This is a genomic window from Pseudomonas sp. SWRI99, assembly GCF_014270125.1.
Lineage (GTDB): Bacteria > Pseudomonadota > Gammaproteobacteria > Pseudomonadales > Pseudomonadaceae > Aquipseudomonas > Aquipseudomonas hamedanensis.
In genome coordinates, this window is the sequence record NZ_JABWQR010000002.1 from 57672 (window position 1) to 115342 (window position 57671).

The window sequence follows — 57671 nt, forward strand, 5'->3', positions numbered from 1 at the left end:
TTCAACGCTGGCGTCGATGCGGCTGTGCTCGGTTTCAACCCGGCAACCGCCCGGCAACAAGGACTCGTCTTCGACGATGCGCCAGGTTTCTTCATGGCGTTCGCGCAGGGCTTTGACCTGAGCGAAGTCCTGCGGGTTGACGTACAGGCGCACGTTTTCCACGCCCAGCGGCAGCAGCTTGAGCGCATCGCGCATGACGTGTTCGATTTGCGTCGAATCGATGGCCAGTTCGCGCTTGATCACCTGTTTGGTGATGTGTTGCACGAGGTCGACCAGCGACTTTTCAATCTGTGTGTCTTGTTCGGCGATCGGTTCGAACAGGTTGGCCATCAACAGCTCAAGGCTGGCGATTTTCGCCGCCAGGGCTGTTTCAGCTTCCTGGCGCACCTTCAGCGTGGTGCTGTGGAAGCCTTCTTTCTCGCCGATGGCGAAGCCCTCGTTGTAAGCCTCCTGACGGATGCTCTCGAGTTCTTCCAGGGTCAGTGGCTGGACTTCTTCCAGCGGCACTTCTTCCATTTCCGGCGGTTCGGGTTCCGGGTCAGGCTCGGGTTCCGGTTTCGGCGGATCGAAACTGGGCATTGCCCAGGATTCGAAGCCACGAACATCGCGGGCGCGGATCAGATCCGTCACAGACTCGTCAGGCTTGTCCATGGGCTTAGATCATTTCCTCGCCACCCTTGCCACCGAGCACGATTTCGCCGGCTTCGGCCATACGACGGGCAATGGTAAGGATTTCTTTCTGCGCGGTTTCGACGTCGCTGACGCGCACCGGGCCTTTCGCCTCGAGGTCGTCGCGCAGTAGTTCGGCAGCACGCTTGGACATGTTCTTGAAGATCTTCTCCTTGACGCCTTCGTCCGAACCCTTGAGGGCCAGCACCAGCACGTCGGAAGACACTTCGCGCAACAGCGCCTGAATACCGCGGTCGTCGACGTCGGCGAGGTTGTTGAACACGAACATGAGGTCTTCGATCTGACCGGACAGGTCTTCGTCGACTTCGCGGATCGAGTCCATGAGCTGGCCTTCGATCGAACTGTCGAGGAAGTTCATGATGTCGGCCGCACGCTTGATGCCACCCAGGGTAGTGCGCGAGGCGTTCGAGTTGCCGGAGAACTGCTTCTCGAGAATCTGGTTGAGTTCTTTCAGGGCTGCCGGTTGCACGGTGTTCAACGACGAAACGCGCAGAATGATGTCCAGACGCACTTTGTGGTCGAAGTTGCCGAGCACTTCACCGGCCTGATCCGGGTCGAGGTACGCGACCACGATCGCCTGGATCTGCGGGTGTTCGTAACGGATGACGTCGGCCACCGCGCGCGGCTCCATCCATTTCAGGCTGTCGAGGCCGCTGGTGTTGCCGCCGAGCAGGATGCGGTCGATCAGGCCGTTGGCCTTGTCCTCGCCCAGGGCCTGGGTGAGCATCTTGCGCACATAGTCGTCGGAACCGACACCGAGGCTGGTCTGGTCGCCGACGATGTCGACGAATTCGCTCATCACCTGCTCGACCTGCTCGCGGTGGACGTTACCCATCTGCGCCATGGCTACGCCGACGCGCTGGACTTCTTTCGGGCCCATGTGGCGCAGCACTTGCGCAGCATCGGTCGACCCCAGGGACAGCAGCAGAATCGCGGCTTTGTCGACCTTGGTCAGTTTGACGGCGGCGGCTCGGTTATCACTCATCTGCGTTAATCCACTCTTTCACGACCTGAGCCACGCGACCCGGGTCTTCAGCTACCAGACTCTTGATTGCATTCAGTTGCGCGTCATAACCCTCGCTCGGGCTCGGCAACAGAATGCTCTGCGGACCACCGAGGCTCACGCGGTCGTTGGACAGTTCGCCATCCAGGCCGCCCATGCCACCGAGTTCCACGTCGCTGCCCAGACCGGCCAGCTCCTTGCCTTTGCCGCCACCGGTGATGTTGTTGAGCACCGGACGCAGCACACCAAACACCAGCACCAGGATGAACAACACACCCAGCACTTGTTTGACGATGTCCCAGAACCAAGGCTGGGAGTAGAACGGAATATCGGCAATCACTTCGCCGCGCTCGGCGGAGAACGGCATGTTGATCACGCTGACACTGTCGCCACGGCTGGCGTCGAAACCGACGGCGTCCTGCACCAGACGAGTGAAGCGCGCCAATTCGTCGGCAGTCCACGGCGCCCTGGTGGTTTCACCGTTGGCCGCATTGACCTTGACCTGATCGTCGACCACCACCGACACCGACAGGCGATTGAGACGGCCCTGCTGTTGTTTGGTGTGGCTGATCGAACGGTCGAGTTCGAAGTTCTTGGTCGATTGCAGACGCTTGTCGGCCGGGTACGGCGCGAGCATCGGCTGGCCGGTGGCCGGGTCCATGATCTGCTGGCCGTTGGCGTCAACCAGCGGTTGGCCCGGTTGAATCATGCCGGCCGGTGCGGCGGTACCACCGGTGGTTTGCGGCGCCGAGGCCGGCGACGGTGGCTGGTTGCTCAAGGCACCCGGCACACCTTGCGGGCCATTGCTGGCGGTGCGTTGTTCATTGACCGACTGTTCGCTGCGCAACGCCGGTTGATCCGGGTTGAACTGCTCGGCAGTCGATTCAACGGCGCTGAAATCGACGTCGGCCGAGACTTCAGCCTTGTAGCGATCGTTGCCCAGTACCGGCTGCAGAATGTTGTGCACGCGCTGGGTGAGCATGCTTTCCATGCGTCGGCTGTAATCGAACTGCTTGCCGGCCATGGTCATTTCAGAATTCTCCGCCTGATCGGAGAGCAGGTTGCCCTTCTGATCGACGACGGTGATCTGCGATTTGCTCAGCTCGGGTACGGAGGTTGCCACCAGGTTGATGATCGCCACCACCTGACCCGGCTCCAGCGAACGCCCGCTGTACAGCTCGACCAGCACCGAGGCGCTTGGCTTGCGCTCGTCACGGACGAACACCGAACTCTTCGGAATCGCCAGGTGCACACGAGCACCCTTGACGTTGTTCAGGCTGGAAATGGTCCGCGCCAGTTCGCCTTCGAGGCCGCGACGATAACGGGTCGCTTCCATGAACTGGCTGGTGCCCAGACCTTGTTCCTTGTCGAGGATTTCGAAACCGATGTTGCCGTCGCTGGGAGTGACACCAGCGGCCGCGAGTTTCATCCGCGCACGGGACAGGTCGTCGGCCTTGACCAGCAAGGCGCCAGAATTGGGTTCCACGTTGTAAGGAATGTCAGCGGCGGCCAGGGTTTCCATGACCTGCTTGGCGTCCAGGCCGGCAAGGCTGCCGTACAGGGGACGGTAATCCGGCTGCTGCGACCACAGCACCACGGCAAAGCCAATCGCCACGCTCGCCGCCAGACCGACCAACAGGCCGACCTGACGCAGCACGGTCATCTGGGAAAGGTTTTCCAGAAAGGACAGGCCGAACAGCGGCGGTTTGCCGTCGATCGGGGTGGCCTTGGCCGGAACGTTATCAGCGACTGCTTCTGCCATGACTTATTTCGCCCTTAAACCGGCATCTGCATGATGTCTTGGTAAGCCTGAACCAGCTTGTTGCGCACCTGGGTCAGAGCCTGGAACGACACGCTGGCTTTTTGCGAAGCGACCATCACGTCCGTCAGATCGACGCCGCTCTTGCCGATTTCGAAAGCGTTGGCCAGTTGAGTCGAGGCTTGCTGGGTATCGCTGACTTTATTGATCGCCTGACCGAGCATGTCGGAAAAGCTGCTGCCCGCCAGTTCAGGGACAGCGGCAGTCGATTTACGCGCAGACATGGCATCCACTTTCATGGCCTGCATGTCCATCATCAACCGATTAAATTCAATACCTTGGCTCATGGTCTACTCTCTTGGGCGGCCCGCAATTTTTTGACACTCACTCGGCGGGTACACAGGTATTAGCAACAAGGGTGCCAGCTCATGGGCACCCTTCCTAGAAAAGCATTCTGAATGTTTTGCAGGAGCGCTCAGGTGGCGAACAGATAGCCTTCGACATCCATTCCGGCATCGCGCATTTGCGCCAGTTTGTAGCGCAGGGTGCGCGGGCTGATGCCGAGCTTTTCTGCCGCTTCCTTGCGCCGGCCACGCTCGGCGCGCAGGGTGTCGATGATCATCTGAAACTCCCGGCGGCGCAGGTCATCGCCCAGGGCGCCGGCCGAATCCACGTCGATTTGCACTTCGCGAATCGCCGGCGCTGCGACCGGCAAAGGAGCGAATGTCACCGCACCGGCCAGGCAGAAATCCTGTGGCTGAATCAAACCGCCCTGCTGCAAGATCAGCGCGCGCTGGATGGCGTTGTCCAGCTCACGCACATTACCCGGCCACGGATAAGCGGTCAGGCAAGCTTGCGCTTCGGGCGACAGCTTCGCCGCTGCGTGCTTCATTTTATTGACGTGTTTGGCCAACAACTTTTCCGCCAGCGGCAGGATATCGGCAGTGCGCTCGCGAAGTGGACGCCAGGCCAGGGGGAAAACCGACAAGCGGTAAAACAGGTCTTCACGGAAGCGCCCCGCCGCCACTTCGCCGGCCAGATCGCGGTTGGTCGTTGCGACCACGCGGATATCCAGGCTGATCGGCTTGCGTGCGCCGACCCGCTCCACTTCCCGCTCCTGCAACACACGCAGCAGCTTGGCTTGCAGGCCCAAGGGCATTTCGGAAATTTCATCGAGCAGAATCGTGCCGCCTTCGGCCTGTTCGAACTTGCCGGCCTGTGAAGCGATGGCACCGGTGAACGAACCTTTCTCGTGACCGAACAACGTCGCTTCGAGCATGTTGTCTGGGATCGCGGCGCAGTTAATCGCGATAAAGGGCTGACTGGCCCGCGGCGATTGCTGGTGGATATAGCGCGCCAGCACCTCTTTACCGGTGCCGGATTCGCCGGAGATCAATACGGTCGAGTCACTGCGCGCAACCCGCGCCGCCAGCTCCAGCAACTGCGCGCTGGCAGGTTCGACCGCCACCGGGCCGTCGTCTGCGCTCGCACCGAGGCTACCCAACGCATGCCGCGCAACGAGGTCGAGCAACGCTTTGGGTTCGAACGGCTTGACCAGATAATCCGCCGCGCCCTGGCGCATCGCATCGACCGCACGCTCGACCGCGCCATGGGCGGTCATCAGGAGCACCGGCAACTGCGGCTGTCGCGCACGCAGCAGGGCGAGCAATTGATGACCGTCCATGCCCGGCATATTGACGTCGCTGACCACCAGGCTGAACGCTTCTTGCGCGACCGCCGTCAACGCCTCCTCGGCGCTACCGACGGCATGATAATCATGACCGGCGAGCAGCAGCGTATCGGCCAGCGCTTCGCGCAGAGAACGGTCATCCTCGACCAACAACACCTTGATGCCCATGAGGTTTATTCAGCTCCCTGTGCGGCGGAAAACAGCGGCAGGATGACCTGCGCACATGTGCCGCGTCCGACCCGCGAACGCAGCAGCAATTCTCCCTGATGCGCCCGGGCCACTGCCTTGACCACGGTCAGGCCAAGGCCCGTACCAGTGACTTTGGTGGTAAAAAAAGGCTCGCCGAGGCGCGCCAAAACGGTCGGTTCGATGCCACTGCCGCTATCGCTGACGCACAGGCGCAGCGTGTTATCGCGGGTGTAGCAATGCACTTTCAAACGCACATCGGCGGCGCTGGCTTGAATGGCGTTTTCAATCAGATTCAGCAGCGCGCCGACCAATGTGTCGCGGTTGCACAGCAACTCACCGGTATGGCTGTCGCACTGCCAGCGAATCGGCAAATCCTGCACATGGGTCAGCGCCGCGGCTTGCAGTGATTGCATCAAGGCATGAGGTGTAAGGCGATCGGTCAGCGGCAACTCGCCGCGAGCGAATACCAGCATGTCGCGTACTTGATGCTCCAGCTCATGCAGACGCTCCTTGAGGCGTCCGGCGAAACGCTGCTGGGTTTCCACAGGCAATTGCTGCTCAGTCAAATGACTGGCGTAGAGCAACGCGGCGGACAGCGGCGTGCGTATCTGGTGCGCCAGCGAGGCAACCATGCGTCCCAGCGAGGACAAGCGCTCATGGCGCGCCAGTTGATCTTGCAGATGACGGGTTTCTGTCAGGTCGTTGAGCAGCACCAATTGCCCCGGTTCGGCATCCAGCGAGCGAGTGGCAATCGACAGGCGCCGACCGTTTTTCAGGGAAATTTCGTGACCGTCGTCTTCACGCGGCGCGAAGCAGCGAGCGATCACCTGACGCCACAACTCGCCTACCAGCGGCAAGCCGAGCAGATCGATGGCGGCCGGGTTGGCTTCGCGCACGATGCCGCGACCGTCAAGCACAATGACGCCGCCGGGCAACAGATCAAGGAGGTTCTGCAAACGATTGGCCAAGCGCTCTTTTTCCGCCAGCTCCTGCATGCGCTGGGCGCTGACCACTTCCAGCTCACCCTTGAGCTCGGTGACCCGCGCTTCAAGCAGGCTGTAGGAGTCGGTCAACTGGCTGGACATCTGGTTGAACAGCGCGAACGCCTGCTCAAGTCCCTGACGGCTTGCCTGCTCCACGGATGAGGGTTGCCCCACGATGTTGGAGGCAGAAGAGATCTGGGCGACTTGGGGCATTGTGCTCTCTCGCTTGGCTGACCGTCAGTGAAACGGAACGTTACGAGGGATGTAGCAATACCCGTGCCTAAAAAAAACGGCTTATAAATGAAGGCGTTGAAAAACAGGCGTCAATCATCCGCCTGCTCGTCTCCTCCGGCCCGACTCATGCCGTACTTGCGCATCTTCTCCACCAGGGTGGTGCGGCGGATGCGCAGACGCTCGGCAGCACGGGCAACAATGCCATTGGCATCGTCCAGCGCCTGCTGAATCAGGCCCTGCTCCAGACCGCCGAGGTAGTCCTTGAGGTCCAGGCCTTCCGGCGGTAGCAGCGCGTTGGCGCCGAAATCCGGAGTGTGGCCGTTGATCGCCACACGCTCTTCGAGGTCGCTGCGCAGGCTGTCGACCATTTGCTCGTCTTCGTCGTCGACGTAGCGGAATTTCTTCGGCAACTCGACCACACCGATCACCCCGTACGGGTGCATGATCGCCATGCGCTCGACCAGGTTGGCCAGCTCACGCACGTTACCCGGCCAGCCGTGACGACACAGCGACATGATCGCCGCCGAGTTGAAACGGATCGAACCGCGCTTTTCGTGTTCCATGCGCGAGATCAGCTCGTTCATCAGCAACGGGATGTCTTCGACGCGCTCACGCAGCGGTGCCATCTCGATCGGGAACACATTCAGGCGATAGTAGAGGTCTTCGCGGAAACTGCCGATCTCGATCATGCTTTCGAGATTCTTGTGGGTCGCGGCGATGATGCGCACGTCAACGCTCTGGGTCTTGTTGCTGCCCACCCGCTCGAAGGTGCGCTCCTGCAACACGCGCAGCAGCTTGACCTGCATCGGCAGCGGCATGTCGCCGATTTCGTCGAGGAACAGCGTACCGCCGTTGGCCAACTCGAAGCGGCCGGCACGGCTGGTGATCGCCCCCGTGAAGGCACCCTTCTCGTGGCCGAACAATTCGCTTTCGAGCAGCTCTGCCGGAATCGCTCCGCAGTTGACCGGCACAAACGGCGCATCACGGCGCTTGGAGTGGTAATGCAGGTTGCGCGCGACCACTTCCTTGCCCGTGCCGGACTCACCGAGGATCAGCACGCTGGCGTCGGTATCGGCCACTTGCTGCATCATCTGACGCACGTGCTGGATCGCACGGCTGGTGCCGACAAGGCTGCGGAACAGATTGGGTTCGCGATGACGGCCGCGCTCGCGGGCCTGGTCGTACATCTCGCGATAGACCTGGGCACGGTGCAGCGAATCGAGCAATTTGCTGTAGCTGGGCGGCATTTCCAGGGTCGACAGCACCCGGCGACGCTGGTCTTCAGGCAGGTCAACGGAAGAATTATCGCCCATTAACAAAACCGGAAGGAACTCATCCCAGGTTGCGAGTGTCTTTAGCAAGCCCAAAAGTGCACCAGGAGCATTCACGGTCCCGATCAGTACACAAATGACTTCACGACTAGACGACAAAGAGCCGACTGCCTGCTGCCAGTCATGGCTGCCGCAGGGTAAATTTTCTTCGCCAAGAAAATTTAATATCACCGCCAGGTCGCGGCGGCGGACGCTATCGTCATCGATCAGCAGAATTTTGGTTTCACGCCACATGCAATAGCAACTTCCCTAGTCAACTCAATGCCCGAAATCAGGGGCAAGCGAGACGCTTGCAGGACACCATGTGCCTGTAGACGCCTTAAATCTGGAAACAGCCACTAGTTAAGTCAAAAAACCGTGCACAGTCAAATTTATGGCGCATATGCCTGGATTAACTGGGGGTTAATTAACCAAACAGATGGTAAACCTTTGCCGCTTTCTGCGCCTGGGTGATCTGCGACATCTCGTTGGCTATCGCCTGCCGCTCACCCATCGCCACCTCAAGAAGCTCCTTGTAAACGAACAGCAGCTCTTCGAGGTTGTCGCGCAAGGCGACTTCGTCCAGCGCAGCTTCCGCCATGACGTCTTCCATGCAGGAACGGCAAGCCAGATCCAGCTCACCAATAGCTTCCCAGTTGCGTTCGGCCAGCGCACTGACCAACGCTTCACGGGTATCGGCGATTCGCTGCAATACAAGACTCATGGTGATCTCCTTCAGAACTGCGGAGCCGGCACAGGTGCAATGGCATCCCAGCCTTCTTTTACCGTTGTCAGCAGGCCCGCCACCTCATCGAGGATACGCGGATCGCTGCTGATGTTCGCCTCGGCGAGGCGCTTCATCATGTAGATATACAGACCATCCAGATCGGCCAGCGCCTCTGCATTGTTTTCCAGGTCGAGGCCTTCACGCAGGCCACTGACGATACCGATGGCCTTGCTGATCGATGTGCACTTGGCGGGAATGTCCTTACGCTCGATGGCGCCTTTGGCCTGAGCGATACGCGCCAGACCACCTTCCATCAACATTTGCACCAGGCGGTGCGGGCTCGCTTCGGATGTCTGGGCGTGTGCGCCGACTTTCTGGTACTGCCGAAGGGCTAACATCGGATTCATGTTCTACCTCATTGCCACAATGACTCGTCTAACCAGTGTATCGCCAACGAGTCACAGAACTTTAGATCAAAAGACAAAAACCCGGCGCACGCCGATAAAGCGTAGCCGGGTTTTTGTCGTTACTACTTGTTACTTCGCAGACTGCTGAGCGTTCAGCGAGCTGAAGAACGACGTGATGTTGCTCGCCGTCGCCTTCATCTGCCCCACGAGCAAGTCCATGGCGTTGTACTTGGCGGTCAAGGTTGCCGTCAGGTTGGCGACGCGCAGATCCAGCGCCACCTGCTGCTTTTGCAGGCTCGACGTCAGATTCGTCAGGTTGGAACTGCGCTGATCGAGCAGACCGCCTGTCTTGACGTACGGATCAACCGCCGCACTCATGCGCGCCAACAGACCATTCTTCGCATCGGTGCCGCTGAACAGCTGCTGAACCTGGCCAGCCATGCCCGGCGTTTCCATCCGCTTGTTGAACACGACCGTATCGAGCGTGAGCAAACCGGTCTTGCTGTCCGTCAGGACACCCATCTGCGACAGCACGGACAGTTGCCCTTGGCCACCCGCCCCTGGATCGGTCAACTGAGCACGGATATCGGCCATCAACGAACGCGGCAGAGCGTCACCGGTGAACGCTGCCGATACGGTCAGATTGCCGTCGGCGTCCGGCGTTGCCTTGGACAAGGTATCGATGGTTTTCTTCAGGGTGTTGTAGGAGTCGATGAACGACTGCAGCGACGTCTGGATACCGGCGGTATTTGTCGTGACCGACACGGTAGACGGCGTGGGCACACCGCCCACGACAGGGCTCGCGGTGACCAGATTCAGGGTCATGCCGCTGATTGCACCGGTCACGGTATTGGTCTTGCTGGTAACGGCCAGGCCGTCAATGGTCAGGCTAGCATCCATGGCCAGGTTACCGACGGCTCCGGACGCGCCTGGCGCCGGGCTGTCGCCCATCTTCTGGGTGCCATCGATTTCCAGGCCGGCGATGCCGCTGACCTTCAAATCCATGCCGGCGCCCGTCTTGTTCGAGCTCAGCACCAGACGCGAAGACCCGGTGCTGTCAGTCACGATGTTCGCGGAAATACCGTTGCTAGCCTGCGCGGTGTTGATCGCATCACGCGTGGACTGCAACGTTGCATTGGCCGGAATCTCGACATTGTAATCAGTGCCATTCTGACTGATTTTCAGAGTACCACTCGGAATGGCACTGGCGGCCCCGCCGGCAAAGGCGGCACTGGCAACTTTCGAGCCGGTGGCCAGGTTTTTCACGACGACGCTGTAAGTACCCGGTACGGCGGTTTTATCCGAGGTCGCACCGACCACCCCTGGCGTGTCAGAGGTTGCGGTAAAACCGGCAAACGCCGGGCTGGAGGCCTTGTTCAGGTCACCCATTGCTTTCTGATACGCCGCCAGCGCACTCTTCAGCGAACCGACACCGGAAATCTTCAGGCTGTTGGATTTGGTCGCGGTATCGATCTGCGTCTGCTTGGCAGACTTGTCGGCGTTGACCAGCGCAGTCACGATCGCGCCGATGTCCAGGCCGGAACCCAGTCCGGAACCCGGTAGAATTGGACTTGCCATGTGCATCTCCCTTCAGATTGTTGCCATTCTTTTGACCGTTACAGGCGTCTTGGGAACGAGCAAACACTATTCATGCCATTTATCAGACTTTGGCGTCGAACAACACGTGGCTTGCATTGGCAAGACTGTCTGCCAGCTTGAGGGCTTCGGCGGAGGGAATCTGTCGAACGACCTCACCGGTCTCGCTTGCAATGACCTTGACGATGACCTTGCCGGAGTGCTCATCGATAGAGAACTCCAGGTTGCGCTTGATCGATTGGACGAACTTCTCGATCTCCTGCACAGCCAGTTTCAACTTGGCGTCATCCGTACCCTGACTTTTGCGGTCAGCGACCGGAGCCTCGGCCTGCGTAACTTTTGGTGCCTCTGACGGCTTGTCAGCAACCGGTATCGCTGCCTTGGGAGCCGGATAAGACACGTTAAGCTTTACGCTCATGTCCATGCCCATCACCTCCTAACGTAAAAAAGCGAGAGAGCACGACAAGCGCACTCCCCCGCTCAAACTCATTCCGAATTACTGAAGCAGCTTCAGTACAGCGGAAGGCAGTTGGTTGGCTTGAGCCAGAACCGAAGTGGAAGCTTGCTGCAGGGTTTGCTGCTTGGTCAGGTTAGCAGTTTCTGCGGCGAAGTCGGTGTCCTGTACACGACCCTGAGCAGCGGTGGTGTTTTCAGTGATGTTCTGCAGGTTGGAGATGGTGCTGGTCAGACGGTTTTGCGAAGCACCCAGGCTGGCGCGGGTTGCACCGATCGCAGCGATAGCGGCGTCGATTGCAGTGATCGCGTTGTCGATGTTCTCGGAAGCAGAACCAGCACCAGTACCCGAAGTACCGGTCAGAACTACAGTGCCGCTACCAACCGACAGGCTGACGGCGTCGAACTTGGAGCTCAGTACCAGGTCGATGTGGTTAGCCGAACCGGTGTTTGCGCCCACTTGCAGGGTCACAGTACCAGCCGAACCGTCCAGCAGGTTTTTGCCGTTCAGGTTGGTCGAAGCCGAGATACGGGTGATCTCGTCGGACATCTGAGCGAATTCAGCGTTGGTAGCGGTCTGGTCAGCACTGCCGTTGGTACCGTTACGGGCTTTAACAGCCAGTTCACGCATACGCTGCAGGATGTCGGTCGAAGCTTGCAGAGCGCCTTCAGCGGTCTGGGCAACGGAGATACCGTCGTTGGCGTTCTGGATGGCCTGGGTGTTACCGCGGATCTGCGAAGACATACGGTTGGAAATTTGCAGGCCAGCGGCGTCGTCTTTGGCGCTGTTGATTTTCAGGCCGGAAGACAGGCGCTGCATCGAAGTGGACAGAGCGTCGGAAGCGCGGTTCAGGTTCTTCTGAACGTTCAACGATGTGGTGTTGGTGTTTACTGTTAAAGCCATGACGAATTCCTCGTTGGTTGGGTACTGCGGCTTCCGGCCCTGGCAACCGCCGGGTATGGCCTAGAGAACCTTCGTAATAGTTATCGTCGGGTTTGCAGGTTGCTTGAGGGCTTTTTGAAAAAAATTTGCCATCACCCTGCCACCCCCGAAAAAACAAAGACTTAGCAGCACGTCCACCGTGAAAAAATGACGTCATAAAACCGGCTGTAGCGCGAAGCCGCGGGCCAGCGCCATGGAGCGCTTCAGCTCTGCACGCTTTCCAGCAATTCAACCAGCTCGTATTCCATAGAATCGGCCAGACTCAACCAGTCCTGACGCTCCTGACATTCGAGCATTTGCATCAGCACCTGCGCCCATGTCTGCTGAACATCGACAGATGAAGAGGACAGACATTGCTGGGCCTGTTCGAATACATCGACCATCGCAAGCGCCGCCTCAACGTCACGCCCCAGGCGAAACAAAGCCGCACATTGGCGACACTGATCCTGATTTTGACTCAGCGCGCTCATTGCACGAACTCCGGATTGAAGGCGGCCCCGGCGATCAACGCACCGGCGCGGCTGCTGTTGAAAAATTCGACCTGGGGATTCGCGGCAATATAACGCTCCAGTACGCACAGATAACCGCGAAAATTCAGCTGAGTGTTGACCCGCTGGCCATGGCCGTCACTCACCCAGTGCCGCGCTTGATTCACCGGTGGCCCCAGATCGCCATCGTCCCAGCCGGCATGGGTCTTGTTCATCGGGAAGGCGAAGTCAGCGCCGAACAGTGTGACACGCGCAGCGCCTATTTTCACTGCCAGATCCACCGCCGGGTGAATCACGCTGCCGCCGACGAGCAACTGGCCTCGCGGATATTGCTTGCGCAAATCCGCGTAGATCGGGCTTGCGGAATAGCCGCCGTAGCGTTTGCCTTTCCACGCGTTCAATACCGTCGGATCACTCATCGGCAGATACACCAGCGGGATGCCGTCGGACTCTTCAAAAGGCAGATGACGGAAACTGATGCGCTGGTCGATGCTCACCACCAGGTCCGGCGCAATACCGTGTTCGCGCAAGGGGCGATAAGCGGTGTCCACGCAAATGAACAATGGTCGCTCCGCCCGCTGGCGGATCGCTGCCAGACGTTCGAAATGTTGCTCCAGGCTCGGCCCGGTCGCAATCACATAGACCTCCCGGCCGGTGCAAGTGCCGAACAGCTGCGCCACATCTGCATCGCCGAGCAACACCGGCAGGCATTCTTGCAAACGCTGCTGAATGGCCGGTGACTGTGCATCGAATTCGCGGTTGTTGAATGTCAGGTGGATTTCATTGACCAGCCGATCACGGACCTTCGCATTGAAGTCGTCGGCCAGCAGTAGCTCGGCGGGCAAAGCAAAAAACGGCGTGAACAGGTCCGGGTGATCACCGGCATAGAACAACTCGATGCGCGGATCGTCCAGCCACTGGCGCTGATCGAGCAGTTGCAGCACCAGCGCGAACAACGCGCCGTTGAGGATGTGCACGTACAGCCGTTGCAATCCTGCGCGCTCCAGGAGCAGGCCGGGCAAATCGCCGAGGCCGGTGCCATAGACGTGCAGTTGCGCTTTATCGGGCAGGCTCGCCGCCTGAATTTGCGCTTCATGAAGACGGTCGTGGCGGCTGGTGAGTTGAATGCCGCCAACGCTCAGCGTCGAGCCCAGCCCTTGCACCAGTTCGGCCTGGACGGCCGCGCTGTCCTCAGCCATCAGTAGCTCGAACAGCGCCGGCCAGCGCCGCTGCAACACCTCGGCATTGGCTTGGAAAAACTCGCTCATGGTGCCCCGCGCTCCTTTCAGGCAAAAAAATAGCGTTCAAGGTTAACCTTGAACGCTATTTTTGTATCCGTGGTTTTTAACCCTGCTTACGGACGATAGATGATCGCCGAGCCCCACGACAGGCCGACGCCGAAACCGCTCAGCGCAATGCGCTGCCAGTCGGAGTCGAGCACGTGTTTTTCCAGCAGCAGCGGGATGCTCGACGACACGGTATTGCCGGTCTCGACCATGTCCTTGATGAACTTCTCCGGCTCGCCTTCGAAGCGCCGCGCCACGGCATCGACAATTGCCGCGCTGCCCTGGTGGATGCAGAACGCGTCGATGTCATCGGCCTTGAGGCCGGAATCATCGAGCAACTCGTGCAAGTGCGCCGGGACTTTCAGCAAAGCGAAGTTGAAGACCTGACGACCGTTCATGAAGAACACGCCGTTGCTGACCTTCAAGTGCGGCGCGCCGGAGCCGTCAGTGCCGAACTTGGCCTTGCCCAGCGCCCACGTCGGATTTTCGCCCATCCACGTTGCGGTGGCGGCATCGCCGAACAGCATGGTGGTGTTGCGGTCTTCCGGGTCAACGATTTTCGAGTACGGATCAGCGGTGATCAGCAGGCCGTTCTTCAGGCCGGCGGCTTCCATGAAGCCCTTGATCGCGTAGATGCCGTAGACGTAACCGGAGCAGCCCAGGGAAATGTCGAACGCTGCAACGTTGGTCGGCAGGCCGAGTTTGTCCTGAACGATGGCTGCGGTGTGCGGCAGGCCTTCTTCGTCACCGTTCTGGGTGACGACGATCAGCGCGTCGATCGATTCACGTTTCAGTTCAGGGTTGCTGGCAAACAGCGCATTGGCCGCTTCCACGCACAGATCGGAGGTTTCCTGCTCAGCGTCTTTACGCGGCAGGAACGCCGAACCGATCTTGCCAAGGATGAATTCTTCATCCTTCTCGAATTTTGCACCTTGTGCGTAATTGTCCACGCCGGCTACAGGAACGTAGCTCGCAATGCTTTTTATGCCAATCATTACGGCTTCCCAATAAAAAACAGCCCAAAACCACCGCTCGCAAGGATTCGAGGGGCGCCGACAAACAGAAAACGGCCGCCACAACGGGCAGCCACGGGAAGCGCAAAGGGCTATCACTGGAACCGAAAACGGGCCAGGCGCCATCTCCCCGGTCAATACAATACAGTGAAGATGCGCGTTATGACTCGCAGGTCACGCTATTTTGCCGAATCGATGGCAGATTGGCCTATTCGACCAGCGACCAGTCCAGCGGCGTGCCGCGCTTGATCGCGGTGCGTGCATGGCGACCCAAGACAGCTTCGGTGTGCTTGGGCGGCAGGCCGAGACCGGGCCGGATGGCGCGCAGATTGTCTGCAGTAAAGGGCTCACCGGCGACCATGTCGGCGGTGACGTACAGCGAGCGGCGATAGACCAGCGACTTGCGCTCGGCCTCGGTGACACCGTAATGCACCTGCCCGAGCGCCTGCCAGGCACGTTCGGTTTCGACGACCAGACTGGCCATTTCCGCCGGTTCCAGAGAAAAACTCGCGTCGACACCACCGGCCGAACGGTCGAGGGTGAAGTGTTTTTCCACCACGGTAGCCCCTAGCGCCACCGCCGCGACCGACACGCCAACGCCCATCGAATGATCCGACAGCCCCACCTCGCAACCAAACAACTCACGCAAATGCGGGATCGTGCGCACGTTGCTGTTGATTGGTGTAGCTGGATAGGTACTGGTGCATTTGAGCAAGACCAAGTCCTTGCACCCGGCCTCGCGTGCGGCGCGCACGGTTTCATCGAGTTCGGCGATGCTGGCCATGCCGGTGGAGATGATCAGCGGTTTGCCAGTAGCCGCCACACGACGAATCAACGGCAGGTCGGTGTTTTCGAAACTGGCGATCTTGTACGCCGGCACATCGAGGCTTTCGAGAAAATCCACTGCGCTGTCATCGAACGGCGTCGAGAACGCGAGCATCCCCAACTCTTTGGCCCGGGCGAAAATCGGCGCGTGCCACTCCCACGGCGTGTGGGCTTTTTCATAGAGGTCGTAGAGCGAAGTCCCGGCCCACAGACTGCCCGGATCCTTGATGAAGAATTCACCTTCGGCCAGGTCCAGGGTCATGGTCTCGGCGGTGTAGGTCTGCAATTTCAAGGCATGCGCGCCGGCCTTCGCGGCAGCCTCAACGATTTGCAGGGCCACGTCGAGCGACTGGTTATGATTGCCACTCATCTCGGCAATGATGAACGGCGGCGCATCGGCACCGATGGTGTGATGACCAATCTTGAAACTAGACATGCGGGTGATCCTTCAAAACACGGGTGAACGCGCAGGTCTCTTGAGTGAACCCGGCGTCGCGAAAAACTTTCATCGAAGACTGATTGGCCGGCACGACCCGGGCGCTGATGAGCGTCAGTTGCGGCCAATGTCTAACCACGAACGCCTCGCCACGACTCAGCAACGCCCGGCCCCAGCCGAGGCCGAAACGCCCTTGCAGCAGATAGATCGAAACTTCGGCTTCGAACCCGCGCAAGTCGTAGCGCAGCACCCCGACCGGGCCGTCGTCCGCCTCGGCAATCAGCAGCAGCCGCTGCGGATTGCGCAGACTCGCCGTCAGCCAGTTCACGTGTTGCGGCCAGTCGATGACGCCGGTTTCCAGTGACCAACGCCGCACCGGCTCGGCATTGCGCCCATCGAACAACAACTGCGCATCGTCCAGCGTTGCCGGGCGCAGCTTGAGCACCGCGCCAGCCAGTGCCGCCGCCACCCGTTCTGCACCGCGTCCGTCGACCAATTGCCGCGAGCGTTCGGCCAGACTCTGGCGCAGATAAAAATTGTTGGCGACGAAGCCGACCGCATCGCGCAACTGCGCAACGCTGACTTGCTCACGGGCGCCCAGAAAGACGTGCGCACCGGCGGCGGCCATGACTTCACCGTTGGCCTGCTGGTTGTTCGACACAGCGATGCAAATCGTCGGCAAGCCCAGCGCCGCGCGCTCCCAACTGGTGCCGCCGCCGGCGCCGATAAACAGATCCGCCTCAGCCATGCGCTGACGGAAATCGCTGACAAAACTGTGCAGGCGCCAGTTCGGCCGCGTCTCGGCCAACGCCTGCATCTGCGTCCACGCCGGGTTGTCGGCGCCAGCGACAAAATCAACCTGCAATTCAGTGAAATCAGACAGTGCCAACATCGCGTGATGGGTCTGCATCGCCGCATCGAACCCGCCGAAATTCACCAGTACCCGACGCGCCTTCGGCTTGATCTCGATGGCCGCGCAGTTGAACTCCTCACGCAGCATCGCGTAGCGCGGGCCGAGCAGGGTGCGACAGCTTTCGGGCAGCAGCGGCGCGTAGTGTTCGCTGAGACCGGACAGGTTCTGATTGAGCAGCAGATCAACGCTGTAACGCCGGGTGGCCAGATCGTCCACCGCGGCAATTCGGTGTGCCCAGCGTCGCGCGGCGGTTTGCCAGAGGTGATCGAGGCCATAGTGGTCGACGATGATCCAGTCGAACATGGCCTGCCCGTCCAGCACCAGGCCCAGGGCATCGATGTCGAACTGCCACGGCAACATCGCTTCGATGGCCTGCAGCGGGTCTTCATCGCGATAGCGCTCGGGCAGCGCGAAGGTCTCGAAACCCTCGGCTTTCAGGGCTTCGAGTCGATGCCCTGGCAAACGCCGACAGGCAAACGCGACGTGACTGCCCTGCCTGCGCAGCACGCGCGCCAAGGTCAGGCAGCGGGCAATGTGGCCGCTGCCAATGGTCGGCGAAGCGTCGGCGCGGATCAGTACTCTCATTGCAGTTCTCCGCCGGCCTTGAGCGCGGCGTACAGGTATTCGGCGCGCTTCCAGTCTTGCGGCGTGTCGATGTCTTGCACCAGATACCGCGGCAGAATCACCGGCAGGCTGGCTGGCGAATACAGTACATCACCGCGCAGCCACGCCTCGCTGCGGCCCCAATAAAACTGCCCGGCGTCCTGAAACGCCTCGGGCAAGTCCTGCGAGCGAGTGTTGCGAAACTCGGGATACAACGCGTGCAAGGCGCCCTGCCCGTCCAGGGTTAACGCCCGTTGCACCGGAAAAGCGAAATCGCAAACGGAGAAGGCAAATGATCGATCCGGATGTCGCTCCAGCAATTCGAAGCCCTGACGCAGATAGCGCGCCTGCAACAGCGGTGCAGTGGCGTAAATGCAGCAAGCGAAATCGAAGGACGGTAACTGCTGCAGTGCGTGCACGATGACCGCCGCAGTGCCGGTGAAGTCATCGGCCAGTGCTGCCGGACGCAAGAACGGCACCTGGGCACCGTGGGCTCGCGCAACGTCGGCAATCTCGACGTCGTCGGTGCTGACCACGACTCGTTCGAACAACCCCGAATCCAGCGCGGTTCGGATCGAGCGAACAATCATCGGCACGCCATCGAACGGCGACAGATTCTTGCGCGGGATGCGTTTGCTGCCCCCGCGTGCCGGAATGATTGCGACGTTGCTCAAGGGCGCTTTTCCAACAGAAACCAAGTGACATCATCCGCCGGGAATTGCCCGTCGCGGTGATAAACGAAACCATAGTCGAGCAGTTGCAGATCGGCGTAGCGATCAAGCATTTCCCCGGCGAAATCGCGCTTGAACAGCTTGCCGCTGTTGCCGCGATAGGACACTTCAACCGGTGCCGGATTGTAGTACTCGGCGATGAGAATATAGCGCTGACTCAGCTCGTAAAGCTGCGCATAGGCGCTCGGCAACAACCCCGGGGCCAGATGGATCAGCACGCCTTTGCTCAAGGTCAGGTCATAGCGGCGCTCGCGGGGAAAGTCCAACAGCGAGCCGTGCCAGATCTGTGCAATGTCCAGCGCCCGGGCCTGCGCACAGGCGCTTTCATTGATCTCCACACCGAACAGCTCACAGCGCGGCAGCAACTGATGCAGTGCCTGCAAATTGTTGCCGGCGTTGGTGCCCAGTTCCACCAGACTGTCGATGCGCCCGGCGCGGCTCAGCGCTTTGGCAAACAGCGCCAGATTGGCGGCCACCAGCGGTTGGCCGACGTTACGCTCGACGTACTGGTTGCCGAACTCACCCTGCCAGAATTTTTCCTGCTCGCTCAGTTCACGCATCACAGTCTCATTCATCGCCGCAGCGGTGGTCATTCGGTCAGTCGACGCAGTTGCTCGACTACATGATCCTGCTGCTCATCACTGAGCAACGGGTACAGCGGCAAACTGATCGCTTCGGCGTAATAGCGCTCGGCCTCGGGGAAATCGCCTTCAGCAAACCCCAGATCACGATAGTAAGGCTGCAAGTGCACGGGAATGTAGTGCAGATTGACGCCCACGCCGGCGCTGCGCAAACCTTCGAACACCTGACGATGACTGAGGTTGCAGCGCTCGGCCTGCACGCGCACCACGTACAGATGCCACGCCGACTCGGCCTCTGGTTGTGCGCTTGGCAAGGTCAGCGGCAAGTACGCCAGCAACTGATCGTAACGCGCCGCCAGTTCGCGGCGCCGGCCGATGAAATCGTCCAGCTTGCTCAGTTGTGACAAGCCCAACGCCGCTTGCAAATCGGTGATCCGGTAATTGAAACCCAGCTCGATCTGTTGGTAATACCACGATCCGTGGCTGGGCTCGGTCATCTGTTGCGGATCGCGGGTCATGCCGTGGCTGCGCAGGCGTCGCAGACGCTCGGCCAGCGCCGGGCGATTGGTCAGGACCATGCCGCCCTCGGCGCTGGTGATGATTTTCACCGGATGAAAACTGAACACCGTCATCGCCGCAAATTCGCCGCAGCCGACCGGGCGCCCGGCGTAGCTCGCGCCCACCGCGTGCGAGGCATCTTCGATCACTGTGAAGTTGTAGCGCTCGGCCAGTTCGGCAATCTTGCGCAGGTCACAGCTCTGCCCGGAAAACGCCACCGCGACGAGGACTTTAGGCAGCGTGCCGTCGCGCTCGGCCTGTTCGAGCCTGGCCTGGAGAGCGTAGGCGTCGAGGTTCCAGGTCAACGGATCGATGTCGACGAAATCAACGTCAGCGCCGCAATAGCGCCCGCAATTGGCCGAGGCGAGAAACGTATTCGGCGAAGTCCACAAACGATCGCCCGGCCCCAGGCCCGCAGCCAGACAGGCAATGTGCAATGCCGCCGTGGCATTGCACACCGCCACGGCAAAATCGGCCTGACAGCGCTCGGCCATCGCCTGCTCGAAACGCTCGATGGTCGGCCCTTGGGTCAGCCAGTCCGATTGCAGCACCTCGACCACCGCGTCGATGTCCGCCTGATCGAGGCTTTGCCGACCGTAGGGAATCATACCGAGAGCTTCGCATGAAGATCGGCGATCTGCCCCACCGAAAGAAAATGCGGATTGGTGTCGGAGCGATATTCGAAATCTTCGCTCACCGCACGACCACGTTCACCGAGTTTGTCGACAGCAAAATCGACATCGACGCTGGTAAAGCGAATCGACGGCTGAATGGTGTAGTGGTCGTCAAACTCGAGGGTCATCCGCGCATCGTCCAGCGGCACCATCAGCTCATGCAGCTTTTCGCCGGGACGAATGCCGACGTTTTTGTGCGGCAGATGTTCAGCCATGCCGCGCGCCAGATCGACAATGCGGATCGACGGAATCTTCGGCACAAACACTTCGCCGCCGTGCATCCGCGCAAAGCTGTCGAGCACGAACTGCACGCCGTGATCCAGAGTGATCCAGAACCGCGTCATGCGTTCGTCGGTGATCGGCAGCTCTTGCGCGCCGTCGGCGATCAGCTTGCTGAAAAACGGCACCACAGAACCACGCGAGCCGGCGACATTGCCGTAGCGCACCACGGCAAACCGGGTCTGCTGCTCGCCGGCAATGTTGTTGGCCGCAACGAACAGTTTGTCCGAGAGCAACTTGGTCGCGCCGTACAGATTGATCGGGCTGGCGGCCTTGTCGGTGGACAAGGCCACGACTTTTTTCACACCGTTGTCGATAGCGGCGGCGATGATGTTTTCCGCACCGTTGACGTTGGTGCGGATGCATTCGGTGGGGTTGTATTCCGCCGCCGGCACTTGCTTGAGCGCAGCGGCATGCACCACGTAATCGATACCGCGCATGGCCTGACGCAAGCGATCGGCATCACGCACATCACCGATGAAATAACGCATGCACGGCGCGTTGAACGTTTGCTGCATTTCGTACTGCTTCAGCTCGTCTCGGGAGAACACCACCACGCGCTTGGGCTGGTATTGCTCCAGCAAGCGACGGATGAAATTGCGCCCGAACGAGCCGGTGCCGCCGGAGATGAAAATCGATTTACCGTTGAACATTTTTTGAATCCCGTCCCTGTCGCCAGGCTTAAGCGAGCAACTTTGCCCAGTCCAGTGAAGCGCTGTCATCGAGCACAAAACCGTTACCGTTCAGGCTCAGGTTCGCGTTATAGGCCTGATCCTGAACGAATGCCGCCGCCCATTTTTTTCGCAACGCCGCCAAGGCGTGCGACGCGTCAGGCATTCCACCCTTGTGAATGACTTGCACCGCTGGCGTCCACACGGTGAGATAGCCAGCCTGCCCAGCGCTCAGACACAAATCGACATCGCTGAAGCCCTCGGCAAAAGTGCTCTCGTCCAGACCGCCAAGTGCGTCGTACAGCTCTTTGCGGACCATCAGGCACACGCTCGATACCGCCGAGTAGTTCTGCTCCACCGCCAGGCGATGCAGGTAACCATCGGCATCATGCTTCTCGCCGACAAAGGCCGAACCGACCCCGCCGTTCATGCCCAGGATCAAGCCCGCCTGGCTGATTTTGCGATCACGGTCGATCAGTTTTGGACCCACCACGCCGACTTCCGGACGCAGGGCATGGTTGAGCAAAGAGTCCAGCCAGTTCGGATTGACCACTTCAGCGTCGGCGGCAAGCAGCACCAGGTACTCGCCCTGCGCCTGACGACTGGCCGCGTTGAATAAAGCCGTTTCGCCCAACGTCCGATCAGTGCGCAGCACCTGGACTTTTGAGTGCCGATAGGTGCCGAGCCAGTCATTGACCTCAGCCGTCTGATCCGCAGCAGTGGCGATCAGCACTTCATAGTGATGATAACGGGTACGCAGCAACACGCCTTCAAGGCAACGTTGCAGCACCGCCAGATCGTTGCCGGCCGGAATAATGATCGACACCAGCGGACGATCACTGTGGTGGTAGTCGATCTGGTAAACGCCGGGAACCGCCGACGTCACTTTGGCCTTGTAGCCGCGATTGCCCAGATGCCGCAGCAGCGCCAGACGCTCGTCAGGATTTTCAACCAGCTCTGGCGTCTGGGTAATCAGCAGCGGCTCGTCGAGGTGCGCCAGGCTGTTGAGGCCGTGTTCTTCGATGAGGCGCAACAGCACATCGAATTCCAGTGCCTGATTGAAGTCCGCGCGGTAGCCGCCGATCTCCACCAGCGCATCGCGACGCACCAGCCAGTGCCGCGCCATCAGCGTTGGCAGGCTCAGCAGCAGGTCAAGGTTGAAGCCGGGACGGAACACGTCGGTCAGCGCCCCGTTTTGCTGGCGCTGGATTTCGTCCGTGGACACCGCGCGGCAATCGCCAGCGTTCATGAGCTCCAGACTCGCACGCAACAGGCCGCTGGCGGTGAACTCATCGCCAGCCTCAGCCAGCAGCAGCCAGTCGCATGGCGATTGACGCGCGCTTTGATTGAGCTTGTCGACCAGATTGTCCGGCGTCACGCGGACAAAGTGCAGGATGTTCTGCGCCGTGGTTGCGGCTGGCGCTTCGCCGGTGGTGAACACGACAATCCGGAAAGCCTTGCATGGCCCTTCCAGCAAGCTGTCGAGCGAGACCTGCAACTTATCGATGTTGTCGTCCAGATCCAGCAGGAAAATTCCGAACTGCGGGCCACCGCCATTCTCCGCCAGATGTTGGTTGATCGCCTCGACCTGGTTGCCCGGCTCGCGTGCGGCCAGCCATTTGAGCAGGCGACCGGACTGCATCCTGTCCATCACCGCATGATGGTCATCGACGGTCAACGCTTCGAGGCGCTCGATCCATGCCTGTATGGCTTGCGCCTCTTCGGCTTGCCCCATTGACGTGAGTTGCGCCACCAGCCGTTTGACCACGGTACGGTTGAACGCGTTGAGATCATGGGCCTGCCACAGACGGTCGAGCACACTTTCCGGCGTGTCGTTGTTGCGTGCTTGCAGCAAGTGCGCCTGACGGGTCCAGATGCCCTCCAGACCTTCGAGCTGAATGCGCCCCGCCGGCATGGCGTGCAGCATGAATTCGAACTGCGCGAGGCGGTCGAAGAACGCCTCGTTGTAAAACGGCATTTCCACGTATTGCAACGGTCCGAAGCGACGATCCGGATGTTTGAGTTCCTGATTCCAGGTGGACTGAATGATCAGTTCCGCGGTCAGCGCCCGGCCCGACTGCAGACTGTCGACCATCGCTTCGAAACTTCGCAAGGCAAGCGCCTTGCCCTGCTCGGCGTCGAGCCCCTTGATCTGGGTCGGCAGCCCCGCGAGGAACTGTGCGAATGCTTCGCGCTCGGCCAGTGACTTGGCATCGACGTAGGTCAGCGAGTGATACACCTCGGTGCTGTGTTCGGATGCTCCGTAGTTGATCTCCCGCACCACATAAGGCATCGGCAGAATCCGCGCCTTGGCACTGGCGAGCAGGAAATACACATGGCCGATTTCCTGCCACTGGAAGCTGGTGCCTGGCGGCAACGCCGAGTGCCAGGTCTTCATCAAGTCAGTCCGGGTCACCGCATAGAACGGCGGAATGTACTGGCTCATGTAATCGATGACCCGCTCCTCAGCCTGTTCGGAGCAATAGTCTTCCTGGACCTTCTTGTCGCGGCGGTAGTAGCTGACGCCACCAGCCAGCGCCAGGTACATCAGGCAATAGCCGTGGCACATGCCGTAATCCGGGTTGGCTTGCAGGAAACCGACCGATTCGGTCAGTGAGTCGTGCAGGATGAAGTCATCATCAGCCGCCAAAACCATGTACGGCGTGGTCAGTTGCTCGACGCCATAAGCCAGTTTGGCCTGCATGCCCCAGTACGCGAACTGCGGAACATGATGATAATCGACAGCGGAAAAATCGCCTTCCGGACGTTCCGGCGTGGAGTCCAGCACCATGATTTTGCAGGGCAGACTGCTGTAGTACTTCACCGCCCGGCGCAGGAACGCCGGCCGATTGTGCGTAATCAGCACTACGGTCAACAGCTCGTTGAGCGGTAGCGCCAGTTCAGAACTGTACTTGCCTTGCATAACTTCTCTCCACAACCGGCGACTCGCCGAAACAACGCTGAGTAATGTTGCGAATTAACGGACGCGACGCAGATAACCGTCCGGCGCCACGGTGATCAGCAGTTTGTTCTGCAACTGCTGGTCGATTTCAAAATCCTGGTTCTCTTCCAGGTATTTCCAGACGGCGGTTTTCGGGTTGTCGCCCGGGCCCCACGGACGATCCGGGAAGAAATCGGCCGGCATGTCTTCGACCACGGTGTCCATCACTACGCAATAGCTGCCCACCGACACCAGCGGTGCGTACAGACGCAGCTCTTCCAACACGTGATCGTGAGTGTGATTGGAGTCGAGGACCAAAATGACTTTCTTGCCTTTGGCCGCGGCCTGCACCTGAGCGGCAATGTCGGCGTCGATGCTCGAACCTTCGATCATCTTGATGCGCTTGGCCATCGGGTGGCTTTCAATCGCTTCGCGGTTGTGCGGGCGAATGTCAAGATCGATGCCCAGCACTTCGCCGTGGCCTTGCAGCTCCAGCAACGAGGCGTAGTAAATAATCGAACCGCCGTGGGCGATGCCGCATTCGATGACCAGGTCCGGTTTAACCTGCCAGATGATCTCCTGCATCGCCATCATGTCTTGTGGCAGCTGAATGATCGGACGGCCCATCCACGAGAAGTGGTAGCTGTATTTGTGTTTGGCCGATTCGTTGAAGAAATCCCGGGCCAGGCCGGTCAGTTTCTGATCGTCACCTTGTTGGGCGATCTGCTCGCGGCACTCGGCTTCGAAAGCCTGGTTGATGCTGTTGTCGGTCATGTTGGTCATCTCAAGGGTCACTGGAACGAAGCGCTGTCGACGGCGTGATAGACGTAGCGTCCACCGGTCATCCGCTTGATCTCTTCGAGGTAATTGGAATTCATTACAAACAGATTGGCGCCTTCAGGCAGCGCGTCCATCGCCTCCTGCGGCGATGACACCCGCGCACCGCTCAACGGCAGATATCGCCCCTGCTTGGCCGGGTTGATATCGACCACGCGATCGACTGCGACACCGGCGCGTTGCAGGAACAGCGAGTAGATCACGCCTTTGGACGAGGCGCCCCAGATCGCCGAACCCTGCTCGGGGGCGGACTGAATGATCTGCACCGCGCGGTCGAGGCTGGCGGTGAAGCCGTCCGGCAACGTCAGGCGCGGCACCGTTTGCTGCGGAGTCAGGCGCAAGGTTGCCAGGTCAGCGACGATGTACAGGTATTGGCCGCCAAACAGATGACCAGCCTCGTGCACGCTGCCGAACAGACGGCGCAGGTCATCGAGGCGGAAGTAATTGACGTGCTCATAGAACAGGTCGAACCAGGCCTTGTGTTCGAGAATCCAGTCGAAGCACGGCACCTCGATGTAGATCTGCCCGCCTTGATTGGCCTCGGCGATCACGGCGAGGAAGCTCACCGGGTCCTGGATATGCTCCAGCACATGGCGCAGAACAATGGCATCGGCAGCCAGCCCCAGGCCACGGGTGAACGGTGCCTTGATCACGTCGGCGCTCTCGCCTTCGTAAGCAGGGTCAATGCCGGTGATCGAATAGCCCAGGCCCTTGAGCAGCTCGAGAAAATAGCCCTTGCCGCAACCGACCTCGATCAGTTCCTGGCCCTTGAAGTGCCTGGCGATAATGCCTTCGACGTCATTCAAGTGCTTCTGGAACTGGCCGGAATGCGCCTGCTCGTTCTGGTAATCGGCGTCGTAGTTGAGCTTGTCGGCATCGAACGCGGCATTGAAGATCAGGCCGCTGTGCGCGTCCTGCACCAACAGCATGTCGGCACTCGCCGACGCCTGCGCCGAATCCGCGTCGGCAAAGGTGCGATTCTGCAACACCGGCAGGTCGGCGACCCGATACAACTCGTGCCTCATTGCGGCTCTCCCAGTAACTGTTGCAAGCGCTCGGTCACCGCCCAGAACGCCAGCGGTTCGTGGCTCGGATAAGGGTAATGACCAAGATTCAATTCGATCGTCGCGTCGCGTTCGCGTAGACGCTGCTCAACCAGCGCGCGCACCGAAACCGCATGGCCGCTGGCGCAGTTGATTACGCCGCTGAAATGCTGTTTTTGCACGATTGCAGCGAGGTAACCGGCTGCCTTTTCGATCGGCAGAAAATCACGCAATTGCTCTCCGGCCGACATGTTGAATGACGGCTCAGCGGCATCGATCGCCCGGTCCAGTGCCGCGAGCAGGCTGTTGGGGTTCTGTCCTTCGCCGTGCAAATAGAACAACCGCGCCCATTGCAGGGTGAACGGCCGTTCCTGCTGCAGATTCTGCAGAAACAGGTGCAGCGTATGTTTCGCCAGACCGTACGGATTACTCGGGCGTGGCTCGGTTGTTTCACTGAGCGGGCCGCTTTGCATGCCATATTCGAAGCAGGTGCCGGTCACCAGAACCTGCTTTACGCCGGCCTCGACCGCGCTTTTGATAAAGCGATAATCGGCCATCAGGTTGTGCTCGAAATGGAACAGCGCCCGATAGTTCGGCAAACCCGGCCAGGCCAGATGCGCCAAGGCTTCGATGCCAGCGGTCAACGCGTCGACATCAAGATCGGCAGCATGAATATCTGCGGCAATGAACTCGACGTCGTTAATCCACGGCATGCCTTGCGCGGTTTGCGCATTACGCGCCACCGCGCGCACTTCGCAGCCGCGTGCCAGCAACGCGGCAACCAGATGCCGACCGACAAACCCCGTGGCGCCCGTGACCAGAACCTTCACAGCACTTTCAACTCAGGCACTGCAATGACGAAGCGCCCGTCCCACTGACGCACTTGCGCCAATTGCTGACTGACTTCGTGCAGCAGGTTCCACGGCAGTACCAGCACGTAATCCGGTTTTTCGATATCGATCTGCGCCGGCGCCACGATCGGAATGCGGCTGCCAGGCAAAAACTTGCCCTGCTTGTGCGGGTTGGCATCGGCCACCCATGCGAGCAGGTCCGGTTTGACCCCGGCGTAGTTGAGCAAGGTGTTGCCCTTGGCTGCCGCGCCGTAACCGACCACCCGTTTGCCGTCAGCCTTGGCCTGCAACAGGAAGCGCAGCAGGTCATGCTTGATCCGCTCAGCGGCGGGAGCGAGGGTCGCGTAGTACCCGGTGGTTTTCACTCCAGCATCGAATTCGGCCTGGAGCTGCCGAGAAACCGCAGGCTGTACCGGACGGCGCTCACCGTCCTTGCGCTGGACAAACACCCTCAGCGAGCCACCATGGGTGCTCAACTGGCTGACGTCGAAGACTTCCAGGCCATTGCGCTCGCACAAAGTCTGCACGGCGGTCAGCGACAGGTAGGAATAGTGTTCGTGATACAGCGTGTCGAACTGTGCGCCGGCCATCAGCGTCAGCAATTGCGGAAATTCGAAGGTAGCAACGCCGCTCGGCTTGAGCAGCGTGGCAAAACCGCCGAGGAAATCGTTGATGTCCGGCACATGTGCAAGCACGTTGTTGGCGGCCATCAAGTCAGCGGCCCAGCCTTCACTGCGCAGTTGCGTGGCCGTATTGCGGCCGAAAAACAACTCACGAATCTCCAGACCTTTTTCCCGTGCTGCTTGCGCAGTGCTGCGGGTCGGCTCGACGCCCAGGCACGGGATGCCGCGAGCGGCCACGTATTGCAGCAAATAGCCGTCGTTGGCGGCGACTTCGACAACGCGACTGTCGGCGTTGAGGCCGAAGCGCTCGACCATGTCCGCAATGTAGCGCTCAGCATGGGCCAGCCAAGTGCTGGAAAACGAACTGAAATAGGCGTACTCGGCATCGAACAGGCTATCGGCGCTGGTGTAGTCCTCGGTCTGTACCAGCCAGCATTGCTGGCACACGGCGACTTTGAGCGGCACCCATTGCTCGGCCTGCTCCAGACGATCGGCATGCACGTAGGCGTTGGACGGCGGCGAAGTGCCGAGGTCGATCAGCGGCAAGCTCAGCGGTGCGGCGCACCCACGGCAGTTCATAGACGCACTCCAGCGAAGTGTTGATCGAGCGCGGGATGGCTGGAATCCCGCGCTGACAAATTATTGACAGGCAGCGGCCAGGCAATCGCCAGCCGCGGATCGTTCACCGACAGCCCGCCCTCATGCTCCGGCGCGTAATCGGCGCTGTGCAGGTAAAGCAGTTCGGCGTCTTCAGTCAGTGTCTGAAAACCATGGGCAAAACCGGCAGGAATCAACAGACTGCGGCCATCCCCAGCCTTCAGATGCTCGGCATGCCAGTGCAGAAACGTCTCTGAATCCGGGCGCAAATCCACCGCCACGTCCCAGACTTCGCCGCGCAGGCAGGTGATCAGTTTGGCTTCCGGGGCGTTGGCATTCTGGTAATGCAGCCCACGCACACTGCCCTTCTCGCGCGTGCAGGAATGGTTGATCTGGCGGATATGAAACTCGCTGCCGAATGCACTCAGACTGCCCTCGCAGAACAGCCGGGCGAAATGCCCGCGCTGGTCTTCGAAACGTTTATGCCGGACGTTGAACAGCCCGGCCAGTGGCAACGCCTCAAGGGAGAGCTCGCTCACAGCGCGCCTCGGTACAGTTTCAGCTGGCCGAGGGTGACGTTGCGCATGTCATCGCCGTTCTGCCACGCCAGATGCCAGTCGAGGGTCTGCGTCAGGCATTGCTGCAAGGTCCAGCGTGGCTGCCAGCCGAGCAACTGGCGGGCGCGGCTGCTGTCCAGACGCAGCAGGCCGGCTTCATGCAGTTCGCTTTTTTCGATGCGCAGACCACGTGCCTGCGGCCAGCGGCTGGCGAGCAATTCGACGACTTCGCCGACGCTGCACATATCCGCTTCACCCGGGCCGAAGTTCCACGCGCCGGCGTACTCCGGGCCTTGCTCATAAAGGCCTGCGGCCAACTGCAGGTAACCGGCCAGCGGTTCAAGGGCGTGCTGCCATGGGCGCACCGCTTGCGGGTAACGCAGGGTCACCGGCTCGTCTGCACTCCAGGCTTTGAGCACGTCGGGAATCAGGCGCTCCGGGGCAAAATCACCGCCGCCCAGCACGTTGCCAGCACGCGCGGTGGCCAAGGCCAGCCCGTGTTCGGCGTGCTTGTCTGCCGGGAAGAACGAAGCGGCATAGGACTGCGCCAACAGCTCGCAGCAAGCCTTGCTGCTGCTGTAAGGATCATGACCACCGAGCGCTTCGTCTTCGCGGTACGGCCACAGCCATTCCTTGTTGGCGTAGACCTTGTCGGTAGTCACGAGCACGCAGGCGCGCACACCACCGACCTGACGAATCGCCTCAAGCAGGTTCAGCGTGCCCATGACGTTGCTGGAGTACGTACCGAGCGGATCGCGATAGCCCTCACGCACCAAGGGTTGGGCGGCCAGGTGCAGAACGATCTCCGGCTCGGTCTCGGCGATGATTTCCAGCAAGGCGCCGAGGTCACGCAGATCGCCGCGCTGATCGTTGATGCCCTCGTTGACCCGCGCCAGTTGGAACAGGCTCGGTTCGGTCGACGGGTCGAGGGAAAAACCGCTGACTTGCGCGCCAAGGCTTTGCAGCCACAGGGTCAGCCAGCTGCCTTTGAAACCGGTGTGTCCAGTGACGAGAACGCGTTTGCCGCGCCAGAAATCCGCACTCAGGCCCATTGCTTCCATGGGGCCTCCCCGCTCTGCCACAGCGCTTCGAGATGGTTCTTGTCACGCAGGGTGTCCATCGGATGCCAGAAACCTTCGTGTTCGAAGGCTTTCAACTGTTCGTCCGCGGCCAGACGCGCCAACGGCTCGGCTTCCCAGGTGGTGGCGTCATCGGCGATGTACGGCAACACCTTTGGCGAGAGCACGAAGAAGCCGCCGTTGATCCAGCCGCCATCGCCGCGGGGTTTTTCGGTGAAGCCCAGCACTTGATCGCCTTGACGCTCAAGGGCGCCGTAACGGCCCGGCGGCTGCACAGCGGTAACGGTCGCCAGACGCCCGTGAGCTTTGTGATAGGCGACCAGTTGAGCAATGTTGATATCGGAAACGCCATCGCCGTAGGTGAAGCAGAACGCCTCTTCATCCTGCAAGTACCGGCCGGCGCGCAACAGACGGCCGCCGGTCATGGTTTCCTCACCGGTGTCGATCAGGGTGACGCTCCACGGCTCGCTGTAGTTCTGGTGCACATCCATGCGGTTTTCGCGCATGTTGAAGGTGACGTCAGAGGTATGCAGGAAGTAATTGGCGAAGAAGTCCTTGATCGCATACCCCTTGTAGCCCAGGCAAATGACGAAGTCGTGGATTCCATGGGCGGAATACTGCTTCATGATGTGCCAGAGAATTGGCTTGCCGCCGATCTCGATCATCGGCTTGGGCTTGAGGTGCGACTCTTCACTGATGCGCGTGCCGAGGCCACCCGCCAAAATTACTGCCTTCATCGTCTCCCCTCTTGTTCTTCACCGGGCTGCGCATGGCTTTGTTAAGCGTTGCGGGCCTTGCGGCTACACCTTCTGCCGTTCCGGGCGCGGGTGCAGTGACCGCGGGCGCTCGTTTTATGGCGATTTACAAGGGACTTGCAGGAAACGCGCCAGCTCCATGAGCCCGGCGTCAACTACGTTATGAGGCATGAAAAAAGGGCTGAATCCAGTCGTGGATCCAGCCCTTTCTTGCCTTGCGTCAACAGGTTTGGCGATTAGCCGAACATGGCGAACGCATCACCGCTGGTGGGCAGGTCATAAACCAGACCGTCGGCTGTCTGAATGTGCTCGATGTTGTTGAACCCGGCGTACCAATCCACCAGCTTCACGCCGTTATCCGGCACGCCGGTGCTGCCGTCGTTTGCGCTGTGCAGATACGCATCATCGCCGATGCGGGTGACGTTGAGCTGGCTGGCATTGGCAACCGTGTTAAGGATCAGGGTGTCATTGATGTCCCAGCCCAGGTCTTGAATGGTCACCAGGCCCGAGGTGTTCACCACGTAAGTGTCGTCGCCATTGCCGCCGTAAGCCGTACCTGCTGACATCGTCCGACCGTCAAGATTGAGGATCAGCGTGTCATTGCCGAAATCACCGGACAACACGTAACCGCTGCCAGTCCCCGTGAGCAAGTCATTACCATCACCGCCGAACGCAGAGCCGCTATCGACTGTAATGGTGTCTTCGCCCTGCTCGCCGTGGGCCACCGTTCCCACATCATGGGCAGCACTGACGATGACATCATCACCATCGCCACCCAGCAACGTGTCGGCTTGCGCAACGTCACTGTAGAGGGCAGATGCCAGACCGCCAAAAAGGTAATCAGCCCCGTCTCCCCCTTCGAGGATATCGTCGCCGTTACCCCCCTCCAGAACGTTGTTACTGCTATCGCCATATAAGGCATCGTTGAACTGACTGCCACGCAAGCCTTCGATGTCGTAATACATATCGCCTTCGGCCGTGCCGTTCTGGCCTATTCTCCACAGCCCGGCGATGACCCCGACGTCACTGTCGCTGTAACTCACAACGTCAGCGCCGGCGCCCCCGAAAAAAACATCCCAGCCCGTGCCACCGTAAAACAGATCATTGCCGACACCACCTTCGATCACGTCGTTGCCAACACTGCCGTAACCGGTGAAATCGGCTGTACCGGTGTAAGTCATTTTTTCGATGAAAGGATCCATCTTCATGACTGACGCGCTGGTGTATAGCTCGTCGTAACCTTCATCCCCTTCATGCTCGATGATAGTTACACCGGCGCTGTTGACTGTGTAGATGTCGCCGCCTCTGCCACCTTCAAACGTCACACCGCCAGAGTTGCCAGTGAAGTGATCGACAAGAATAGTGCCGACCACTTTTTCAATGTTCAGCAATGTATCGCCCTCAGCGTATCCGCCGACGCCGACACCCTTGCCATCGCGCAACTCGATACTGACCGCATCATTGGAACGGGAGTAGTCGACGGCGTCAAAGCCATCGGCGCCATCCATGGCCATTGCACTTTCACCGGCAAACAGCACATCGTCGAAATTCGACCCCTGCACAGCTTCGATACTTGAGTAGGTGTCGCCGAAGGCAATCCCCGTTGCTCCCCAAGTGCTCGACAGCTCAACACTGACGCCTGTGAGACTGTCGGTGTAGCTGACGGTATCGAGACCATCGCCACCGACGAATTGATCGCCGCCGTCCCCGCCCCACAGCCAGTCATTGCCCGCGCCACCGACAATCACGTTGCTCTGGTCATTGCCGTAACCGCTGAAATCCCCCGCGCCGGTGAAGGTCATCTTCTCCAGGAAGTCAGCCATCCCGGTGATGTTAACGCTGGTGCGCAGTTCGTCATATCCACCATAACTTTCTTCAACGATGGTTACACCTGCGCTGGCAACGATGTAAACATCATCACCGTTACTGCCCTCCAGCGTTACACCGGCGACTGAGCTGGCGAGGGTATCGTCGAGGGCACTGCCAATAACTTTTTCAATGCCGAACAACGTATCGACGGACCCGTCCGCCTTGGTCACGAGCGAATGCGCTGCACTCAAATCGACACTGATTCCAGCGGGCATCACTCGGTAGTCAACAGCGTCAAAACCCTCGCCACCGTCGAGCCGATCCGTGCCTGCAGTCCCCCAGATCACGTCGTCCGATTCCAAAGCGTAGACCTCGTCATCACCCTCTGTACCGGATAGATACTCCGCTTCACTCGTTCCGTTTATTACCGCCATTTGCTATTTCCTTGCGTGGTTGTTGAAACCGGGCTTCAGCACGAACAGAGGTCCATCGAGGCGACTCACTCCAGCGACTGAACAAACCAATAAAGAGATATCGACAGGTCGGAAACAAAGCTTGAGCCGCGGGAAAAAATTCCTTCGAATTCAAAATGAATACTTATTTCAGACAAAAAAAAGGCAACCCGGAGGTCGCCTTCTTGTGGATCGATCAGCGGGTCAATTCGCCAACCAGCCATTCTCCCAATACCGCAGGTTATCGCCGCGCAGCACGTAATCGCGCATCACCACTTCACGCAACTCATCGCCCATCCGATAGCTGGCGTCCGGGTCAGCCAGGTGCATGCGAATCGCTTGCAGCCACTCATCCGTGCTATTGGTCTCGACCCGCGTGCACGGCAGGTAGCCTTGATAGGCTTCGGTGTCGGTGCAAATCACCGGATAACCGCAGGCGCCGTATTCCAGCAAACGCAGGTTGCTCTTGCAGTCATTGAAAATGTGGAACTCCAGCGGTGCCAGGGCCAGATCGAGATCCAGGCTGGCCAGTTTGGCTGGATAGACGTCCAGCGCAATCACGCCGTGGAACTCATGCATGTAGGGGCGCAGGTCATCCGGGCACATACCGAAAAACACCCAGTCGACTTCATTGGCCAACTCACGCACGACATCAGCAATCACCGCCAGGTCGCCGTGGTGGCTGGTCCCCCCTCCCCAACCGACGCGAGGTTTTTTCGAAGTACGGCGCTGGCTGCGCAGGCCGGTCCAGAGGTTTTGCGCGAGCATGTTCGGAACCACTCGGATGTCGTGGTGCATGTCGGACAGTGCATTGGCGAGCGGCTGAGTCGACACCACCACGCGGTCGCACAAGCTGATCGCCTGGCGCACCATGCGCTCCATCTCCTGCTTGTTGGGCATGTTGCGGATATGGGCGTTGCGATGGGGCACGTCGATCACATAGTCGTCCAGCTCAAAGATACGCCGGGCGTGGCAAAACTTTTTCAGCGGTGGAATTTCATCGATGGCGCCTTGCGAGTAACGCCCTTGCAACACAATGACGTCAGGCGCCTGACGCTCGATTTCAATGATCGACGGCAAGCCGTAGCGAATGCACCCTTCGGCCCTGTTGGCCGCTTCCAGTTCGATCAGCGGTTGACTCATACGGTAATGGCCAATCGCTGAGGCATTGATCGGCACGGCGAGCACATTGGGCAATTGTGGCCTGGAAAAAGCGGTCCATCCCGTACGCAGGCCCGGCTCAAGGCTGAAGCTTGTCGCGCCGACGCCCTGCAATGACAGATTGACATTGAAGGCCGGATCACGGGCAATGCGCGGCAGCCAGCGCTTGTAAAAGGTCTCCTGCTCATGTAAATGCTGTTGGCCTTCCCCGGCTGTCGCCTCGGCACTCGGTCGTACACCCTGGGCCAGCAAAGCATAGGGCGTCCACACTACCAGGTAACCTTCCTGGCCGATGCGCAGGCACAGATCCACTACGTTCAGCGCCTGTTTCAAATCCTTTTCGTCGAGTCCCGCAACAGACTCGAAAACCGCCTTGCGCACCATCAGACAATCACCGCCGACAGCACTCAAGTCGTGGGCCGCCTGCAGCCGGAACATGTAACCGTCCGATTGCAGCGATTGCCCGTAAAATGGCAGCCCGACCGCCCCTTGCAACCCCAGAATCATGCCGGCGTGCAGCACACACCCATCCGGGTTGAACAATTTGGCGCCGACCACGCCAACCTCCGGGCGCTGCGCATGATTGAGCAGTTCGTCCAGCCAGTCAGCGTGGGTGATTACCGCGAACGTATTGAGCACCAGCACATATTCGCCGCGGGCCTGGGTCACAGCAAAATTATGCAGTGCCGCCATGTTATCGCGCTGCGGGAAATTCACTACGCGGATCCGATCGCCACCCAATTGCGCCATGCCGTCCAGCCATGCTCGAGCCTCCGCGGTTTCACTGCCATTGTCGACCAGCAGCAGCTCGTATTCGGTGTAAACGGTTTTTTCCAGCACGGTTTCGACACAGCGCTGCAAGGCGGCGGTCTGATCCCGGGTGACAACGATGATCGACACCAGCGGGCGCCGGGCATGCCGATAGTCGACACGATTGAGCAATTCGCAACTGCCACGGCGGATTTCATGCTCAATCCCCAAGCGTTGCAGATGCGCTTGCAGCACACGCGGGTTTTGTTCGATGACGCCCGGCTCGGCTAACCATCGCGACAGATCAAATGGCGACTCCAGCAGTACCTCAGCAACATGCCCGACCACCTGCGTACCGTCGTTTTCAACCATGCGCCACAGCATGTCATGAGGTGCCAGCTCGGCAAACGTCGCGTCGAAACCACCCAGTGCCAGAAAGCGTTCGCGCTTGAACGCCAAGGCACGCCCGACATACGGGTAGCTGCGCATGAGATCAAGATTGAAATCCGGTTTGAAAGCGGGCTCGGCTGATTCACCATCGCGCAGACTGCCTTCATCGCTGTACACGCAACTGAGCGATGACGAATGCGCAATCCGGTCAGCCATGACCAGCAACGCTGGTACCACCGGGCGATCACCGGCCTGCAACAGGTAGAACCAGTCGGCCCCTTCCAGCTGCGGCAATAATGCATTGATCTGCGCCAGCCCGTTATCCTGCAGTGGCATGCGGAACACCCGCCCATCCAGCGTCGCCTCGTTACAGGCAGCGGACAGCACCAGAATCAGTTCTGGCGCATAGTCCTGCGCCGCAAGCGCCGCCAGCGTGCGCTCGACCCCATCGCGACTGCCTTGGCCATCAATGATAATCGGCACTATCCGCGGCTGGTGCGGCCAGGCGGCGAGGGTTTCCGGCAGCAACTTGCGCTGCCCTTCGGTGAGACTGCGGCATTGCAGCCAGTGCGCATAGAGTTCGCCGAAGCTCCAGCTATCGATCCCGACACACCACTCCTGGCGACTCTGCTTGGTGCCCAGCGTACGGCTCAGCGGTAGCTCCTCCCAGACCCGCGGCGATTCGTCAGCCTTGGTCAGCGGGACATAGCGAACCCAGCCCGGCGCCGGCGCTGATTCACCGCTGCGCGCCTTGAGCATTTGCAGAATCCACTCACGTTCGACCTCAACCGCGTCCTTCATCGGCTGCTGTGCACTCAAACGCTCCGGATAAAGCCGCTCGGCACTGAGCACAGTGTTCAACATGGCAAGGTTGCCGCGCCGCAACAGGCAGACGTACAGCGCAAAATCCAGGGTCGCGACAAAGCAGTGGCCGTCCTGAGTCAGCGCCGGCAACAGTTCGGCGAGGTCCGCACGACGGAACAGGGCGTTGGTGAAACCACCCAGCACATTGACCGGGAATTTTTCAAAGATGCCCAGCAGATCGTCACCCTTGAACAGACCGCTGGCAGGTGACAGCGAAGTATTTTCCAGGCGCGCCGGCAGAATGATGTCGTCGGCGTCCCAGAACAGCCGCTGAGCCAGCACGAGGCTGACCTCGTCACGCACCATCTCGTGCGCCTGCTGCTCGATGCATGCGGCATAGAGGTGGTCGTCGTCACACAGGAACTTGACCAGCTCGCCCTGCGCCTGATCGAGACATGCCTTGAGGTTGCCGACCATGCCCAGCGTGCGCGGGTTGCGCACATATCGCACGGCAACGCCCGAACGCTCGGCCACAGCCCTGACAATCGCTTCGATCTCATGGCCACGACTGTCGTCGCAAACAATGATTTCGAGTGAAGCGTAAGTCTGGCTGACAGCACTGTTCAGCGTCCGCTCGAAAAAACGCGGATTGAACGCAGGAATGGCAATGCTGACGAGGGGAAGTGAATTCACGGCGGGCTCACAGGCGGTACGAGCCCGCTCGGAAAAGCGAGCCCTGATTACCGCGAAAAAACATTAACTGAGGGACAGCGCAAACGGGCGCTGATGCGCCCGCCCGCCGTCAGATCTTATTGAACAGACCCAACTGGCTGATCTTGCTGAACGCCAGTTGCGCGGCTTGTAGCATGGTTTGTTGCAAGGTCAGGCGGGTCATGACTTCGGCCGGGTCGGAATCGCGGATCGAGCCTTGCGTCGTGGTGTTCGCCATGCTCAGGCTGTCGTTGGTGGTGGCCTGCATGTCCAGCGCCTGGCCGCGGGCACCAATGGTGGTGACCGAGGCGCCGATCTGATTGGCGGCGGCGTCGATGTTGCCCAGACCCGCCTCCATCGCGCCTTGCAGCTTCTGCTTGGCGACCGGATCGCCATCGACAGGGATGTTCAATGCAGTAATCATCTGGCCCAACGTGTCGAGCACGTTTTGAGTCTGGTGATTGTTCGGCTGGATCGAGAACTGATCGCCAGTCGCCGGTGTACCGCCCAGCGCGAAGGTCACACCCGCCGCGGTCGCGTTGCCACCGACCACGGTGCCCGAGGACACCGGCTTGCTGTCAGCCGTCACCGGCGCTGCGTACAGATCGAAATCGGTGGCGCTGGTGAATTTGAGGACTGCGCCACCCTGCGGGAATGCTGCGGTGTAGGCGGCCTGGTCAGTAATGGTCGAGCCGGTAATTACCGAGGCCGAGGTATTGCCAGGGCTGCGCGTGGTGGTGAACGAGTCAGGCGTGCTCGACAGCTGGAAGCTGTGCCCGGCAATGACCGCATCCGGGTTGGTGTCACCGGCCTTCAGGTTGATGTTCAACTTAAGGTCAACGCCACGGAAGCTGACAGTCTGGTTGGCGCCGCTGCTGTTGCTGACCAGGCCGTTCTGACTGGCCTCGGCGGTCACATCGTTGCCCAACGCATCGGTGATTTTAAGTTGGGTGCTGCTGACGAAATCGATGGTATACGGCTGCCCGGCCGTGAACTTGGCATCATAAGTGGCGGCAGTGCCGACAGTGCCGTTGGACAGCACGACACGCCCGTCATCCACAGCTGGAGCGGTCATTTTGGTGTTGGTGCGACCGGTATTGATGGTCTGCTGGAAGGCATCCCAACCGGTGGTATTGGTGCCGACGGTCATGCCATCGCCAATGCCCAGATTGATGGTGGTCTGGTCGCCGTTGTAAGTGAAAGTACCGTCGGCATTTTTCGAGTACGGCGCGGTATCGGTTTTAGAACCTGAGAACAGGTAATTGCCATTGGCATCCTTGGCGTTCATCAGGCCCAGCACTTGTTGCTGGATCTCGCCCATTTCCGAAGCGTAAGCCTGGCGATCCTTGTCGGTGATCGTGCCGTTGTTGGCAGCCAGGGCCAGCTCTTTGGCTCGCGCCAATGCGGTGGTGATCGAGTCCAAAGTGGACTCCTGCACGTTCAACGCACTCTTGGTCGTATCGACATTAGTCTTGTACTGATCGAGCATCGCCGCCTGCTGACCCAGCTGCAGCAAACGCCCGGCACCGATCGGATCATCCGCCGCGGTGTTGATACGCTGCAGGCTGCTCGCCTCGCTGGCGGTGGCAACGGCCTTGTTGAAGTTACGCTGATAGTCCGAAGCTTGCGTTCCGTAATACTGGGCGGTGGAAATGCGCATGAATTACGACTCCTTAAAGGCTGTTGATCAGCGTGGCGAAAGTTTCCTGCGCAGCTTTGATGATCTGCGAAGACGCTGTGTAGTACTGCTGGTATTTGACCAGGTTGCCGGTTTCTTCATCCAGGTTGACCCCGGACAACGAATCGCGCGCGCCTTTGGCGTTATCCAGAATCGCTGTGGTCGCAGCGCTGTCGGATTTACCTTGGGCGGTCTTGGTACCGACGTTGGTCACCAATTTGTTGTAGGCGTCGGTCAGGCTGATGCCCTTGCTCGCCGAACCGGTATCGACTGTCTGCCTGGTCTGCAGGCCGACCAGCGCCTGGGCATTGCGGTTGTCCGAAGACGCCGCGCCGGTCAGGTTCATGGTGAAGGTTTCGCCCGTCTTCGGCGTGCCGCCGACGGTGGTCTGCACGCTGAAGGTTTTCTGCACGTTCGGCGTGACGCTGGTGTCCAGCACCGGGTTGCCGTTGGCATCGACGATGCCGACTTTCAGGTCCAGGGTATTCGATTGGCCAGGCACGATGGTGCCGGTGCCCAGCGTCCCGCCCTTGGCGTCGACCAGGGTGTACGACTGGCTGCCGCCGCTGGCCGCGCCGAAGACCAGTTTGACCGGCGTCGAATTCTTCAGCGCCGCCTGCATGTCAGCCTGGGCGGTCGGGTTGTAGATGTCGATCTTGTCGCTGAGCGTCGGCTGGGTGTAAGTGCCCAGACCATTGGCGCTGGCGACACCGGTCAGCGGACCTGCGGCAGCGATTTTCTTCGGATCGGTGAGTACCGTCTGGATGCTCGCGGCCGCATTGCGGGTCGGAGTGACCTTGAAGGTGTCACCGGCGCTCAAGGCGCCACCCTTGAGGGCCAGGGTGAAACCGTCGATCACCGGCGGAGGATTGGTCGTGGTGCTGAAAGTGCCGAGATCGGTGCCGTCGGAGCGCTTGACGGTGTAGTCGGTGGCGCTGGTGAACGTGACCTGATAATCGCTGGTGGTCAGCTTGCCGGTGTCCTTGATGGTCACATCGAGGTTGCCGGAGCCGGCGCTGTTGCCATCCTGGGCGATGCTGCGCTGACTGATCAGCGCGGCACTGTTGATGTTGTTGAAAATCGCCGCGCCGAAGTCACCGTTCTTGTCGATGCCCTGGGCTTGCTGGCTGTTGATCTGATCGGCAATCACCAAGGCCACACGGCCCAGCTCATTGAGCGACGGGTCGAGGACTTCCTTGCGATAGGTCAGCAGACCGCCGATTTCGCCACCGTTGATTACCGAGGTGATATCGATGGTGCTCGAACCGCGATCCATCTGGATCGACATGCGCGACGGATCGGTTTTGCTGGCGACCATGCTCAGGCTGTTGGTGGTGTTGCCGATGACCAGCGGCTGACCGCTGCCGACATAAATGTCGAAGCTGGTGCCACGCTCCACGACCTGGGCACCGGTCAGCTCCGAGAGCTGGCGCACGGCTTCGTTACGACTGTCGAGCAGGTCGTTCGGCGCCCCACCGCTGGTGGAGATCTCGCCGATTTTCTGGTTCAGGTTGGCAATCGAAGTGGCGAGCTTGTTCACCTGGGCGGTCATGTCGCCGAGGCTGCCATTGATCGTGGTGTTCTGATCGTTCAGCTGTTTGGCGAGGGTGTTGAAACGACTGGTCAGCGCCTGCGCACCGGTCAGCACCGATTGACGGGACGTGTCATCGGTGGCCGACGTCGAGACGCCCTGCATCGACGTGAAGAATTTCTGCAGCACACCGGTCAGGCCGGTGTTGGTGTCGGACAATATGGCGTCCAGCGGCGTGGCCTGCGCCAGGTACGACGCCGCTTCGCTGTTGAGCGAGGTCGCCGTGTGCAGCTGGCTTTCCAGATACGAGTTGTACACCCGGCGCACGTCAGCCAGGGTGGTGCCCGTACCGATGAAAACGGTGCCGTACTGCTGCGACGCTTTGGTGCCCTGTACGGTCTGCTGACGTGAATAACCGGCGGTGTCGACGTTGGCAATGTTGTTGCCTGTCGTAGCCAGAGAGGACTGGCTGGCCGACAGTCCCGACATCCCGATATTGAGCAAACTCATGGTTCAGACCTTATTACCTGGTGCCTTATAAAGGCGTGGTGGAGACACCCGCCGCAGCGTAGTTTTCAAAACTGTTCATCTGCTTGGCAATTTGCGAAATCTTCGTCGCGTAGTTCGGGTCGGTCGCGTAACCGGCCTTTTGCAATTCGCGTACAAACTGTTCTGGGTTATCGGCGGACTTCAGCACTTCTTGATAGCGATTGTTGCTCTGCAACAACGTCACCAGATCGTGGAAGCTGTCCTTGTACGAGGCATAGGAACGGAACTCGGCCGTCTCCTTGACCATCGCGCCATTGCGGAACTCACTGGTGATCGCCCGCGCCGAATCGCCCTTCCAGTTGCTGCTGGCCTTGATGCCGAACAGGTTGTGACTGCTGCTGCCATCCTGGGCGCGCATGACCGATTTGCCCCAGCCGGTTTCCAGCGCGGCCTGGGCCACCAGATAACGTGGATCGACGCCGATACGCTCGGCGGCTTCCTTGGCCATCGGCAGCATGGTGTTGACGAATTGGTCGGCGGAACTGAAAGCCTTTTTCGCCGGCGCCAGCGGAATCTGCGCCATGGCGCGGCCATAAACCTGCATCTGCCCGCCCGCAGCTTTCTGCTCTTCGGCGCGGGCCAGCCAGTCGCCGTTGTACAGCGGTCCGGTGCCGGTTACGGCACTGGTCGCTGCGCGCGAAGGCAGCGCGTTGGTCGGCGCCGTGGTGGCGGTCGTCGGTGCCGACGGCACCAGTCCGGCGAGCAAGCGATCGGCCAGTTTCGGCGGCAGCGCCAGGCGCCGCTGATTGATCAGCGCCATATCATTGCGATGAGAAATATCGGTGTTCGGCGCATTCACCGAGCGTGACGCCCACAATGGACGTTCGCCATTGAGGCGCGACAACGGACCGTTGGTGGCGACGGTGCCAGCGGCAATCGGTGTTGGCACGGCCGCAGCCTTGGCTTTGGCTTCTTCCTGCTTGGCAGCAGAAGCGGCAGCGGCTTCACCCGGCGCCATGGGTTTGTTCTTCGACATCTGGCGCATCAGCACGTCGGCCAGGCCGATACCACCGCCCTCGCGGGACATGGAAACCGCCAGTTGCTGGTCGTACATTTCCTGATACTGCTTGGCCGCCGGGGTGTTGAGCGGATTGTCCTGACCGAGCGCATCGGTGGCCGAACGCATCGACTTGAGCATCTCACCGAGGAACAGCGATTCGAATTCCTGCGCCACTTTGCGCATGTTCGCTTCGCTGTTCTTGTCGCCGACCTTGAGCTGGCTCAGACGATTGAGGTCCGAGTAAGACCCCGAATCGCTGCTGCTGACCAGACCGCTTTTACGTATATCCATGGTGAGCGACCTCAGATCACGATCAGGTCGGCTTGCAACGCGCCGGCCTGTTTCAGTGCTTCGAGAATTGCCATCAAGTCACCTGGCGCTGCGCCGACCTGGTTCACCGCCCGGACGATTTCATCCAGCGTGGTGCCCGGGCCGAACTTGAACATCGGCTTGGCTTCCTGTTCGGCATTCACCCGCGAACGCGGCACGACAGCAGTCTGGCCGTTGGACAGCGGGCCCGGCTGGCTGACAATCGGGTCTTCGGTGATGGTCACGGTCAGGCTGCCGTGGGTGACGGCGGCCGGCGAGACTTTCACGTTCTGGCCGATGACGATGGTGCCGGTGCGCGAGTTGATGATGACTTTCGCCACCGCCTGTCCCGGATCGACTTCGAGGTTTTCCAGGATCGACAGGTAGTCGACGCGCTGGCTCGGATCAAGCGGTGCGGTGACGCGGATCGAACCGCCGTCGATGGCTTGCGCGACACCCGGGCCGAGCATGTCGTTGATCTTGTCGACGATACGTTTGGCGGTGGTGAAGTCGGAACGGTTGAGGTTCAGCGTCAGGCTGTTGCCCTGGTTGAAACCGCTCGGCACCGAGCGCTCCACCGACGCACCGCCGGGAATGCGACCGGCCGAGGGGACGTTGACCGTGATCTTCGAACCGTCACGGCCCTCAGCGTCGAAACCACCGACCACCAGGTTGCCCTGGGCCACGGCATAGACGTTGCCGTCGATGCCCTTGAGCGGGGTCAGCAACAGGGTGCCGCCGCGCAGGCTCTTGGAGTTACCGATCGAGGACACAGTGATATCGACCTGTTGACCCGGCTTGGCGAACGCCGGCAGATCGGCACTGATCGACACCGCCGCGACGTTCTTCAATTGCACGTTGCCAGATCCCGGCGGCACCTTGATGCCGAACTGCGAGAGCATGTTGTTAAAGGTCTGCAGGGTGAACGGGGTCTGCGTCGTCTGGTCACCGGTGCCGTTAAGCCCGACCACCAGGCCGTAGCCGATCAACTGGTTAGAGCGCACGCCGGAAATGCTGGCAATGTCTTTCAGCCGCTCGGCGTGGGCGTTGAAGGCCGCCGACAGGAACAGCGCAGCGACCATAAGGCTCTTGAAATTCAAAGTCGCCACCTAGAAAGGGAACAGCGGGCTGAGGAAGAAACGGTCGAACCAGCCTGGCTGACTCGCATCGGCAAACGCGCCAGTGCCCGAGTAGGTGATGCGTGCATCGGCGACACGGGTCGACGACACGGTGTTGTCGGTGGCGATGTCATCGGCGCGGACCAGACCGGCGATGCGCACCAGTTCGTCACCGGTATTGAGCGTCAACCACTTCTCGCCACGCACGGCGATGATGCCGTTGGGCAAAACGTCAGCCACGGTCACGGTGATCGAACCGGTCAGGCTGTTGCTCTGTCCGGACTTGGCGTCGCCCTTGGTCGAGCGGTCGGCGCTATAGCCGGCGTTCAGGCTCAAGTCACCGCCACCAATCGGGTTGTTGGTGGTCAGGCTGGAGCCGAACAGCGAGGTCAGGCCGACCGAGTTATCGCTGTTCTTGTCCATCTGCGAGTTGGCGTTCTTGCTCGCCTGGGTGCGCTCGTTCAGGGTGATGGTGATGATGTCACCGACGCGGAACGCCTTGCGGTCGCTGTACAGGTTCTGCTCGAAGCCGGCCTGATAGATCGAGCCATTGTTGGCCGCCGCAGGCAACGGCGTGCGCGGCAACACCGGCGCGTAGTAAGGGTCATTGGGCTTGGGCGTCGGAGCGACGCAGCCCGCGAGCGAGACGACCCCACTCAATGCCAGAACAGATACAAAGCGATTCATGACCCTACCTCACGGTGTTGCCGGCGACCCTGCGGTCACCCCAAAGACTTGATTACAGATTCTGCGTTACGAACGAGAGCATCTGGTCGGCGGTGGAGATCACCTTGGAGTTCATCTCGTAAGCGCGTTGGGTGGTGATCATGTTGACCATCTCTTCCACGGTGCTGACGTTGGAGGTTTCCAGGGTGTTCTGCAGCGTGGTACCGAAACCGGCCAGGCCAGGTGTGCCGACTTGCGGCGCGCCGGAAGCCGCGGTTTCCAGGAACAGGTTGTTGCCCACTGCTTGCAGACCGGCCGGGTTGATGAAGTCGGCAGTTTGCAGGTTGCCGATCACTTGCGACGCCGGGTTGCCGGCGATGGTGACGGAAACGGTGCCGTCGCGGCCGACGGTGAAGGTCTGCGCGTCGTTCGGGATAACAATCGCCGGCTCCAGAGCGAAACCGCTGGCGTTGACGATCTGGCCATTGGAGTCGAGGTGGAAAGTACCGTCACGGGTGTAGGACGTGGTGCCGTCCGGCTGCAGAATCTGGAAGAAACCGCGACCGTCGATGGCCATGTCCAGCGGCTGCTCGGTGGTTTGCAGGCTGCCGGCAGTAAAGTTTTTCTGCGTGCCGACAATGCGCACGCCGGTACCCACTTGCAGGCCCGACGGCAATTCGCTGTCCTGGGTCGACTGGGCGCCTGGCTGACGCTTGATCTGATAGAGCAGGTCCTGGAACTCGGCGCGGTCACGTTTGAAACCCGTGGTCGAGACGTTCGCCAGGTTGTTGGAAATGGTGGTCAGGTTGGTGTCCTGGGCGGACAGACCGGTTTTGGCAACCCATAGAGCCGGAAGCATTCGATTCTCCTCGTGCGCCTGTTTTACGGCGCGACGTTCTGATAATTAGCTGATCTGCAAGACCCGAGCCATGGCCTGGTCATCGTCTTTGGCGGTGTTCATCATCTTGACGTGCAACTCGAACTGCTTGGCCAGGGCCAGCACCGAGGTCATTTCTTCCACGGCATTGACGTTGCTCGACTCAAGGAAACCCGAAACCAGTTTGACGTTGGCATCGGCCTGGGCCGGCTGGCCGTCCTTGGTGTAAATCGAACCGTCGAGGCCTTTGTTCATGTTCTTGATGTCCGGGTTGACCAGCTTGATGCGGTCGACTTCGGCCATGACGCGCGGGCCTTCGCCCATCGCCCGGATGCTGATGGTGCCGTCTTCGCCGACTTCGACCTGCTGCTCCGGCGGCACGGCAATCGGTCCGCCATTGCCGATCACCGGCATGCCGTTGCCGGCGCGCAAGACGCCGAGGGCATCAATGTTGAGACTGCCGGTGCGCACGTAGCTTTCGCCACCGTTGGGGTTCTGCACGGCGATAAAACCGTTGCCGGTCACAGCGACATCGAGGTCGCGACCGGTTTCCACCAGCGAGCCTGGCGAGAAGTCAGTGGCCGGCCGTTCGCTCATGGCAAACGCGCGCGCCGGAAAGCTGTCACCAAATACCGGCATCGAACGCGCCTGCTCCAGGTCGCGCTGAAAACCGTTGGTGGAGATGTTCGCCAGGTTGTTGGCATGCGCCCGCTGCGCCAGCGCGTTCTGGCTGGCGCCGGTCATTGCCACATAAAGGTACTTGTCCACGCTCTTTCCTCTGCATGCCGGACGTTTGCCGCCCACTGCTGTACTGCTGAGCCATAAGCAATTTGCAGACCAACTTTTTATTGGCGGACGAAGACCCGGTAAACAGGGGACTTGAGGGGGTTATCGGGAGAATCGGGTATGTAGCGAAGACGAAAAACCGGCGGTGTCATGCCGCTGCGCGGCAACCGGTTTTTTCGAGTCGGCAAAGAACCTGTGGCGAGGGAGCTTGCTCCCGCTCGACTGCGAAGCAGGCGTAAACCCGGCGAGCGTGGTGTGTCTCACTCGACTGGTTGAATGGATATAGGGGCTGCTGCGCAACCCAGCGGGAGCAAGCTCCCTCGCCACATGGGCTACTCCGACGATTCTTTACCGACCTCATACTCACGCAGCTTGTTGGCGATGGTGGTGTGCGAAACGCCGAGCCGCTTACCCAACTGGCGACTGCTCGGATGCTCGGAATACAGGCGCTCCAGCACCGCTTTTTCGAAGCGCCCGACGATCTCGTCCAGGCCACCCTCCAGCGAAAAATCGCCAAGCGGCTGACGCACGCCGTAATCCGGCAGACGAATATGCTCAACCTTGACCGTACCGCCCTCGCACAGCGACACCGCTTGAAACAGCACGTTCTCCAATTGCCGCACGTTGCCCGGCCAGTGGTAATGGCTAAGGCGATCCATCGCCGCCGGGGCGAGTTTCGGCAACGGACAACCGATCTGCCGGCTGGCCTGATCAAGAAAGTGTTCGACCAGCGGCGTCAATCCGTCGAGGCACTCGCGCAGCGGCGGGATGTGCAGCGACAAGACGTTCAGGCGGTGGTACAGGTCCTGGCGAAACTCGCCGCGCGCGCACAATTCAGACAAATCCACTTGGGTTGCGCAGATCACCCGCACATCCAGATAAACCTCTTCGTCGCTGCCGACGCGGCGGAAGCAACCGTCCTGCAAAAAGCGCAGCAGCTTCACCTGCAAGCGCGGGCTCATCTCGCCGACACCGTCGAGAAACAGCGTGCCGCCTGCGGTCAATTCCAGCAGGCCAAGTTTGCCTTCGGCACGCGCGCCTTCGAAAGCCCCGGGGCCGTAGCCGAACAATTCGGTCTCGGCCATCGATTCCGGCAGCCCTGCACAGTTGAGCGCCATCAACGGCGACTGCCCGCGCGGACTCGCCAGGTGGCAGGCGCGCGCCAGCAATTCCTTGCCGGTGCCGGTTTCGCCTTCAATCAATAACGGCGCATCCAGTGGTGCCATGCGCCGCGCTTCACGGACCACGGCAGCCATGACTTTGGAACTCTGAAAGATGCTGTCGAAGCCACGCAGTTCCTGCTTGCGCACGTTATAGATGCGCTCGCCGACGCGGTCGGCGCGGTGCAGGGTCAGAACGGCGCCGGCCATGGCCTCGCTGTCATCATGCTCCGATTGCAACGGCGCGATGTCGGCAAGAAAGACGTCGCCCTTGATCTTGACCCGCATGCCGTTGATCCGCGACTTGTTCGCGCGCACCAACTCCGGCAAGTCGAAATCCTCGGCGTAGCGCGATAGCGGAATCCCCGGCACCTCATCGACGCGTACTCCAAGCAACTGCGCCGCGGCACGGTTGGCCGCGACAATCGAGCCGCCCATGTCGATCGACAGCACCGGAAACTCCAGCGCCCCAAGCAACGCGTTCAACTCCATGTGCCGACGCTCGCTGGGCATCAGCCCGACGCGCTTGACGCCAAACACCCCGGCAATCGCCTCGAACTTGGGGCGCAGCGCCTGGAACTGGATGTTGATCAGGTTCGGGCAATGCAGATAGATCGCGTTGCCATGCTCGCCGCCAACCTCGCCGCGCGCGACGTTGATGCCGTACGCCACCAGCAGGTTGAGGATGTCGCGCAGGATGCCGATGCGGTTCTGGCAGTGGACTTTGATGCGCATAAAAACACCTGAATGAACGACGGAGAACCTGTAGGAGTGAGCCTGCTCGCGATAGCGGTATATCAGTCACATCATTTTTAGCTGGCCCACCGCTATCGCGAGCAGGCTCACTCCTACAAGAGATTGGTGCACGACTTTCTGTCGAGGCACGCAGATAGCTGTCAAGATTATGTGACAGCACTAGCCCTTTTCAAACCTGCCAATCACTGCAAATACGCATTAGCCGACAAAGCGTAACGATAACTTTACGAAATTAGCCGAATTTTCCTACATGACTGCGTTTAAACGTGCTGCATCTCCTGCCACTCTCGGGTAATCCTTGAGCCATCGCTGGACATAACAAAAACGAATTCCCCTAGCAGGAGAGCAGCATGAAGCAGACGCAATACGTGGCCCGCGAGCCCGATGCGCAAGGTTTTATCGACTACCCCGCCGAAGAACACGCGGTGTGGAACACGCTGATCACTCGCCAGTTGAAAGTGATCGAGGGCCGTGCGTGCCAGGAATACCTGGACGGTATCGAAAAACTCGGTCTGCCCCACGACCGCATCCCGCAGCTCGGCGAGATCAATAAAGTGCTCGGCGAGACCACCGGCTGGCAGGTCGCCCGGGTGCCGGCGCTGATTCCCTTCCAGACCTTTTTTGAACTGCTCGCCAGCAAGCAATTTCCGGTGGCGACTTTCATTCGCACCCGCGAAGAACTGGACTATCTGCAAGAGCCGGATATTTTCCACGAGATCTTCGGCCACTGCCCGCTGCTGACCAACCCGTGGTTCGCTGAATTCACCCACACCTACGGCAAACTCGGCCTGCAAGCGACCAAGGAAGAGCGCGTGTACCTGGCGCGGCTGTACTGGATGACCATCGAATTCGGCTTGGTCGACACCCCGCAAGGCAAGCGCATTTACGGTGGCGGAATTCTGTCCTCGCCGAAAGAAACCGTTTATTGCCTGTCGGACGAGCCTGAGCATCAAGCTTTCGATCCGCTGGAAGCCATGCGCACGCCCTATCGCATCGACATCCTGCAACCGCTGTACTTTGTCCTGCCGAACCTCAAGCGCCTGTTCGACGTCGCTCATGAAGACATCATGGCCATGGTCCGTCAGGGCATGCAGTTGGGCTTGCACGCGCCGAAATTTCCGCCGAAACCCAAAGCCGCCTGAACCGCGACTTTTGCTGACAATTGCGTCTGTCCGGGGCCGCCACTTTGCTTTAGCGTGACGGCATTGACGGCACACGCGCTTTAATAAAAAACACACTCGATTTCAGGAATACACCATGTCCACTTTGAACCAAGCCCACTGCGAAGCCTGCCGCGCCGATGCGCCACAAGTCAGCGACGAAGAACTGCCGATCCTGATCAAGCAGATCCCTGACTGGAACATCGAAGTGCGCGACGGCATCATGCAGCTGGAAAAAGTCTTCCTGTTCAAGAATTTCAAGCACGCGCTGGCCTTCACCAATGCCGTCGGCGAGATCTCCGAGGCCGAAGGTCACCACCCGGGCCTGCTGACCGAATGGGGCAAAGTCACCGTGACCTGGTGGAGCCATTCGATCAAAGGCCTGCACCGCAACGACTTCATCATGGCCGCGCGCACTGACGAAGTGGCCAAGACCGCAGAAGGACGCAAGTAATGCACTTCGACGCCATCGCCCGGGTGCCCGGCGACCCGATCCTCGGCTTGATGGAGGCGTATGCGCAGGACAGCAATCCGCGCAAGTTCGACCTCGGCGTTGGCGTCTACAAGGATGCCCAGGGCCTGACGCCGATCCCTGAAGCGGTGAAAATCGCCGAAGGGCGGCTGGTCGAAAGCCAGGACACCAAAACCTACATCGGTGGCCACGGCAACCCGCTGTTCGGCAAAGTCATCAACGAGCTGGTGCTGGGCGCCGACTCGCCACTGATCAGCGAACAACGCGTCGGCGCCACCCAGACGCCGGGCGGCACCGGTGCGTTGCGTCTGGCTGCGGACTTCATCGCCCAATGCCTGCCGGGCAAGGGCGTGTGGTTGAGCAACCCGACCTGGCCGATCCACGAAACCATTTTCGCTGCCGCCGAAGTCAAGGTCAGTCACTACCCGTACGTCGGCAGCGACAACCGCCTCGATGTCGAAGCCATGCTCGCCGTGCTCAAGGAAGTGCCCAAGGGTGACGTGGTGCTGCTGCATGCCTGCTGCCACAACCCGACCGGTTTTGACCTGAGCCATGACGACTGGAAGCGGGTGCTCGAAGTGGTGCGCAGCCGTAATCTGCTGCCGCTGATCGACTTTGCCTATCAGGGCTTTGGCGATGGCCTGGAGCAGGACGCGTGGTCGACACGCTTGTTTGCCGCTGAAATCCCGGAGGTGCTGATCACCAGTTCCTGCTCGAAGAACTTCGGCCTCTATCGCGACCGCACCGGTGCGCTGATCGTCTGTGCAAAAAGCGCCGACAAGCTTATCGACATCCGCAGCCAACTGGCCAACATCGCCCGCAACCTGTGGTCGACGCCGCCGGATCACGGCGCGGCGGTAGTCGCGACCATCCTCGCCGATCCAGAGCTGAAAGCGCGCTGGGCCGATGAGGTGGAAGCCATGCGCTTGCGTATCGCGCAGTTGCGCAGCGGTCTGGTCGAAGCGCTGGAACCGCATGGTTTGCGTGAGCGTTTTGCGCACATTGGCGTACAGCGTGGGATGTTTTCTTACACCGGGCTGTCACCAGATCAAGTGAAAAACCTGCGTGAGCGGCACAGCGTGTACATGGTCAGCTCTGGCCGGGCAAACGTCGCCGGCATCGACGCCACCCGCCTCGCATTACTGGCCGACGCCATCGCTGACGCCTGTAAATAAACCCTCCGCCCGACTGATCGTTCCCACGCTCCGCGTGGGAATGCAGCCCGGGACGCTCCGCGTCCCAACAGCGGACGCAAAGCGTCCATTGAGGCATTCCCACGCGGAGCGTGGGAATGCCTCAATGGTGAACCCGCCTCCCTGCGGCCATCTGTCGCATTATTTTGAATTAAAAGTCTGATTGTCATTTTTCCTGCTGTATCCTGCGCAGGCTTTGTAAAAGCGCGGAGCACCTGATCTATCAACAGACTTAGCGAGGAGCGCGACCATGCACGAGATTCCTAATCTCCCCTTCCCAAGCCTGCACGTACCTGAGCAGACGACCCCGCAACACGCCGGCGCCCAACAGCCCGAGCCGCAAGAAGCCGCTGACAGCCGCAACGCCGACAGCGAAGAGTAAAGTCCCCGCCGTACAGACCGTGTGGAAAGCGCTAAGATGCGCTTTCCACACTGCCTGAAGCCGAGCCCGCCATGACCGATGAATTTTCTGCAAGCCAAGCTGCCGTGCTGATCGGCGCCACCGAGAAAATGATCGAGATCTGGAATCGCCTTCCCCCTGAGAAACAGGCCGCCCTGCTCGAACGTTTCGGCAGCGAAGAAAACGCCCTCGCCGCTCTCGTCACCACGCAATTGGTCGCCCCGGCGTAATCCTGAAACGGCCGCCCCGGCAAATAGTTTTACTTTTCCCCGCCCCTGATCGTTTCACGCCGGTATCATGAGCAGCCTATCTAATCTGCTGCTCCCGTGGATCGTTACCCATGTCGCCCTCTATATCCGAACCCCAGCGCCCCTTCGCGGTTACGCTGCAAGTGGTTTCCATCGTCCTCTTCACCTTTATCGGTTACCTGAACATCGGCATTCCGCTCGCCGTGTTGCCGGGCTATGTGCACAGCGACCTGGGCTTTGGCGCAGTGATCGCCGGGCTGGTGATCAGCGTGCAATACCTCGCCACCCTGCTCAGCCGTCCGTATGCCGGCAAGATCATCGACAACCAGGGCAGTAAACGGGCGGTGATGATCGGCCTCGCCGGATGCGGCTTGAGCGGTGTGTTCATGCTGATTTCGGCGTGGACGCACAGCCTGCCGATGCTCAGCCTGATCAGCCTGCTGATCGGCCGACTTGTGCTGGGCAGCGCGGAAAGTCTGGTCGGTTCCGGCTCGATTGGCTGGGGCATCGGCCGTGTCGGCGCGGCGAACACGGCCAAGGTGATTTCCTGGAACGGCATCGCCAGTTATGGCGCGCTGGCGATCGGCGCGCCGTTTGGCGTGTGGCTGGTCAGCCGGCTGGGCCTGTGGAGCATGGGCGTAAGCATCATCCTCCTCGCCCTGCTCGGCCTGGCGCTGGCGTGGCCGAAGATGGCAGCGCCGATCGTCTCCGGTGAACGCCTGCCCTTCATGCATGTGCTCGGCAAAGTCTTTCCCCACGGCTGCGGACTGGCGCTGGGCTCGATCGGTTTCGGCACCATCGCCACCTTCATCACCCTGTATTACGCCACGCAGCATTGGGACAATGCGGTGCTGTGCCTGAGCCTGTTCGGCGCCAGCTTCATCGGTGCACGGCTGTTGTTCGGCAATCTGATCAACCGCCTCGGCGGCTTTCGCGTGGCGATCGCATGCCTGTCGGTGGAAACCCTGGGCCTGTTGCTGCTGTGGATTGCACCGGACGCTAATTGGGCCTTGGCCGGCGCGGCGCTGAGTGGCTTCGGCTTCTCGCTGGTGTTCCCGGCGCTGGGCGTAGAGGCGGTGAATCTGGTGCCTGCTTCCAGCCGCGGTGCGGCGGTCGGTGCCTATTCACTGTTCATTGATTTGTCGCTGGGGATCACTGGGCCGTTGGCCGGGGCGATTGCGGCGGGGTTCGGTTTTGCCTCGATCTTTTTGTTTGCCGCTCTTGCGGCCCTGAGCGGTCTAGCGTTGAGCGTGTATCTGTACAAGCACACGGCGAAGTATCGCGAGGATTAGAAGTCGACCTTGCCGCGCCCGGCCTTGATACTGCCGCGCTTGGTTTTCGATTCGAGGCGACGCTTCTTCGAGCCGAGGGTCGGCTTGGTCGGGCGGCGCTTCTTTTCAACTTTGGTGGCGCTTTGAATCAACTCGACCAACCGCTCCAGCGCATCGGCTCGATTGGCTTCCTGCGTGCGGTATTGCTGGGCCTTGATGATCAGTACGCCGTCGCTGGTGATGCGACTGTCGCGCAACGCCAACAGGCGCTCCTTGTAGAACTCCGGCAACGACGAGTTGGGGATGTCGAAGCGCAGGTGCATGGCGCTGGAGACCTTGTTGACGTTCTGCCCACCGGCGCCTTGCGCGCGAATGGCCGTCAGTTCGATCTCGGCATCGGGCAGATGCACGTTGTTGGAAATCACCAGCATGGAAAAGCGTCCGTGTTCAGAGGGTGCAGGATAACCTGAAACAGCGCTGAAGCATGACGCAGATCCCCTGTAGGAGTGAGCCTGCTCGCGATAGCGGTATATCAGGTTCATATTTATTGACTGACACACCGCTATCGCGAGCAGGCTCACTCCTACAGGGGATTTGTGTGAGGCTGGAAATGACAAACCCGGCACGCTGGCCGGGTTTGTCGTTTCTGCCTGCGAGGTTATTTCGCCGTCGCCGGCACCACCGGCTGCACACTGCGTTTGTTCTTGACCACGTAGCAGACCCACATGAACACGACCCACACCGGAATCGCGTACACCGAGATCTGAATCCCCGGGATCAGCAACATTACGCCGAGGATGAACGCAACGAACGCCAGGCAGATGTAGTTGCCGTATGGGTACCACAGCGCCTTGAACAGCGGCGTCTGCTTCGTCTTGTTCATGTGCTGGCGGAACTTGAAGTGCGAGTAGCTGATCATCGCCCAGTTGATCACCAGCGTTGCAACCACCAGCGACATCAGCAGTTCCAGTGCGTGCTGCGGGATCAGGTAGTTGAGCAGCACCGCCACCAGCGTCACCGCCGCCGAAGCCAGGATCGACCGCACCGGCACGCCGCGCTTGTCGATCTTCGCCAGGCCTTTCGGCGCGTCACCCTGTTCGGCCATGCCCAGCAGCATGCGGCTGTTGCAGTAGGTGCCGCTGTTGTACACCGACAGCGCCGCGGTCAACACAACGAAATTGAGGATGTGCGCGGCGGTGTTGCTGCCGAGCATCGAGAACACCTGCACGAACGGGCTGCCGCTGTAGGAGTCGCCGGACGCATTGAGGGTTTCCAGCAGGCTGTCCCACGGAGTCAGCGACAGCAAGATCACCAGCGCGCCGATGTAGAAAATCAGGATGCGGTAGATCACCTGGTTGATCGCTTTCGGGATCACAGTCTTCGGCTTGTCGGCTTCGGCAGCAGTGAAACCGAGCATTTCCAGACCACCGAAGGAAAACATGATGATCGCCATGGCCATCACCAGACCGCTCACTCCGTTCGGGAAGAAACCGCCGTGGGACCACAGGTTGCTGACCGACGCTTGCGGGCCGCCGTGGCCGCTGACCAGCAAGTAGCTGCCCAGGGCAATCATGCCGACGATGGCGACGACCTTGATGATCGCGAACCAGAATTCGGCTTCACCGAAGACCTTGACGTTGGCCAGGTTGATCGCGTTGATCAGCACGAAGAATGCCGCTGCGGAGGCCCAGGTCGGAATGTCCGGTGCCCAGTAATGGATGTATTTGCCGACCGCGGTCAGCTCCGACATGCCCACCAGAATGTACAGAATCCAGCAGTTCCAGCCCGACAGGAAACCGGCGAAACCGCCCCAGTACTTGTGCGCGAAATGGCTGAAGGAGCCGGCCACCGGCTCTTCGACGATCATCTCGCCCAACTGGCGCATGATCATGAAGGCGATGAAGCCGCAGATGGCGTAGCCAAGGATCATCGACGGACCGGCGGATTTCAGCACGCCGGCAGATCCCAGGAACAGGCCGGTACCGATCGCGCCACCAAGGGCGATCAGTTGAATGTGGCGATTTTTCAGGCCGCGCTTAAGCTCGCCTGATTGCGAGGGTTGTCCACTCATGAAAAAGGTCTCACGCAAGGTTTGATGATGTTCAGTAGACGTTGCTGCAAGGTTGCGATTTCAAGCAGCCCCGATCAAACCCCAGCGCAGGCACCAGGAGTTCAGCTCATTTACAACGGTCATGCGTCACCTGTTTGTTTTTATCTGTGACGAAATCGAACCCGACACGCTTGTGGCGCGGCGGAGTGAACAAGGCGGATAGCCTTGAGATTGGCGCGATTACGCAGAGGGTCACAGTTAAAACGCGGCGCATTGTACACCGCTAACCCCCTGCTGCCAGACCCCGCTGGATCAGCGTGGCGGTTGCCGGGATTGCGTGTATCCGCCTCGAGACACTCGGGCGGCTGCAAAAATTGAGTCAGGCCTTTGCAGGCCATCGGCGTGGACGAGGAAAAAACCGTCCCACGGGGAGAAGTGGAATTCAGTCGCGGCGTTCATTGCGCCTCCTTCTTGTTATGCGCCTGCACGACAGGCATGGGGCGCATCACACCCTGCCCGAGCGCGGGAAACAAGCGCGCCAGAGCCTTGCGTGACGCCTGCACTGGCGGGTTTCGGAAGATTTTCCTTACAGCCTTGCAGGAGCAGACAAATGCCAGCCGCTACCGGGCAATTTCGTCACGTTTTCTTTACGAGGCGTAACGTAAAATTTCCGAATCAGAAATTTCCGAAGGATGTCTGCATATTGACGGTAGCTAGCTTGCTATCGAAGCCAGCGGCTTAGTTTTTTGTTTTCAAATAAGAAAATTCATCCTGAAAAACAGAACAAAAAGTCTATTTAAAAATTAAATGGATAAAATTTTGCATTAACAAAAAGCCTCAACTAGGTTTTTCACGTCTCACCGGCCACCTCGACCGGTCAGTCATAAACCGTGAAAGTCATCTAGGAGATCGACCATGCAAGCACTGGAAAAAGACTTGGATACCGAACTGCAACTGGACGAATGGTTTGAAGCACCGACCCATGAGGCCGCCGTGGAAATGATGCAAGCCGACGCGGTGGTTCCGTTCGGCACGGCGATGTGGCCTCTGTAACACATCCCCGGGCAGGCACGGTCCGGCCGGTCGTGCCTGCCGCTTTCGTCACGGTCAGTCAGGGAGGATTCATGGATAAGTCCCGCGCGATCTCGCATTTCCTTTACTACCTCGAACATCACCCCGCCCTTGCCGGCCTCGACTCGGCGAAGGTATTGCTCGGCCACACTGCCGACTACGAAGCCCTGACCGGCGCCATCGCCGAACAGGCCGGCGAGCATCCGCGCTTTCGCTTCAGCGCGCGACGCCTGGACCTGGAAAGCACCGCAGCGCTGGCCGAGGCAATTGCCGACAGCGATCTGTACATTTTCTTCTACGACTCTTCCACCCTGCCCAACCCACGCCCCGACGGCCCGGAGTTCGTCCGTGCACTGCAAGCGGTGATGGCGGACAACTGGAAGAAGTCGCTGCTGTTCAAGGATTACGGCGACTATTTCTACGACACTTTCAGCATTACCCCGCAGCGCATCGCCGGACTCAACAGTCACCTGATCCAGCGCATGTCCCAGGCGACCACGCTGAGCTTCAAGGATGACCACGGCTCGTGGTTCGAAACACCGATGAGCAGCATCAAGAAGTGGACCGACATCAACGGCGTCGGCAACTTCGACCTCGCCCCCGGCGAAATCGCCACCCACAGCGAAGCCATCAACGGCCACGTTAAATTCAAGGGCACCTTTCTCAGCACCATTCCGTTTGCGCGCAAATACGGCGTGCTGGAGTCACCACTGGAGTTGTGGATCGAAAATTCGACCATCAGCCGCATCGCCACCGACGTACCGGGGCTGGAGCATGATTTCAACAAATACCTGGACGCCAACCCGTCGAACCGGCGGATCGAAGAACTGGGGATTGGCACCAATGAAGGCGTGAAAGACCTGTATGCGCGCAATGCCGGGTTTGAAGAGCGGCATTGTGGCTTGCATCTGGGATTGGGCGGTGGCGCCAAGGGCAGCCATCATCTGGACCTGATCTTCTCCGGCGGGGTATTGGCGCTGGATGACAAGCCGGTGTTTGATGGGCGGTTTGTGTTTTAAGAGCAGCGGCAAGCGGCAAGTTTCAAGCTGCAAGCGCAAAGCAAAATCAAGAGAAAAAAAACGCCAACCTCAAGGGTTGGCGTTTTTGCTTCAACTTGCAGCCTGCAGCTAGTAACTCACAGCTGCCTTATTCAGGTTTCTTGCGTCCAAAACCCGGGCGCTGCCCGGAACCGGCCGGTGCGCCGCGGCGCTTGCCCGAGGGCTTGTCGCCGTCGACCAACTTGATCCCCGGACGCTTCGGCGCCGGTTTGGCCGGACGCTTATTGGTGGTGTCAGCTGGACGATCCGCCACCGGCGTACCGCGACCGGCAGGCGCGCCACGTTCGCCACGCTCGGTACGACCGTTGGCTGGACGCGGTGCGCGCTCGCCGTCACGGGCAACCGGCTTGCGACCTGGACGCTCGCCTTCGATCTGCGGCTCGCGGCCCGGACGTGGACCGGTCGGTGTGCCAGCGGCTGGGCGCAAGGTGCGCACGCGCTCGGTCTTGGCCATCGGCCGCGACGATTTACGCTGCATACGCTCCAGCTTGTCCTTGCTCTTGGCGTTCAGTTGCGGCATGGCTACCGGCGTCAGGCCGACTTCAGCACTGAGGATGTCGACTTCGTACTGGCTCATTTCGCGCCAGCGGCCCATCGGCAAGTCGGAGTTGAGGAACACCGGACCGAAGCGCACACGCTTCAGACGGCTGACCACCAGACCCTGCGATTCCCACAGACGACGCACTTCACGGTTGCGGCCTTCCATTACCACGCAGTGATACCAGTGGTTGAAGCCTTCGCCACCCGGCGCCTGCTTGATGTCGGTGAACTTGGCCGGACCGTCTTCCAGCACCACACCGGCCTTGAGGCGTTCAATCATCTCGTCGTCGACTTCACCGCGTACACGCACGGCGTACTCGCGGTCCATCTCGTAGGACGGGTGCATCAAACGGTTGGCCAGTTCACCGTCAGTGGTGAACATCAGCAGACCGGTGGTGTTGATGTCGAGACGACCGATGTTGATCCAGCGGCCTTCTTTCGGGCGCGGCAGTTTGTCGAACACGGTCGGGCGGCCTTCCGGGTCGTCACGGGTGCAGATTTCGCCGTCGGGTTTGTTGTACATGATCACGCGGCGCACCGATTCGGCGGCCTCTTCGCGTTTGATCACCTTGCCATCGATGGTGATGGCGTCATGCATGTCAACGCGCAGGCCGAGGGTGGCGTCTTTGCCATTGACCTTGATCCGGCCCTGGCTGATCCAGGCTTCGACGTCACGGCGCGAGCCGACGCCGATACGGGCGAGGACTTTCTGCAGTTTTTCGCCTGCTGGGCCGATTTCCTGGTCGTCTTTCTGATTGATGTCACTCATCTGGGCACCTCCCGGTGTGGTCTGTTCAGGCGGCGCCTGAAGCATTGAAAACTGTGTTTTCGGGCGAAGGGATCGCCGAAGGGTCGCGAATCATACGCGGATGTGCGCCATCGCGCATCAGAGACTAGCCGATCGATCGACAGTTATTTCTTTTTCCGCCGACCGGCACCGCCAAGTTTGATCAGGCGCAACGCGGCTTCGGCCAGCACCGTGCGCTTGTCGTCCTTGTCGAGCTTCTTCCAGGCCTTGATCTCGCGCTTGCTGCGGCCGCAACCGAGGCAGATGTCGTCGGAGAATTTGCAGAGGCTGATACAGGGGTCCTTGGTTGAACTCATCGCTTTCTCCAGAAAAAAACAGATCCCTTGTAAGAGTGAGCCTGCTCGCGATTGCGGTGTGTCAGTCGACATCTTCTTGTCAGAGACACCGCTATCGCGAGCAGGCTCACTCCTACAAGGGATGGCGGTGTTCTTGTGATCGGGTCAGTCCTCGAATTCGCGCCGTTCGGCTTCGATGGCTTCGGCCAGCGCGCGGGCTTCGGCTTCTTCTTCGCTGAGTTCGGGTTCTGGCTGTTCGAGGGCGGCAACGGCAGCCAGGAGTTTCTCGCGGG

General features: G+C 60.1%; 52 protein-coding genes (2 of these 52 cut by a window edge). 8 read left to right on the forward strand and 44 right to left on the reverse strand.

Annotated features, from left to right (window positions below):
• The 39 genes from fliH to HU743_RS02090 all read right to left on the reverse strand — a co-directional run.
• On the reverse strand, positions 1 to 651 hold the 5' portion of the coding sequence (gene fliH / locus HU743_RS01900; protein ID WP_186646529.1) for a flagellar assembly protein FliH. It extends 156 nt beyond the left edge of the window; only the first 651 of its 807 coding nucleotides appear in the window; the start codon lies at positions 649 to 651; its stop codon lies beyond the left edge, outside the window.
• 4 nt (positions 652 to 655) lie between these two features.
• The gene (gene fliG, locus HU743_RS01905) at positions 656 to 1675 is read right to left on the reverse strand and encodes a flagellar motor switch protein FliG (RefSeq protein ID WP_039761172.1); all 1020 of its coding nucleotides are present in this window, start codon (positions 1673 to 1675) and stop codon (positions 656 to 658) included.
• The gene (gene fliF, locus HU743_RS01910; protein WP_186646530.1) at positions 1668 to 3455 is read right to left on the reverse strand and encodes a flagellar basal-body MS-ring/collar protein FliF; all 1788 of its coding nucleotides are present in this window, start codon (positions 3453 to 3455) and stop codon (positions 1668 to 1670) included. The genes fliG and fliF overlap by 8 nt, the downstream gene beginning before the upstream one ends.
• 14 nt (positions 3456 to 3469) lie before the next feature.
• Positions 3470 to 3799: a flagellar hook-basal body complex protein FliE gene (fliE, locus tag HU743_RS01915; RefSeq protein ID WP_186550711.1), complete on the reverse strand. Its 330-nt coding sequence runs from the start codon at positions 3797 to 3799 to the stop codon at positions 3470 to 3472.
• Positions 3800 to 3927: 128 nt separating this feature from the next.
• Positions 3928 to 5310 carry a sigma-54 dependent transcriptional regulator gene (locus HU743_RS01920; RefSeq protein WP_186646531.1) on the reverse strand — a complete coding sequence of 461 codons (1383 nt, stop codon included), beginning with the start codon at positions 5308 to 5310 and terminating at the stop codon, positions 3928 to 3930.
• Between the two features lie 5 nt (positions 5311 to 5315).
• A complete protein-coding gene (locus HU743_RS01925) occupies positions 5316 to 6527 on the reverse strand; it encodes an ATP-binding protein (protein ID WP_186550715.1) in 1212 nt (403 codons plus the stop codon).
• 110 nt (positions 6528 to 6637) lie between these two features.
• Positions 6638 to 8113: a sigma-54 dependent transcriptional regulator gene (locus HU743_RS01930; protein WP_186550717.1), complete on the reverse strand. Its 1476-nt coding sequence runs from the start codon at positions 8111 to 8113 to the stop codon at positions 6638 to 6640.
• Positions 8114 to 8285: 172 nt separating this feature from the next.
• Positions 8286 to 8582 carry a flagellar protein FliT gene (locus HU743_RS01935; RefSeq protein WP_186550719.1) on the reverse strand — a complete coding sequence of 99 codons (297 nt, stop codon included), beginning with the start codon at positions 8580 to 8582 and terminating at the stop codon, positions 8286 to 8288.
• A gap of 11 nt (positions 8583 to 8593) precedes the next feature.
• Positions 8594 to 8992, reverse strand: coding sequence for a flagellar export chaperone FliS (gene fliS / locus HU743_RS01940; RefSeq protein WP_186550721.1), 399 nt, complete (start codon positions 8990 to 8992; stop codon positions 8594 to 8596).
• 129 nt (positions 8993 to 9121) lie between these two features.
• The gene (fliD, locus tag HU743_RS01945; RefSeq protein WP_186646535.1) at positions 9122 to 10570 is read right to left on the reverse strand and encodes a flagellar filament capping protein FliD; all 1449 of its coding nucleotides are present in this window, start codon (positions 10568 to 10570) and stop codon (positions 9122 to 9124) included.
• An 82-nt stretch (positions 10571 to 10652) separates the two neighbouring features.
• The gene (locus HU743_RS01950; protein WP_186646538.1) at positions 10653 to 11012 is read right to left on the reverse strand and encodes a flagellar protein FlaG; all 360 of its coding nucleotides are present in this window, start codon (positions 11010 to 11012) and stop codon (positions 10653 to 10655) included.
• Positions 11013 to 11084: 72 nt separating this feature from the next.
• Positions 11085 to 11945, reverse strand: a complete 861-nt coding sequence (locus tag HU743_RS01955) for a flagellin domain-containing protein (RefSeq protein WP_186636623.1) — start codon at positions 11943 to 11945, stop codon at positions 11085 to 11087.
• Positions 11946 to 12187: 242 nt separating this feature from the next.
• Positions 12188 to 12454, reverse strand: a complete 267-nt coding sequence (locus HU743_RS01960; RefSeq protein ID WP_186636621.1) for a hypothetical protein — start codon at positions 12452 to 12454, stop codon at positions 12188 to 12190.
• On the reverse strand, positions 12451 to 13740 hold the full coding sequence (locus HU743_RS01965; RefSeq protein WP_186646540.1) for a 6-hydroxymethylpterin diphosphokinase MptE-like protein: 1290 nt from the start codon (positions 13738 to 13740) through the stop codon (positions 12451 to 12453). The genes HU743_RS01960 and HU743_RS01965 overlap by 4 nt, the downstream gene beginning before the upstream one ends.
• Positions 13741 to 13826: 86 nt before the next feature.
• Positions 13827 to 14753, reverse strand: a complete 927-nt coding sequence (locus HU743_RS01970) for a ketoacyl-ACP synthase III (protein ID WP_186550732.1) — start codon at positions 14751 to 14753, stop codon at positions 13827 to 13829.
• Positions 14754 to 14979: 226 nt separating this feature from the next.
• Positions 14980 to 16032: a pseudaminic acid synthase gene (gene pseI / locus HU743_RS01975; RefSeq protein ID WP_186646547.1), complete on the reverse strand. Its 1053-nt coding sequence runs from the start codon at positions 16030 to 16032 to the stop codon at positions 14980 to 14982.
• The gene (gene pseG / locus HU743_RS01980) at positions 16025 to 17530 is read right to left on the reverse strand and encodes a UDP-2,4-diacetamido-2,4,6-trideoxy-beta-L-altropyranose hydrolase (protein ID WP_186646554.1); all 1506 of its coding nucleotides are present in this window, start codon (positions 17528 to 17530) and stop codon (positions 16025 to 16027) included. Before pseG ends, pseI begins: the two co-directional genes overlap by 8 nt.
• Positions 17527 to 18222 carry a pseudaminic acid cytidylyltransferase gene (gene pseF / locus HU743_RS01985; protein ID WP_186646556.1) on the reverse strand — a complete coding sequence of 232 codons (696 nt, stop codon included), beginning with the start codon at positions 18220 to 18222 and terminating at the stop codon, positions 17527 to 17529. Before pseF ends, pseG begins: the two co-directional genes overlap by 4 nt.
• Positions 18219 to 18839 (reverse strand): pseudaminic acid biosynthesis-associated methylase, encoded by a 621-nt coding sequence (locus tag HU743_RS01990; RefSeq protein WP_186646559.1) that lies wholly within the window; start codon positions 18837 to 18839, stop codon positions 18219 to 18221. Before HU743_RS01990 ends, pseF begins: the two co-directional genes overlap by 4 nt.
• Positions 18840 to 18868: 29 nt before the next feature.
• A complete protein-coding gene (gene pseC / locus HU743_RS01995) occupies positions 18869 to 20026 on the reverse strand; it encodes a UDP-4-amino-4,6-dideoxy-N-acetyl-beta-L-altrosamine transaminase (RefSeq protein ID WP_186646566.1) in 1158 nt (385 codons plus the stop codon).
• The gene (gene pseB, locus HU743_RS02000) at positions 20023 to 21024 is read right to left on the reverse strand and encodes a UDP-N-acetylglucosamine 4,6-dehydratase (inverting) (RefSeq protein WP_186646569.1); all 1002 of its coding nucleotides are present in this window, start codon (positions 21022 to 21024) and stop codon (positions 20023 to 20025) included. Before pseB ends, pseC begins: the two co-directional genes overlap by 4 nt.
• Before the next feature lie 28 nt (positions 21025 to 21052).
• Positions 21053 to 23965 (reverse strand): TIGR00180 family glycosyltransferase, encoded by a 2913-nt coding sequence (locus HU743_RS02005; RefSeq protein ID WP_186646571.1) that lies wholly within the window; start codon positions 23963 to 23965, stop codon positions 21053 to 21055.
• A gap of 54 nt (positions 23966 to 24019) precedes the next feature.
• Positions 24020 to 24757 carry a cephalosporin hydroxylase family protein gene (locus HU743_RS02010; protein ID WP_186646573.1) on the reverse strand — a complete coding sequence of 246 codons (738 nt, stop codon included), beginning with the start codon at positions 24755 to 24757 and terminating at the stop codon, positions 24020 to 24022.
• Between the two features lie 17 nt (positions 24758 to 24774).
• Positions 24775 to 25845: a class I SAM-dependent methyltransferase gene (locus HU743_RS02015; protein ID WP_186646575.1), complete on the reverse strand. Its 1071-nt coding sequence runs from the start codon at positions 25843 to 25845 to the stop codon at positions 24775 to 24777.
• Complete coding sequence (locus HU743_RS02020) at positions 25842 to 26693, reverse strand: NAD-dependent epimerase/dehydratase family protein (RefSeq protein ID WP_186646577.1); 852 nt, start codon at positions 26691 to 26693, stop codon at positions 25842 to 25844. Before HU743_RS02020 ends, HU743_RS02015 begins: the two co-directional genes overlap by 4 nt.
• A complete protein-coding gene (locus tag HU743_RS02025) occupies positions 26690 to 27916 on the reverse strand; it encodes a class I SAM-dependent methyltransferase (protein WP_186646578.1) in 1227 nt (408 codons plus the stop codon). Before HU743_RS02025 ends, HU743_RS02020 begins: the two co-directional genes overlap by 4 nt.
• The gene (gene rfbC, locus HU743_RS02030) at positions 27913 to 28473 is read right to left on the reverse strand and encodes a dTDP-4-dehydrorhamnose 3,5-epimerase family protein (protein ID WP_186646580.1); all 561 of its coding nucleotides are present in this window, start codon (positions 28471 to 28473) and stop codon (positions 27913 to 27915) included. The genes HU743_RS02025 and rfbC overlap by 4 nt, the downstream gene beginning before the upstream one ends.
• Positions 28470 to 29552 carry a CDP-glucose 4,6-dehydratase gene (rfbG, locus tag HU743_RS02035; RefSeq protein WP_186636566.1) on the reverse strand — a complete coding sequence of 361 codons (1083 nt, stop codon included), beginning with the start codon at positions 29550 to 29552 and terminating at the stop codon, positions 28470 to 28472. The genes rfbC and rfbG overlap by 4 nt, the downstream gene beginning before the upstream one ends.
• The gene (rfbF, locus tag HU743_RS02040) at positions 29534 to 30307 is read right to left on the reverse strand and encodes a glucose-1-phosphate cytidylyltransferase (protein WP_186646582.1); all 774 of its coding nucleotides are present in this window, start codon (positions 30305 to 30307) and stop codon (positions 29534 to 29536) included. Before rfbF ends, rfbG begins: the two co-directional genes overlap by 19 nt.
• A 254-nt stretch (positions 30308 to 30561) precedes the next feature.
• Positions 30562 to 32568 carry a calcium-binding protein gene (locus tag HU743_RS02045; protein ID WP_186646589.1) on the reverse strand — a complete coding sequence of 669 codons (2007 nt, stop codon included), beginning with the start codon at positions 32566 to 32568 and terminating at the stop codon, positions 30562 to 30564.
• Between the two features lie 222 nt (positions 32569 to 32790).
• The gene (locus tag HU743_RS02050) at positions 32791 to 36384 is read right to left on the reverse strand and encodes a glycosyltransferase (protein ID WP_186646591.1); all 3594 of its coding nucleotides are present in this window, start codon (positions 36382 to 36384) and stop codon (positions 32791 to 32793) included.
• A gap of 109 nt (positions 36385 to 36493) precedes the next feature.
• Positions 36494 to 38062, reverse strand: a complete 1569-nt coding sequence (locus tag HU743_RS02055) for a flagellar hook-associated protein 3 (RefSeq protein WP_186550764.1) — start codon at positions 38060 to 38062, stop codon at positions 36494 to 36496.
• A gap of 13 nt (positions 38063 to 38075) precedes the next feature.
• Positions 38076 to 40121, reverse strand: coding sequence for a flagellar hook-associated protein FlgK (gene flgK, locus HU743_RS02060; protein WP_186646593.1), 2046 nt, complete (start codon positions 40119 to 40121; stop codon positions 38076 to 38078).
• 25 nt (positions 40122 to 40146) lie between these two features.
• Complete coding sequence (gene flgJ, locus HU743_RS02065; protein ID WP_186646596.1) at positions 40147 to 41451, reverse strand: flagellar assembly peptidoglycan hydrolase FlgJ; 1305 nt, start codon at positions 41449 to 41451, stop codon at positions 40147 to 40149.
• A gap of 11 nt (positions 41452 to 41462) precedes the next feature.
• Positions 41463 to 42551, reverse strand: coding sequence for a flagellar basal body P-ring protein FlgI (locus HU743_RS02070; protein WP_225922843.1), 1089 nt, complete (start codon positions 42549 to 42551; stop codon positions 41463 to 41465).
• 27 nt (positions 42552 to 42578) lie between these two features.
• Entirely contained in the window at positions 42579 to 43274 is a 696-nt protein-coding gene (gene flgH / locus HU743_RS02075) for a flagellar basal body L-ring protein FlgH (RefSeq protein ID WP_186550772.1), read from the reverse strand.
• A 52-nt stretch (positions 43275 to 43326) separates the two neighbouring features.
• Positions 43327 to 44112 (reverse strand): flagellar basal-body rod protein FlgG, encoded by a 786-nt coding sequence (flgG, locus tag HU743_RS02080; RefSeq protein WP_186550774.1) that lies wholly within the window; start codon positions 44110 to 44112, stop codon positions 43327 to 43329.
• A gap of 45 nt (positions 44113 to 44157) precedes the next feature.
• On the reverse strand, positions 44158 to 44898 hold the full coding sequence (locus HU743_RS02085) for a flagellar basal body rod protein FlgF (protein ID WP_186550776.1): 741 nt from the start codon (positions 44896 to 44898) through the stop codon (positions 44158 to 44160).
• A 350-nt stretch (positions 44899 to 45248) separates the two neighbouring features.
• A complete protein-coding gene (locus HU743_RS02090) occupies positions 45249 to 46811 on the reverse strand; it encodes a sigma-54-dependent transcriptional regulator (protein WP_186646598.1) in 1563 nt (520 codons plus the stop codon).
• Positions 46812 to 47182: 371 nt separating this feature from the next.
• Between HU743_RS02090 and phhA the strand changes: the two genes are divergently transcribed.
• From phhA to HU743_RS02115, 6 genes are all read left to right on the forward strand, one after another.
• Positions 47183 to 47974, forward strand: a complete 792-nt coding sequence (phhA, locus tag HU743_RS02095; RefSeq protein WP_186550780.1) for a phenylalanine 4-monooxygenase — start codon at positions 47183 to 47185, stop codon at positions 47972 to 47974.
• 115 nt (positions 47975 to 48089) lie between these two features.
• Positions 48090 to 48446 carry a 4a-hydroxytetrahydrobiopterin dehydratase gene (locus HU743_RS02100; RefSeq protein WP_016771115.1) on the forward strand — a complete coding sequence of 119 codons (357 nt, stop codon included), beginning with the start codon at positions 48090 to 48092 and terminating at the stop codon, positions 48444 to 48446.
• Positions 48446 to 49639 carry an amino acid aminotransferase gene (locus tag HU743_RS02105; protein ID WP_186646604.1) on the forward strand — a complete coding sequence of 398 codons (1194 nt, stop codon included), beginning with the start codon at positions 48446 to 48448 and terminating at the stop codon, positions 49637 to 49639. The genes HU743_RS02100 and HU743_RS02105 overlap by 1 nt, the downstream gene beginning before the upstream one ends.
• Positions 49640 to 49907: 268 nt before the next feature.
• Positions 49908 to 50039 (forward strand): hypothetical protein, encoded by a 132-nt coding sequence (locus HU743_RS27335; RefSeq protein ID WP_264082146.1) that lies wholly within the window; start codon positions 49908 to 49910, stop codon positions 50037 to 50039.
• Positions 50040 to 50110: 71 nt separating this feature from the next.
• A complete protein-coding gene (locus HU743_RS02110; RefSeq protein WP_186646605.1) occupies positions 50111 to 50287 on the forward strand; it encodes a hypothetical protein in 177 nt (58 codons plus the stop codon).
• Positions 50288 to 50397: 110 nt separating this feature from the next.
• The gene (locus tag HU743_RS02115; RefSeq protein WP_186646606.1) at positions 50398 to 51597 is read left to right on the forward strand and encodes an MFS transporter; all 1200 of its coding nucleotides are present in this window, start codon (positions 50398 to 50400) and stop codon (positions 51595 to 51597) included.
• On the opposite strand, the gene arfB is transcribed toward HU743_RS02115, so the two are convergent.
• Positions 51594 to 52007 carry an alternative ribosome rescue aminoacyl-tRNA hydrolase ArfB gene (arfB, locus tag HU743_RS02120; RefSeq protein ID WP_186646607.1) on the reverse strand — a complete coding sequence of 138 codons (414 nt, stop codon included), beginning with the start codon at positions 52005 to 52007 and terminating at the stop codon, positions 51594 to 51596. The two genes, HU743_RS02115 and arfB, sit on opposite strands and share 4 nt — an antisense overlap.
• Positions 52008 to 52234: 227 nt before the next feature.
• Positions 52235 to 53647, reverse strand: coding sequence for an amino acid permease (locus HU743_RS02125; RefSeq protein WP_186621750.1), 1413 nt, complete (start codon positions 53645 to 53647; stop codon positions 52235 to 52237).
• 894 nt (positions 53648 to 54541) lie between these two features.
• Between HU743_RS02125 and HU743_RS02130 the strand changes: the two genes are divergently transcribed.
• Both HU743_RS02130 and HU743_RS02135 read left to right on the forward strand, forming a co-directional pair.
• Positions 54542 to 54679: a hypothetical protein gene (locus HU743_RS02130; RefSeq protein WP_003222780.1), complete on the forward strand. Its 138-nt coding sequence runs from the start codon at positions 54542 to 54544 to the stop codon at positions 54677 to 54679.
• A 71-nt stretch (positions 54680 to 54750) separates the two neighbouring features.
• The gene (locus HU743_RS02135; RefSeq protein WP_186646608.1) at positions 54751 to 55716 is read left to right on the forward strand and encodes a leucyl aminopeptidase; all 966 of its coding nucleotides are present in this window, start codon (positions 54751 to 54753) and stop codon (positions 55714 to 55716) included.
• Between the two features lie 127 nt (positions 55717 to 55843).
• Here HU743_RS02135 and rluB read toward each other — a convergent pair whose 3' ends face one another.
• The 3 genes from rluB to scpB all read right to left on the reverse strand — a co-directional run.
• Positions 55844 to 57064: a 23S rRNA pseudouridine(2605) synthase RluB gene (gene rluB / locus HU743_RS02140; protein WP_186646609.1), complete on the reverse strand. Its 1221-nt coding sequence runs from the start codon at positions 57062 to 57064 to the stop codon at positions 55844 to 55846.
• A 143-nt stretch (positions 57065 to 57207) separates the two neighbouring features.
• On the reverse strand, positions 57208 to 57399 hold the full coding sequence (locus HU743_RS02145; RefSeq protein WP_016771121.1) for a DUF1289 domain-containing protein: 192 nt from the start codon (positions 57397 to 57399) through the stop codon (positions 57208 to 57210).
• Positions 57400 to 57543: 144 nt separating this feature from the next.
• Positions 57544 to 57671, reverse strand: the end of a protein-coding gene (scpB, locus tag HU743_RS02150; protein WP_186646629.1) for an SMC-Scp complex subunit ScpB. Its footprint extends 832 nt past the window's final position; only the last 128 of its 960 coding nucleotides appear in the window; the start codon falls outside the window, past its right edge; the stop codon is at positions 57544 to 57546.

Excerpts from the sequence above, each read along its gene's own strand:
- HU743_RS01930 (WP_186550717.1), bottom strand. The coding sequence starts at position 8,113 with ATGTGGCGTGAAACCAAAATTCTGCTGATCGATGACGATAGCGTCCGC.
- flgJ (WP_186646596.1), bottom strand. The coding sequence starts at position 41,451 with ATGGATATACGTAAAAGCGGTCTGGTCAGCAGCAGCGATTCGGGGTCT.
- HU743_RS02115 (WP_186646606.1), top strand. The coding sequence starts at position 50,398 with ATGTCGCCCTCTATATCCGAACCCCAGCGCCCCTTCGCGGTTACGCTG.
- HU743_RS01955 (WP_186636623.1), bottom strand. The coding sequence starts at position 11,945 with ATGGCTTTAACAGTAAACACCAACACCACATCGTTGAACGTTCAGAAG.
- HU743_RS02105 (WP_186646604.1), top strand. The coding sequence starts at position 48,446 with ATGCACTTCGACGCCATCGCCCGGGTGCCCGGCGACCCGATCCTCGGC.
- HU743_RS01960 (WP_186636621.1), bottom strand. The coding sequence starts at position 12,454 with ATGAGCGCGCTGAGTCAAAATCAGGATCAGTGTCGCCAATGTGCGGCT.
- HU743_RS02025 (WP_186646578.1), bottom strand. The coding sequence starts at position 27,916 with ATGAACTGCCGTGGGTGCGCCGCACCGCTGAGCTTGCCGCTGATCGAC.
- HU743_RS01920 (WP_186646531.1), bottom strand. The coding sequence starts at position 5,310 with ATGGGCATCAAGGTGTTGTTGGTCGAGGATGACCGTTCTCTGCGCGAA.
- HU743_RS02125 (WP_186621750.1), bottom strand. The coding sequence starts at position 53,647 with ATGAGTGGACAACCCTCGCAATCAGGCGAGCTTAAGCGCGGCCTGAAA.
- HU743_RS02135 (WP_186646608.1), top strand. The coding sequence starts at position 54,751 with ATGGATAAGTCCCGCGCGATCTCGCATTTCCTTTACTACCTCGAACAT.
- flgG (WP_186550774.1), bottom strand. The coding sequence starts at position 44,112 with ATGCTTCCGGCTCTATGGGTTGCCAAAACCGGTCTGTCCGCCCAGGAC.
- fliE (WP_186550711.1), bottom strand. The coding sequence starts at position 3,799 with ATGAGCCAAGGTATTGAATTTAATCGGTTGATGATGGACATGCAGGCC.
- HU743_RS01965 (WP_186646540.1), bottom strand. The coding sequence starts at position 13,740 with ATGAGCGAGTTTTTCCAAGCCAATGCCGAGGTGTTGCAGCGGCGCTGG.
- flgK (WP_186646593.1), bottom strand. The coding sequence starts at position 40,121 with ATGAGTTTGCTCAATATCGGGATGTCGGGACTGTCGGCCAGCCAGTCC.
- fliG (WP_039761172.1), bottom strand. The coding sequence starts at position 1,675 with ATGAGTGATAACCGAGCCGCCGCCGTCAAACTGACCAAGGTCGACAAA.
- rfbG (WP_186636566.1), bottom strand. The coding sequence starts at position 29,552 with ATGGAAGCAATGGGCCTGAGTGCGGATTTCTGGCGCGGCAAACGCGTT.
- fliD (WP_186646535.1), bottom strand. The coding sequence starts at position 10,570 with ATGGCAAGTCCAATTCTACCGGGTTCCGGACTGGGTTCCGGCCTGGAC.
- flgH (WP_186550772.1), bottom strand. The coding sequence starts at position 43,274 with ATGAATCGCTTTGTATCTGTTCTGGCATTGAGTGGGGTCGTCTCGCTC.
- arfB (WP_186646607.1), bottom strand. The coding sequence starts at position 52,007 with ATGCTGGTGATTTCCAACAACGTGCATCTGCCCGATGCCGAGATCGAA.
- HU743_RS02145 (WP_016771121.1), bottom strand. The coding sequence starts at position 57,399 with ATGAGTTCAACCAAGGACCCCTGTATCAGCCTCTGCAAATTCTCCGAC.
- pseC (WP_186646566.1), bottom strand. The coding sequence starts at position 20,026 with ATGATTCCCTACGGTCGGCAAAGCCTCGATCAGGCGGACATCGACGCG.
- HU743_RS01935 (WP_186550719.1), bottom strand. The coding sequence starts at position 8,582 with ATGAGTCTTGTATTGCAGCGAATCGCCGATACCCGTGAAGCGTTGGTC.
- pseB (WP_186646569.1), bottom strand. The coding sequence starts at position 21,024 with ATGTTCAACGGTAAATCGATTTTCATCTCCGGCGGCACCGGCTCGTTC.
- rfbF (WP_186646582.1), bottom strand. The coding sequence starts at position 30,307 with ATGAAGGCAGTAATTTTGGCGGGTGGCCTCGGCACGCGCATCAGTGAA.
- fliF (WP_186646530.1), bottom strand. The coding sequence starts at position 3,455 with ATGGCAGAAGCAGTCGCTGATAACGTTCCGGCCAAGGCCACCCCGATC.
- rluB (WP_186646609.1), bottom strand. The coding sequence starts at position 57,064 with ATGAGTGACATCAATCAGAAAGACGACCAGGAAATCGGCCCAGCAGGC.
- HU743_RS01950 (WP_186646538.1), bottom strand. The coding sequence starts at position 11,012 with ATGGACATGAGCGTAAAGCTTAACGTGTCTTATCCGGCTCCCAAGGCA.
- HU743_RS02070 (WP_225922843.1), bottom strand. The coding sequence starts at position 42,551 with ATGGTCGCTGCGCTGTTCCTGTCGGCGGCCTTCAACGCCCACGCCGAG.
- HU743_RS02090 (WP_186646598.1), bottom strand. The coding sequence starts at position 46,811 with ATGCGCATCAAAGTCCACTGCCAGAACCGCATCGGCATCCTGCGCGAC.
- HU743_RS27335 (WP_264082146.1), top strand. The coding sequence starts at position 49,908 with ATGCACGAGATTCCTAATCTCCCCTTCCCAAGCCTGCACGTACCTGAG.
- phhA (WP_186550780.1), top strand. The coding sequence starts at position 47,183 with ATGAAGCAGACGCAATACGTGGCCCGCGAGCCCGATGCGCAAGGTTTT.
- HU743_RS02010 (WP_186646573.1), bottom strand. The coding sequence starts at position 24,757 with ATGACCGACAACAGCATCAACCAGGCTTTCGAAGCCGAGTGCCGCGAG.
- HU743_RS02055 (WP_186550764.1), bottom strand. The coding sequence starts at position 38,062 with ATGCGCATTTCCACCGCCCAGTATTACGGAACGCAAGCTTCGGACTAT.
- HU743_RS01925 (WP_186550715.1), bottom strand. The coding sequence starts at position 6,527 with ATGCCCCAAGTCGCCCAGATCTCTTCTGCCTCCAACATCGTGGGGCAA.
- HU743_RS02045 (WP_186646589.1), bottom strand. The coding sequence starts at position 32,568 with ATGGCGGTAATAAACGGAACGAGTGAAGCGGAGTATCTATCCGGTACA.
- HU743_RS01990 (WP_186646559.1), bottom strand. The coding sequence starts at position 18,839 with ATGCGTGAACTGAGCGAGCAGGAAAAATTCTGGCAGGGTGAGTTCGGC.
- pseG (WP_186646554.1), bottom strand. The coding sequence starts at position 17,530 with ATGAGAGTACTGATCCGCGCCGACGCTTCGCCGACCATTGGCAGCGGC.
- HU743_RS02110 (WP_186646605.1), top strand. The coding sequence starts at position 50,111 with ATGACCGATGAATTTTCTGCAAGCCAAGCTGCCGTGCTGATCGGCGCC.
- HU743_RS02015 (WP_186646575.1), bottom strand. The coding sequence starts at position 25,845 with ATGAGGCACGAGTTGTATCGGGTCGCCGACCTGCCGGTGTTGCAGAAT.
- HU743_RS02100 (WP_016771115.1), top strand. The coding sequence starts at position 48,090 with ATGTCCACTTTGAACCAAGCCCACTGCGAAGCCTGCCGCGCCGATGCG.
- fliS (WP_186550721.1), bottom strand. The coding sequence starts at position 8,992 with ATGAATCCGATGTTAGCCCTTCGGCAGTACCAGAAAGTCGGCGCACAC.
- HU743_RS01970 (WP_186550732.1), bottom strand. The coding sequence starts at position 14,753 with ATGATTGGCATAAAAAGCATTGCGAGCTACGTTCCTGTAGCCGGCGTG.
- HU743_RS02130 (WP_003222780.1), top strand. The coding sequence starts at position 54,542 with ATGCAAGCACTGGAAAAAGACTTGGATACCGAACTGCAACTGGACGAA.
- pseI (WP_186646547.1), bottom strand. The coding sequence starts at position 16,032 with ATGTCTAGTTTCAAGATTGGTCATCACACCATCGGTGCCGATGCGCCG.
- HU743_RS02005 (WP_186646571.1), bottom strand. The coding sequence starts at position 23,965 with ATGCAAGGCAAGTACAGTTCTGAACTGGCGCTACCGCTCAACGAGCTG.